Origin of the sequence: Peribacillus glennii, assembly GCF_003429105.1 — a bacterium.
GTDB classification, from domain to species: domain Bacteria; phylum Bacillota; class Bacilli; order Bacillales; family DSM-1321; genus Peribacillus; species Peribacillus glennii.
Genome location: NZ_QVTD01000026.1, coordinates 1 through 57,671, shown reverse-complemented (window position 1 = coordinate 57,671; position 57,671 = coordinate 1). Strand labels below are relative to the sequence as shown.

Sequence of the window (57,671 nt, the reverse complement as noted above, 5' to 3'; positions counted from 1 at the left end):
CATGGATAAAACAGGATGTATCAAGAAACTTGAGGAAGCAGTGATCAGCACTGTGCCATCAGGCTATACAGACCATTTTCGTGATCCGAAAATTTGGAAACAAGGTGAATTGTTTTATGCCGTAATCGGTGCTCAGCGTGAAAATGAAACCGGTTGTATCGTGGTATATGGTTCTTCAAATTTAACAGATTGGGAATTTGAAGGAGAGCTGGAAACAAAGCTGGAAAACTTCGGATATATGTGGGAATGCCCGGATTATTTTGAAATGGATGGCCAAGGTGTTTTGATCTTTTCCCCGCAAGGGCTTCAACCGCTGGGCGATGAATACCAAAATATCTATCAGTCCGGTTATTTGATGGGAGGTTCAATTAACCTCCCTGATCGAAATTTTGACCATGGTGATTTCCGCGAACTGGATAGAGGTTTTGACTTTTATGCCCCTCAAACGATGGCAAGCCCCGATGGTAGGAGGATTCTTGTCGGTTGGATGGGACTGCCGGAAATTGACTATCCGACAGATAAAAATGGCTGGGCACATTGCTTGACCCTGCCCCGTGAATTATCAGCCAAAAATGGCAGGCTTGTGCAAAAGCCGGTGAAAGAGTTAGAATTATTGCGGAAACAAGAATCAACGGCAAAAGTTGTGCTAGATAACGAATTGCAACGCATCGACGGCTTTACCGGAACAAACTATGAACTTTTATGTGAAGTGTCTGATTTCAGCGCCGATGAATTCGGCATAGAATTTCGTGCCTGCGGCGGGTTTAAGACAGTCATCAAATACGATGCTGTCGAGAAAAAAGTGACTCTGGACCGAAGCGATTCAGGTGCGGAAGTTGGTGTGGAGTATGGAACAACCAGGTCATGCAACCTTAATGCAGACAAAGTCGTGTTCCATATGTTCGTGGACACATCGTCCGTCGAAATATTTTTGAATGAAGGCGAAGAAGTCTTCACTTCACGAATTTTCCCTGATGCCGGATGCGACCAAATCCACTTTTATGCCAAAAATGGCAGAGCAGCTTTCAACGCAAAAAAATGGGAACTTTAACACTGTAAAGCATCGGGGGTCAGTCCCCCGGCACTGTGCCGCGCTGAAGTGTGATAATTCCCAATTATTGTGCTTATATCCCAAACATCTGAACAAATCCCAGATTATATCGGGGTCTAATACAAAAACGCACGTATTTTTAGATTCATATTGGAGGCGGAATAGAATGGGAAGGCTTTATTCAATAGGGGAAGTGTTGATCGATTTTATCCCTCTTCAAAAGGGCAAGGCGCTTAAGGATGTCACAACGTTTGAACGTGCTCCCGGCGGGGCCCCGGCGAATGTAGCAGCCGCAGTGGCTATATTTGGTGGGGCGTCCTCCATGGTCACGAAATTGGGCAATGACGCCTTTGGTGATTTCCTTATAGAAACACTGGAAAAAGCGGGTGTTCAAACCGAACAAGTTTTACGGACAAACGAAGCGAATACTGCGCTTGCTTTTGTCTCATTACGAGAGGATGGCGAAAGGGATTTCTCCTTTTACCGCAAGCCCTCAGCCGATCTCCTGCTGACCGCGAGTGAGATTAAAGAAGATTGGTTTGGGGAAGGGGATATTTTACATTTCGGGTCGGTTGATTTGGTTGAGAGCCCGATGAAGCATGCCCATATAAAAGCGATCCAGCAAGCAAAATCAAAGGGTAGTTTGATCAGTTTTGACCCCAATGTCCGGCTTCCGCTTTGGGATAGTGCTGAGGATTGCAGGCGAACCATTCTTGAATTTGTGCCGAAAGCCCATATTGTTAAAATTTCAGATGAAGAATTGCCGTTCATTACAAACATGACGAACCAGGAGGAAGCCATCCAGTCCTTGTTTACAGGTGAGGTAAAGGCAATCATCTATACAAAAGGCGCCCACGGTGCGGACTTATATTTAAAAACAAATAAATATGAATCCAAAGGCTATAGTGTGGAGGTGCAGGACACCACGGGAGCCGGAGATGCATTCATCGGCGGATTTCTATTCAAGCTCTTAAGCAAGCAAGCCACTCAAGCTACCCTTGAAGAGATTTGCCATGCACACCATCAAGAATTCCTGGCATTTTCGAATGCAAGCGGCGCCCTCACAGCCACCGGTAAAGGTGCAATCAGTTCCATTCCTACTTTAGAGCAAATTACGCAGCTATTAGAAAAAGCAAAATAAGAAGGAGAATTCTCTGTGTCTCAAAATAAAAAATGGTGGAAAGAAAGTGTGGTATATCAAATTTATCCCAGGAGTTTTATGGATAGCAACGGGGATGGAATCGGTGATATACCGGGAATAATTTCCAAGATTGACTATCTGAATAAGCTCGGGGTCGATGTGGTCTGGCTTTCACCAGTTTACCAATCTCCGAACGATGATAATGGATATGATATCAGCGATTACCAGGAAATCATGGGAGAATTCGGCACCATGGAAGATTGGGACCGTCTTCTTGATGAAATGCATAAAAGAGGGATCAAACTGGTCATGGACCTGGTGGTGAACCATAGCTCCGATGAACATGCCTGGTTTATGGAAGCCAGAAAATCTAAAGATAATACATACAGAGATTATTATATTTGGCGTCCGGGTACACGGGACTTGCCTCCTACAGACTGGGTTGGCTCTTTTGGGGGATCCGCTTGGGAATACAGCCCGGAAACAGAAGAGTATTATCTTCACATGTTTTCGAAAAAACAGCCTGATCTCAATTGGGAAAACCCTTCACTCCGGAACGACATCTATTCCATGATGAAATTCTGGCTGGATAAAGGAATTGACGGTTTCCGCATGGATGTGATCAATATGATTTCCAAAAAGGAATTCCTTCCAACCTACGAAGAGTACAAGGAAGGAAATCCAACTCCCCTGCCTTATCAGTTTAATGGGGCAAGCGTACACGACTATCTGCAGGAAATGAATCGTGAAGTGTTATCAAAATACGATATCATGACAGTAGGCGAGTGCCCAAAGGTCACGCCGGATCAAGCTGAGCTTTATACTGCAGAAGAACGAAACGAACTTAATATGGTCTTCCAATTTGAACATATGAGCCTTGATAAACAAAAAGGCAAACAAAAATGGGACCTGAAGCCGCTAGACCTGGAGGACCTGAAACAGAACCTGTCGAAGTGGCAAAAACAGCTGGAAAACCGCGGATGGAATAGTCTGTATTGGAACAACCACGATCAGCCCCGCATTGTTTCCCGTTTCGGGAATGAAGGGAAATACCGGGTTGAATCTGCCAAGATGCTAGCAACGTTGCTTCATTTTATGAAGGGCACTCCTTATATTTATCAAGGAGAGGAAATTGGAATGACCAACGTCCGGTTCCCGGGCATTGAGGATTATCAGGATATTGAATCGGAAAATATGTATCAGGAAAGGGTTCATGAACTTGGTTACGATGCTGAGGAAGTAATGGAATCGATCTACGCCAAAGGGCGCGATAATGCGAGGACACCTATGCAGTGGGATGTTTCGGAACACGCAGGTTTCACAAAAGGAACTCCATGGCTGAAGGTCAACCCGAATTATCCGGAGATCAATGTTGAAAGTGACTTAGAAAACAAGCACTCCATTTTTTATCATTATAAGAAACTGATCGAACTTCGTAAAAAGCATGAAATCATAGTGTACGGAAGATACGATTTAATTCTTGAAACCCATGACTCCATTTTTGCTTATACAAGGCAGTTAGGGGATGAAATGCTTCTTGTGATCAATAATTTTTATGAAAAAGAAACCGAGTTTGAATTGCCTTCTTCTATCCAATTCAGATCAGGGGAGCTTTTGATCAGCAACTATGAAGATCATATTGTGTCAGATCTTTCTAATTTCACCCTCCGGCCATATGAATCAGTGGTTTATCAATTGAAAAAATAAAAGAAACCCCCATAGAGATGAAATTCTATGGGGGCTTATTGTTCAGTTTTATGATTGGAATGTGGAAGATTCATGTAAAATGAATCTCCTCACTGTACAATCTAGCCTAAGCCTATAAAGATTTTAACCAAATTTTAGGGCTAAATGAACCAAAATAGATGGCAAGCCGGCCGATATTCCATAATTCAACCAAAGTACAACATGATTCGACTAACAACGCTGACCAACAATAATTCAGCCAAATTCGGTGGAAATCCAGCTGGCATTCTATAATTCAATCAAAGCTCACCATAACTCGACCAACACCGGAGATTATCCGGCCAAATCCAAAAAAAATCAGCCAAACGCAATGCTGGTCTGCTTTTATAAAATAATAGCCTCGCCTTTTTCCAGGACCGCTGACTCAACTTCAAACGATTCAGGATATTTGATTCCCTGCCCGGTATTCAAGCATACTACCGTTTCATTTGGCTTGATCCAGTTATTTTCCCTTAAGATTTTAGCCGCTGCAAAGGTTGCTGCTCCTTCAGGGCAGATAAAGTTTCCTTCCAGGCTGGCTACTTCCTGCTGGCTGTTTTTGATGCTTTCTTCGGACACGGAAATCGCACAACCCCCGGTTTCCCGGATAGCCTGCAACACAAGGAAATCCCCAATAGCTTTTGGAACATTGATGCCGAATGCGTTTGTTTCTGAATTCTCCCAGAACTCCGATTCCATCTTGCCTTCTTCCCATGCTTTTACAATTGGGGCACAGCCTTCTGCCTGTACAGCAACAAGGCGTGGCAGTTTCTCTTCATTTATCCAGCCTAGTTCTTTCAGTTCAAGCAGGGCTTTGTAAATGCCGATAATTCCTACTCCGCCTCCGGTAGGGTAAAGGATGACATCTGGAAGCTTCCAGTCCATTTGTTCGGCAATTTCGTAGCCCATTGTTTTTTTGCCTTCAATCCTGTATGGTTCTTTCAGGGTGGAGACATCGTAAAACCCTTTTTCTTTGACTAGATGCGCAACCACTTTTCCAGCATCGCTTATCAATCCATTAATTAAATATAAATGTGAGCCGGAAATATGCACCTCGACCCGGGTAATCGCCGGGGCTTCTTTTGGCATGACGATGAAGGACTCGATTCCTGCTTTTGCTGAATAAAGGGACCAAGCGCCGCCTGCATTACCATTTGTAGGCATGGCAAGAGTTTTCACACCCAGCTCTTTTGCTTTGGAAACTCCCACAGCAGCTCCGCGTGCCTTAAAGGAACCTGTAGGAATGATTCCCTCGTCCTTAATGTATAAGTCATCAATTCCATACTTGGCCCCGATTTTTGGAACTGTGACCAAAGGAGTGTAACCTTCCCCAAGAGTTATGACATTTTCAATGGTATGTACAGGCAGCAATTCATGGTATCTCCATAGGCTTTTTTCCCTGCGCTGTAAATCTTCCCTTTTGATGTTTGTTTTGACCTCATCTAACCGGTATTTTGCCAATAGAGGCGAACCACATTGACAAAGCTGCTGAACTTCTTCTGCCGAATATATTGAAGAACATTTTGGGCATTCGAGATGAGAAAGATAACTATATTTCACGCAAAAACACTCCTCAGGTAAAATGTACTTGTGTTCAGAATCCCTATAGATTTATTTATTGGAATTTATAAAAAATTCTAAAAATGTTGCCTGTTCTACTATAAATAGCAGTCAATCATTCTGTCAAATATGGTCTATTCAACAGAACTTTAATATCGTTGCATAGATCTTTTTCACTCTTTGAAACATTGGACCGAAAAAATGGCCGTTTACAGTAAAGAAAAAAGAAAATAAATTAGCTTTTGAAAATAAAGCCTGTATTCATGATTCTAATCAAAAATACAGGCTTTTTCTTTTATACGTATTGTTATGACGACCCGATTTTATAAAAATTAGATAATAGGGTAGTTGAAACCATACCGCGGGTTGGTGTAATAAGGCGGTCTCCAACCTATTTCCGACATTGGCCAGGAATGATTGATATAATCCATCCTTACTTTTTGATCTGAATGGTTGACCAGCAATAGTTTTACTTCAGGACTAAACTCGAATCTCAAAGGGCTGCCTCCTTAACATTTTTTCTTACGTTTTACCTTATTCATACTAAATGGATATGGAGCAAGTACCACTTGCCTAAAACGGGTCATGAACCTAACCCTAAATCGATAGATAGAGGGATTTACTTTATTGGGAAACAGGCACTTCGGTCGGTCGCCCAACATACGTTAAACAGAAAGTTTATAACCAGGAGGTTTCCCATGAGTCAAGAAAATCAAGATCGCGATATGCCTCAAATGGATCAAATGCAAGATATCGATTCCATGGATCAAATGGATTCCATGGACCAAATGGGTATGATGGATCAAATGCCGGAAATGAACCAATCGCATATGTACCAACCGCAAATGTATCAGATGCAACCAGCCAATCAGATGCCGCAGTATCACATGCCTCAAATGAAACAAGCCAATCAGATGCCACAATATGTTATGCCGCAAATGGGCCAGCATGCAGGTAATGTGATGGGTCAATATCAAGACGGAGATATGATGGGTCAATATCAAAAAGGTAACGTGATGGGCCAGCATGAAGCTAATGTGATGGGCCAGATGGATCAAATGAAGTTGCGGCAGATCCAACAGCTGCAACAAGCATTTGACGCAAAAAAAGTGGAACATCCCTACCCGATGTATCCCAACTATGGAAAAATAACCCGATATGAGGAAATCCCATTAAATTTACCTGAACAACGCCAGCTTTTTCATCCTGGTGTGGAAGGGTTAATGGTGCCCCGCCCGATTATTGAAAATCCAAATTATAAAGGAAGCGGTAAGTTAAGAGGAAAAGTTGCGCTGATTACAGGCGGTGACAGCGGAATTGGGGCGGCGACGGCCATTGCGTTTGCCAAAGAAGGCGCGGACGTTGCCATCGCTTATTTAAATGAACATGAGGATGCAAACCGGACCAGAATGAGGATTGAACAACTTGGCCGGCGTTGTATATTGATGCCTGGTGACTTGCGGGAAAAACGGCAGTGTGTTGCGATTGTAGAGCAAACCGTAAGGACGTTTGGCCGTCTTGATATCCTTTGTAACCATGTAGGGATCCAGTTCCAGCAGAAGAGCTTGACTGACATTACGGACCAGCAATTCGATGACACCTTTAAGGTGAATATTTATTCCCACTTCTACACCACAAGGGCAGCGCTTCCATATATGAAGCCGGGAAGTTCTATTATTGGCACTACTTCTGTTGTGACATATGTCGGTGAGAAACAAATGATTGATTACACGGCTACCAAAGGTGCTATCGTAGGCTGGACACGCGCCCTTGCGAATAATGTCGTCAATCAAGGTATCCGTGTCAACGCAGTAGCGCCGGGTCGGATCTGGACGCCGCTTATCGCTGCGAGCTTCTCATCAGACCAAGTGGCGGTATACGGAGCCTTTAATCCTATGAAGCGTGTGGCCCATCCATTTGAATTAGCTCCAACATATGTATATTTGGCATCCGATGATTCACGCTTTGTCACCGGCCAAGTCCTGCACGTGGACGGTGGAGAATCTACGCATTCATAAAAAGGAAGCGAACATTTCCTAAATCTAGACATAATGAAACCGATTTCCAATAAATGTGGGGGAAGTCGGATTTTTATTGGTATGAACAATAAAGAAACCGCTCTGCTAAGGAGCGGTCTTTTCAAATGGAATATTCTGGGGCGCTCTCACGCATTCTTTCTAAGTATGCTGTGAAGAACCAGACATGTTTCTCCAGGAAACCCAATGAATCTCCAAGAAGAGTGATTGTATATTCATCTGTCGTTTCTCTTACAAACTCGTCTACTTCACGTAAATAGCGTGCTGTTGCCGCAAAGTCTTTGGCGACAGCCTAAGCAATGGTGGATGTATTATAAGGCGCACTGGGCGCTTCGTCCAGTGTGGCATAACGAATGAATTCCTGCATGGAGGCCAGCGGGTAAAACCCCAACATCTTTATCCGTTCAGCATATAAATCGGTTTCAAGTGCAACATGTTCATAAATCTTTTGTAATACCTCATGAAAATCAAAGAAATCGACACCCACCACATTCCAATGAAAATTGCGTATTTTCGCTGAAACTACATGAAGATTGGCCACATATACATTAAGGGCATCAGAAAGCCTTCTTGCATAATTCGGATCCAAACCTGTCAAAGCAGCACGAATTTCATGATGAGACACATGATCATCCCCTTTGAATTAAATTCAAAGCAATATATGCACTAAACAGGTTAGTCTATTCCGGAGGTCAGTCTACCGTTGCGTTACCACTTTACCGTATTGGGGGTCAGTCCCCCAATGCGGTACCGCTTTACAGTGTTGGGGGACTGACCCCAGTGAATTAATTAGCCCTTTTCTTCAAATAACCGGGCTATCTCAATGATGACGCTGGTTGCCTTTACCATGTTGTTTACTGAAATATATTCGAATTTGCCGTGGAAGTTTTCACCGCCCGTGAAAATATTTGGAGTAGGAAGCCCCATATAGGAGAGCTGCGATCCGTCCGTGCCGCCCCTGATCGGTTTAATGATTGGCCTGATGCCCAAGTTCTCCATCGCTTGGTGGGCAATGTCGACAATTTCCTTCACTGGTTCAATTTTTTCTTTCATATTATAATATTGGTCTTTCATTTCGAGGAGGAGGCTGTCTTTTCCGTAAACTTCCCTAAGCTGATTAACAATGTTTTCGATAGTGGCTTTTCTATCATTGAAAGCGGCCCTGTCAAAGTCACGGATGATGTAATGGAGTTTCGTTTGTTCCACATCGCCATTTATGCTTAGTAGATGGTAAAAACCTTCATATCCTTCTGTGAATTCAGGTGCATCTTGTTCAGGGAGCCTCCTTTGCAGTTCCATTGCGATTTTGGCGGAATTCACCATTTTGCCTTTTGCTGTACCAGGGTGAACGTTGGTTCCTTTGATCGTAATTTTTGCCGAAGCCGCGTTAAAGCTCTCATACTCAAGCTCCCCAAGCGGCCCGCCGTCCACTGTGTATGCGAATTGGGCATGGAAGGCCGCTACGTCAAATTTATGCGGGCCTCTTCCAATTTCCTCATCAGGTGTAAAGGCGACCCTGATTTTTCCATGACTGATTTCAGGGTGTTTAATCAAATAATGCATCGCAGTCATGATTTCAGCAATGCCGGCTTTGTTGTCCGCCCCGAGCAGAGTAGTGCCGTCTGTTGTGATTAAGGTGTGCCCTTTGTAGTTGGAAAGCTCCGGAAATTCTTTCGGTGAAAGAACGATTTGCAAAGCTTCATTTAACACGATCTCATGGCCGTCATAGCTTTCTACGATTTGCGGGTTGACGTTCGTTCCGGTAAAATCTGTGGCTGTATCGACATGGGCAAGAAATCCAATTGTCGGCACATCCTTATTCGTGTTCGCAGGCAAGGTAGCCATCACGTATCCATTTTCATCAATTGTAACTTCTTCCATACCGATCGCCTTTAATTCATCAACCAGCATGCGGGCAAGTGTCAGCTGTCCAGGCGTTGAAGGGCAGCTCCCGCTTTCTTCATTTGATTGTGTATCTACTTTGACATAAGAGGTAAATCGGTCAATGATTTCGTTTTTCATATCCACATCTCCTTACATTTAGTATCAAACCGGCCCTTAACTGACCGGTAAAGCAATCTTTATTTCCGTACCGTTATCGACTTCACTTTTGATTGAAATTTTCCCGCGATGGGCTTCAATGATCCTGTAGCTAACGGTCAGTCCAAGCCCTGTACCTTTTTCTTTGGATGAATAAAAAGGTTCGCCCAAATGTTTTATCCGGTTTTTCTCAATGCCGCATCCATCATCTTTTACGGTGATTGTCATCCAATCCTTTTCTGCCTGTAAGTCAATATGTATCTTCTTTGACGATGCCTCGATGGAGTTCTTGATGATATTAATGAAAACTTGCTTTAATTGATTGGCCTCACAAGATATCGAAGGAAGCTTATGTTTCACATCGAATATCATGTGTGTACCATACAGGTTCGCCTGTGGTTCCAGAAGGGACTTAACATCTGTCATTAAATGGACCAGGTTATACTCTTCAAATTTCATTTGCTGGGGCTTCGCCAGGACCAGCAGTTCACTTACGATTTGGTTGATCCGGTCCAATTCATTTAACATGATGGAATAGTAATGCTGGTATTGGCTTTCACCATCTTTAAGCAATTGAACAAATCCTTTTAGGGATGTCAGTGGATTCCTGACCTCATGGGCAACACTTGCCGCTAGTTCCCCGACGACGGAAAGCTTTTCGGTTTTCCGAAGCCGTTCCTCTGTTTCCCGGATGTGGGTCACATCCTTTGCATAACTGATGATCCCTGTCAGCCTATCATCAATTAGAATTGGAACGAATGTGCAAGAAAAAATAGCAATTCTGTCCATGATACAGAACCTGATATCACCGGTGTTCATTCCGGTTTTATGCTTTTTAACGTAAGCGAATGCTTGCATCAGTTTGTTCTTCTCTTCTTCGAAAGGGAAGATAAAATCATTTATGGAAGCACCTATTACTTTATTATGGGACAAGCCGACAATAGATTCAAATTGTGGATTCACATCAGTGAGGATACCATTTAAATCCATCATATATACAGGATCAGGGTTATAATCAAATAATGATTTATACTGCTGCCTGTTTTTTGATAATTTTTTCTCGGCATTGATCCGCTCGGTAATATCCCTCCCCATCACTACGAGGCTTTTTCGTGAGCCATCTTGATGGAACAAAGGTACTTTAATCGTATCAAACGTTTTAAAATCGCCGCTTGGCAGTGGGATCATTTCTTCACACCTGGTGACTACTTTCGCTTTCCAGGCTTCTTCATCGGAAATTTCACAGTATTTAAGTACATCTTTGTAAAAACTGGAATATTCCGCAAGATCCGAATCCTTTTTCCCTTTATAATCAACGCCTTTCAATTCGAAGAGATTCAATCCAAAATCATTGGCTTCAATCCATTTTCCTTCCCCATCTTTAAAATTCACGAAATCCACCATCGAATTGATCAACGTATGGAGGCGCCGTTCCTCTTCCTTCAATTCTATGTATTTTTCATTTTTTGATAAGAAGAAATAAAGCAGAAACCCGGTGAGAAGGATAAAAAATAGCCCCTTTGCCTTTTGGATCATCATAAACACATCTTTGTCAGCTATGTATTTATCAATAATAAAATCTGTAGCAAACACCCAGAAAACGCCAAAAAGTATATATAAAAGCAAACCCTTTCGTTTAGACATCATAATGTTTCTCCTTCACCATCTTTTCTCTGGTAAGACAATGTAAAAAGCTGAAACTCTCAAAATTATATTATATCAGAGCCGGAGCTATTAAATATATGGAAAGTAAAAACTTCAAAAAGGAATCAAAAAACCCTTCAATTCAGACATCCTGCTAGGAAGGGGTTGACAGTTACTTGCACCAGTTTCCCAAATTGACACGTTTGTTTATGTCATAACTTAAGCGGCGCATCGACGATCATGACCACAAATTCTCCGGCTGCGGTCGTTAACCATGTAAGCCAGAACGGCAACCTAAATGCGAGGTGAAGTTCCCGGGCAATCATGGACATGGTGAAGGTGAAGACAAGGGCTTCGACCAACATGCGTGCCCATTTTCTGCATAAAAAATTTCAATCTCTGCCTTTTATCCTGGGCCATTCAACCTGAAATTCAGGTTTTTTAATAGAAATAGAGTATTGTAACTACCAATATTTGGTTGTATTCTACCTGTTGTATAAATTCTGAATATAATAAAATCTTTAGTTGAATCTAGTAAATTCCAAGGAGGAATTCTATGAAAAAGCCATTTATTTCAATAGTGCTCGCTTCAACATTTGCATTCGGGGCCGTCGGGACTCATGCCGTTTTTGCAAAACCGGCTGAAGTAAGCCAGAAACAGTCTGTCCATCCACAGGATAGGAAAGTCATTAATAAAATCAATGTCTACAACATTTATAATACAATAGAATATCTATCAAAAACGCCGCGGGTTGCAGGTACGGAGTCTGAATATAATGCTGTGCAATATATTAAGAAACAATTTGAATCTTATGGATATAAAACGGAAGTTCAGGAATTCACGTTTGAGGCATATACACCTCCGAGCATGATTGAGCTGAGGGTTCAGGGTTATGAGGGAGAACTTCATCCAACATCATTCACTTACTCTAAAAACGGCAATGGTACAGGTGAACTGGTGAATGCCGGTTTAGGCACAAAAGGGGCACTTGAAAATGTGGATCTATCCGGGAAAATCGCCCTTATCCAGCGCGGCGAAATCACTTTTGCTGAAAAAGTATTAAATGCAGCTGAAAAAGGGGCGGCAGGCGTTATTATTTATAACAATGCAGAAGGCGAACTGAACGGCACTCTTGGGGAGAATAATGAAAAATATGTTCCAGCTGTCGCATTAACAAAGGCTGAAGGCGAAGGCCTTGCCGCCAAAGTAAACAGTGGCGGACCTGTAACTGCGACCATAAACATTCAGGGAGCCGAAGTAGGGAATAAAACTTCTCATAACGTAATCGCAACCAAAAAACCGACAAATAAAAAGAAAGCAAATAATGACATAATTGTTTTAGGCTCTCACCATGATTCTGTGGAGGCGGCTCCCGGCGCTAATGATGATGCATCCGGAACGGCAATGACGCTTGAGCTTGCCCGGGTGTTTAAGGAACTGCCTACAGATACGGAAATCCGCTTCATCACGTTTGGGGCTGAGGAAGTAGGGCTTCTTGGATCAGAGCATTATGTCCAGAATCTTTCTGATGATGAAATCTCCCGGACCATCGCTAACTTTAACCTGGATATGGTCGGAAGCAAGGATGCGGGTGACCTCGTGTTAATGACTCACGATGGACAGCCTAACCTTGTAACAGAGCTTGCCCAGGCGTCCAGTACCCGACTGAACGGATCGCCGACTCCATATGCAGAAGGTGGCCGAAGTGACCATGTCCCATTTGGGGAAGCAGGGATCCCGGCAGCGTTATTTATCCATGATCCTGCAGAGCCATGGTATCATACTCCAGAGGATACAATCGATAAAATCAGCAAAGAAAAACTGCAGGATGTCGCTGAAATCGTCGGGACAGCCATGTATGACACTGCCCGTTTCGATAATCAAGGGCCAAAGCCGAAAAAACAAAAACAACCAAAAGCGAAACATTTATACTATGAACAAGATCTAAAATAAAAAAAGGGTCAGTCCCCCACCGCTTTAAAGCGAGGGGGGACTGACCTCCTTTTTTGCTATAATGTATGAAAAGCAATTGATGGGAGAACGAAATGATCAGTAAAATCAAGGCTTGGGCAAGGAATCTAAAGAAACAGTTATATATCCTTTATTTTGCCTATAAAGATGGCAGGGTTCCCTGGTATACAAAGTTATTTACGGCTTGTGTTGTAGCTTATGCATTTAGTCCAGTTGACTTAATTCCTGATTTTATTCCCGTTCTGGGCTATGTGGACGATATCATTATTGTGCCGCTTGGAATCATGATTGCATTACGATTAATACCAGAAAATGTAATCAGGGACTGTTCAGAAAAAGCATCAGAGCTCATGAAAAATGGGAAGCCGAAAAATTGGATAGCTGGTTCTATCATTATATTGATTTGGTTCCTTATTTTAGTTGGGACAGTATTTGCACTTCGCACTTTTATTAAATAGGAAGCAATCCAAATATACGAGCAATTTCAAGAAAACAGAAAAAAGAGGTCTGGAAAATCATAAGCCGTTCTCTTTTGGTGTACCCGCAGTTATAAAAACACATATAAAAGCAGAGTAATTCGCACACGAATTCGCTCTGCTTTTTTATTGGTTGATTTTTAGGGATTTAAGGGGTTTATATACTAATAGCATTATATATGGCACACCAAAAAGATAAAACTAAAGCTTTGTAATAAAGGAAGACCATCTAATATCTTAGACGGTCTTCGCACTAAATCCCTTAGTTGATATAGTAATTGTTTGTAGATAATCAGATCTAAGACTGTAAGAAACAACTTTCTTTTTGCACTGCTTAACTACATCAACGTGATCATCGTAACTATAAACAAAGATATCTACATCTTTTTTTCTTCCTTTTACCTTGATGACATATGGAATAACATTAGTCTCTGGATGTAGAAATAATTTTTCATTGCCTGGAAATATATAATATTTTTTTAAAAATATAGCTTCATTAAAATAGTCAGTAAATCTAATTTTTTCTTCCTCTTCTAAATGCGTTCCGTTATATGATACAGTGATATCTTTTGAATTAAGTTGTGCATGAAGTGCAAATTTACTTGAAATCCATGCCACAACTGCACTTGGTGGATTCATTGAAAATTTAATAATACATCCAATCGCTATCGAAATAGCAACAATCCATGTCATAATATATCAACCCCGTAAGTAATAATATCTGGTTACTAATTTAGCTGTTTAAGCATTAATATTTAGATTAAGATTATCACAAATTATATTAAAAAGAAATGGATAGGCATGGATATTTATGATTCCCGACCCTAGGCAGGATTGGTGTAATTCCAAAGCCGACAGTATAGTCTGGATGGGAGAAGAAGAAGGTTGTGCAAACTGCGTGGCTGGTTGAAATTGTTGGGAATTGGATGCTTTGTTAAATTTTAAAAAACCTAAAGACGAAGTTTAGCCCAATTCAACGAACCCTGCCCTATAGTTCAATAAGCACTACCGCTTATATAAGTTGCTCTGAAAATAAACTTAAGCACCCGTAGACAACCATGAACAAGACCTTCACCAGAGAGGATGTAAGAATTACGTTCCTATATGGTTAGTTAAACAAGTACTTTTTTTTAGCTATTTTAAATGCAATAACCTGTGGAATTATGTTTATTAAACTGACTAAAACTAATAATTGAGAAGCTGTTAATGGCTTGAAATAGCCACTCCATTGTTCGTTTCCTGCCAGATTATTAAGAAAATAACAGGAGGCTATTCCAGATATTACATTTCCGATGATTAGAGGAATGGAGTTACAAAAGAATTTGCTAAAGCTAGCAAGAAGCGAGGTAGCTACGATCATCAGTAAATAGCCAATCATTGTGTGGTTCGCATAGTCTTGGTACATAGAGTAATAAGCAAATGGAAAACTGTATAAACAGATAATTAAGATGCTAATAACTTTTTTCTCAATCTGAATACCACCCACATTATATGTAATTTTACACTAATTTTAACACATCCCACCATTAAAACCGATTTCCTTATTACATTCTTATGTAACTAACTTGCTCCGGTAGTTCAATAATTCACCATATAATAAGGCTAGAAGCAGTAGATTTCAGTATTCAAATCCACTGCTTCTATACTTGTTTATATTTGCTATTTCCTATGCGCGGTACTCCAAAAGAGAATGGCTTAGGAAAATCAGACCCCTTTTTTTCCCCTTTTCTTAAGAGTGTAACTTTTTTAAAAGATTTAGCAATTTGTTAATATCAATAGGTTTTGTCACGTAATCTGTAAATCCTTTTTGTGTTGTTTTCTTAATATCGTAAGGCATAGCGTTTGCACTTAAAGCAATAATGGGTACACCTGCTATTTTTTTATTATTTTTCAGTGAATCAAATACTTCATCACCATTCATATCAGGAAGATTGAGATCCAGTAAGATTATATCTGTTTTTTGCTCGCTTGCTATTTTTAATCCTTCCCGGCCGGAACGCCCTACTATTAATGAAAAGGAAGGATCGGATGCTAATACGCGATCCAGTAAGAGAATGTTGGATTCATTGTCCTCAATATATAAGATTTGTTTATGGGCAGAGTTAGTGAGTTCAGATTTTGTATTTTTTACAGGGGCCCTCTCAGTATCGAAATCACCCTGGGGCTTAATATTTAATTCAAACCAGAAATCACTTCCTTTTCCCACAACGCTTGACACACCAACATTGCCACCCATTAACCCTGTCAGTTGCTTCACCAGTGACAACCCGATTCCTGCTCCTTGTTCTCCGGTTCCATCAATTCTATGAAAAGGTTGAAATATATTTTCAAATTCTTCATGAGGAATCCCAATGCCGGTATCTGTAATGTGAACAACAAGTTTATCAGATAAGGTTTGCATAGATACTGACACTTCGCCATCAGTCCGATTGTATTTGATAGCATTTGTCAAAAGGTTGAAAATTACTTGTTTCAATCGAATCGGGTCTGCTTGAACAAAAACTTTGCTGCACTCATCCATTTTTTTACGTAGTGTTATATTTTTACTCATTGCTAATGGATGAAAACTTTTTATGCATTCATTAAGCACGCTATTAAAATCAATAATATCCAGTTTCAGCTTAAATTTTCCTGAATCAATTCTGGATAAATCAAGAACATCGTCAATTAGGTGCAGGAGATGTCTTCCGCCACTTATTATTTCTTGGATGAAATCCGCTTGTTCTTCGGTCAAGGATGCATCCATTTCCAACAATTGTGCAAATCCGAGTACCCCATTAAGCGGAGTGCGCAGTTCATGGCTCATTTTTGCAAGAAAATCGGATTTTGCCATATTTGCCCTTTCTGCTTCTTCTTTAGCGGTGGTAAGGGCTGTTTCCATTTTCTTTCTTTCTGTTATATCTATGAATTGAAATATATTGCCGCTAAATTTATCCTGCATATTAAAAGGAATATAACTAGTTTGAAAAGTATGTCCGTTGCCGGTTTCGATTTCCTTTGTGATTTTCTCTCTATCTTTGATTGGAAGACTTTCAAACTCAATCCTGGTTGTATTCGTTTTTTCTTTCCACAGCTTATAAAACTGTTTAGCATAGTTGCCAATATAAAAATCTATTTCTTTCTCGAGACCAAGCATACGGTGTATTTTTTTGTTGATTAACGTAATCTTCCCCTGATGGTCTGTAGCGACTACACCACTTTCCAAATTATCAAGAAGTGTTTTCTGGAATGCATAGGATTCCCTCAATTCCATTTCCTGTTCTTTCTCCGTAGTAATTTCAAAAAATGAAACAAGCGCAGTCATTTCACCAGTGATGTTCAAAGGGTTTGAATTCAACCTGAACCATCTCTGTTTTCCATTTAGCCGAATTGAGGCAATCACATTGAGAACCGGCTTTCCGGTTTTAATGGTGACGACTCCCGGCCAATCTGAATATTCCAACATGGAACCGTCTTCCGTAAAAAAGGTTATACCAAATTTTGCAGCCGTTGCTTCATCAAGCAATCCGGATTTAAGCCCTGTTAATTTTTCTACATTATCATTTAATATGGTTATTTTTCTATTATTATCCAATATTAAGATTGCCTCGGTCATGTTCGTTACAACAGAACGGTACATGATTTCCCTTTGCCTGATTTCTTCCTCCTGGATCTTTTTGTCCGATATATTGATGGAAGTTGCAATAAGCTCCACTACTTTTCCTTGTTCAAACATGGGCCTAATGGTGGTTAAATAATACACGCCATTAAGGAAGGTTTCATATTGAAGGAATTCTCCCGCCCATGCCTTCTCGAAAAAATGTGTTTTAGTTTTTGCTATATCTTCCGGATAAAAGTCGTAAACCTCTTTTCCTATCACATCGTTCGGTGTCAATCCAACTCTATATAGCAATTCTCCTTCACACATTGTATGGATAAAAGAATCCCCGACTTTTTTAACTTTGAAAATCATTCCGGTATTGTTTAGGTCTAATTGTGAAATGTAACGGGAATAAGGCATATTCCGCTCCTCATGCAGTAATTTAGTTATGAAGTAATAAGCAAATGGAACTATAACTCTTTAAATTATAATCAATTACATACATAAAAGTTTTGGTATTATATACCAACCCCTTGGAGGGTTATTCGAGGAGATAGAAGATTACCAATTTTGACGCGAAAACCTGGCTGCCATCTTGCGTCTTTATTAATTATTGTCGTGAATTCCTTCTAAGCCGCATAAGCATTATTACATTGACAAAACAGAGGGAGGCAATCATGAGTAAACATGAAAAAAGCAAGGTGAGAGCTTATCTAACCACCCGAAAAGTAAATCCGGAAAACCAGGAATCCCCCATCCATTTTTTTGATAAAACAACATATCCCCATAGCTGCCTTTTTAGGAGAAATCATTTTCCATACCCGGATTATATATCTGCATCTTTCGTAATTACAGGGCTTGTACAAAAACCCCTGAGGTTCTCGCTGGAACAATTCCAGAGTATGCCGTCTAAACGTGTGAAGGCAGTCCTGGAGTGTGCAGGAGATAAAAGAAATTTGTTTGTCCCTAAAGTATATGGCGAGCAATGGGAAAAAGGGGCCATCAGCCAGGGATGCTGGAGCGGTGTACCGTTAAGAGATTTACTCCAATACACAGGTTTGCTCAAAGGCGCAAAAGAAGTTGTGTTTGAAGCACAGGATTACGGAAAGCGAAAGGATATAGATCAAACCGTCCCCTATGCTAGAAGTCTCCCTCTGCAAAAAGCATTGCACCCAGATACACTGATTGCCTATGAATATAACGAAAAGCCGATTCCATTTAAGAATGGCTTTCCTTTCAGGCTGATTGTGCCTCAATGGTATGGGATGGCTTCCGTCAAATGGATCAAACAAATAACAGTCATTGATAAGCAATTTGAAGGTCCTTTCCAGGCCATTGATTATGTCTATTATCCTAACAAGGATGAGGATACCGGGAAATTTCCCGTGACATTGATGAATGTTAATTCCACCATCCAACAGCCGCTGAATATGGACATTTTGAACACCGGCAATCACATGATCAGCGGTATTGCCATGACTGGACAAGGAAGGATCGCAAAGGTTGAAATCAGTATCGACAAGGGAAAAACTTGGAGCCCCGCTAAACTGGAACATAATGACGAATATGCGTGGGTGCGATGGAAATACCTATGGGAAGTGCAGGAAACAGGAGAGTATATTATTTTGTCACGTGCTACGGATACCGCTGGCAGAACTCAGCCGGGCACGGCTTTTTGGAATCGAAAAGGCTATGGGTATAACGCAATGGATAAAATAGAAGTAAAGATAGAGTAAATAATTTTCATTTTTAAATAATCTTTATTCGTTAATATTGCGTGAATGTCCGTAATTATTCCAGATATTTCCTGACCCATTTGATGCATGGTTCGGATGTGATAGATCGTTCTGAGTACTTTGAATTAAGTCCATCTAGTTTGGATCGGCTGATAAATGATTTTGAGAAAAAAGTATGTTAGGAAATGTTACGCGATAAGATGAAACAAAGTATGGGATGCAGTTATAATATGTGTAAACAAGAAATTAGTCTAAAAAAGAGGGTTAGAGATGAATGGATCATAATAACAGGCTGCCACTATATGTTCAATTAAAATTATGGGTTATTGACCAAATTGAAAGCGGTTTATTTACAAGTGGGAATAAAATACCAACTGAACACAGCCTTTCTAAAATGCATAATATAAGCCGGCCGACTGTTAGACAAGCTTTGGCAGAGCTTGTGAAAGAGGGATATTTAATGAAAAAAAGAGGATTGGGTACTTTTGTATCGACTCCTTTATTTACGGGTGATGCAACTGTATTTCGAACATTCGCGGAAGAGATGGAGATATTCGGTTTAAGCCATAGAGCGAAATTAATCTCTAAAAAGGTATATCATGCATCTCAAGAATTATCTAAAACATTGTGTATAAACCAAGGAGAAGAAGTCTTTGAAGTCGTTCGGCTAAGGTTTGCAAACGGGAACCCACTTGCAATTCGGACATCGATTATTCCCGCTAAATTGCATCCTGGCTTATTAAAAGAGAATCTAGAAGAACTTTATTCTTTATTGGCTCAAAAAGGAGTTTATCCAGTGAGGTCGAAACAAACTTTTCAAGCTGTTCCAGCTGAAAAAGAGCAGGCCGAGTTACTGAAAGTTATGAAAGGAACTCCTTTAATGTTATGGGAGGGCTTGGTTTTTGCTGAAAATGACCAACCTATGGAAAAAGTAAAAGCGGTTTATCTCGGCACTCATTTTCGCTTTGAAATTGAACAGTCGAGACAACATTCAGACCTCAATTCAACAATGAAAGGACTCATTGGATAAAAGAATAATAAGCATGATTGATTTTTTTTGATGGACAACCTTCCAGCACTTTTTTATTGCAGGAAGATTTTTTTTTGTTGTAAAAATATTTCCACAAAAAACATGTTAGATAATCTGACAAAAAAAATCACAATATAAATATATTTACTATAATTCAATTAAGGGATTAATCCTGTTATAAACTGTATCACGGTAATGTTGTTAAAGTGAAAAATATCTACTTGTCTAATCGGTTGTAAAGACATCGTGACAAATTAAAAGAGGGGTGATCTTCCATTATGATGCTAAATTCTGCTCAAGCTGTTAGTGATGTGACCAAAGAAGTTGGAAATGCCATTGAATTACAAGGAATCAAGAAGCATTTCTATGACAAGGATGAAAATATCATCCAAGTTATTAAGGACATTACACTCGAAATCAAAAATAAGGAATTTATCAGTATTGTAGGGCCGAGTGGTTGTGGAAAGAGTACCATGTTCAATATTATTGCAGGGCTGATGCAGCCGACAGAAGGAAAGGTAAAAGTACTGGGGGAAGATATCGTAAGCTCTACCGGCCATGTAGGTTATATGATGCAAAAGGATTTATTATTCCCTTGGCGCACCATCATAGAGAACGTTAGTCTCGGACTTGAAGTGAAAGGAATGACAAAGAAAGAGCGTGAAGACATCGCTCTCGATTATTTGGCGAAATATGGACTTGCTGATTTTGCACATGCCTATCCCTCTACACTCTCAGGAGGAATGAGGCAAAGGGTGGCGCTCATTAGAACATTGGCGATGGATCCGGAAATTATTCTTTTGGACGAACCCTTTTCTGCCTTGGATTATCAAACACGGCTTGTACTGGAAGAAGAGATCCTGGGAATACTAAGAGATTTTGGGAAAACGGCTGTATTGATTACTCATGACATCGGTGAAGCCATCGCCATGTCAGATCGCATTGCCGTAATGACACAACGTCCGACGTGTGTCAAGAAAATATACGATGTAGGGCTCGCGGTAGAATTGGGATCAGGAATGAAGGCTAGAGCCGACCACAGATATAATGATTTCTTCGAAAATATTTGGGCTGATTTAGATATTCAAATAGGGAGGGATTCCTGATGGAAATGGTTCAAATTGAAAAAGTATCGAAAGACAGTGTCAACAAAGCCAAGAAGAAACTGAGTCCCTTTATTATACATAATCTCTCCCGTTTAGGAATTATCATAACACTGTTGGCTGTATGGGAACTAGCTGCTTTTCTTAAGTGGATCAATCCATTCTTGCTGGGTTCGCCAAGCGGAATTTGGGATGAGACGGTTCGGCTGATCCAAAGTGGACAATTGTATACTGATATGTTCGCCACCGTTTACGGAACGATACTTGGCTTTGTCATTGGCAGCCTTTTAGGTTCCGCAATTGGCTTGCTTTTATGGTATTCAAAAACATTAGCTACCATAATTGACCCTTTTGTGGTTGCTTTAAATGGCCTTCCGAAAATTGCCCTTGCACCGATGATTATCATTTGGTTCGGCTCTGGAATGTTTTCGAAAATTATATTGGCCAGTATTGCGACTTTTATTGTTGCTTTATTATCAGCATACCAAGGAACTCATCAAATAGACTCAAATCTGGTAAATCTAATGAAATCACTTGGCTCATCGAAGGGCCAAATTTTTAAAAAGGTTGTTATTCCGTCCTCTTTACCTTGGATCATTTCAGCTTTTCGCTTAAACATTGGATTTGCTTTGATTGCAGTCATTGGTGGGGAATTCATTTCTTCAGATAAAGGACTCGGAAGGATGATCTTCGTTGCCGGAAATCTATTTAATTTAAATGTGGTTTGGGTAGGCGTTTTATCTTTAATGGCAGTAGCGATCATTCTTTATGTCATTGTATCCAAAATGGAAAACCGGTTAATTCCATGGGAGGATTCTAAAAGACAAAAAGAGAACTAAAAAGGGGGATATAGATCATGAAGAAATATTCGTTTATCACGTTGCTATCAATATTTATGTTAATTTTAACAGCTTGCTCTGAAGGGAATCCGTCTACGACTTCAACAACTTCTGCTTCTGCTAAAAAAGAAAGTGGTTCTGATACTGTCCTTGTGACAGAAGCTTTCCATAGCCTGTTATATTTACCTCTGTATGTCGGCTACCATGAAGGGGTCTTCAAAAAGAATGATATTGAAATCTCAAGTATACGTTCTGCAGGGACAGGGCCTACAGCATTAACTTCTGTTCTATCGGGTGAAGCACAATTTTCCGTACATGGCCCCGAGCATGTTGGATTTGCCAAAGAAAAAGGCGGTGAGGCAAATGCGGTTAGTGCTGTAGCAAATAGCGCTCCTGTGTGGGTTCTGGGAAATAAAGATGTGAAGTTTGATTCACCAGCCGATTTAAAAGGAAAACGCATTGTTGTTGGTTTAGCACCAGGTACATCGAATACAATGTTAAAACGTTTACTCGCGGATAATGGCCTTGATTATCAAAAAGATGTAAAGGTAACAGAAGTACAAAATGGCTCTGAATTAGGGCCGGTATTGGCAGGGGAAGCTGATATTGCAGTCGCTTACCAGCCGCAAGTAGAGCAAGGCTTATCTGAAGGTTTAAAAATCCTTCATGACTTCACCAAGGATTATCCGGAATATGCTTTTTCTACAATTAATACATCACAAAAAATAATAAATGAAAATCCTCATCTAGTGAGACGCTTTGTCAAGTCAATGAATGAATCTTTTGCATTAATACACGAACATCCCGAAATTGCAAAAGCGGTTGCGAAAAAGGAATTTCCTGAACTGGATGAAGCGGTTGTCGATCAAGCAGTTCAACGAATGATAGACAGCAAGGTTTATCGGGAAAACGTTGAAATTACGGAAGAAGCTTTTAAAAATGCGATAGATATGCAGAAGTTTGTCGGCAATATAAAAAATGATATGAAATATAAAGATATTGTAAATGCAGAATTTGTTCCTAAGTAAAAAAGGAGGTTGATTCTATGAAGTTAAAAGTTGTTGGAATACAAAGCGGACCTTATAGTAATAAAGTTGATTATCTAACTCGGATTGGGCAGTTAGCTGCCCAGTTCGACCGAGCTTTAGAAAAGGTTCCAAATGCTGACTTGATTGTTTTTCCAGAATTAATGGCGATTCCTTATTTTTGCAAAATAAGTGATCCTGGCTTTTTTGACTTTGCAGAGCCTCTAAATGGTGAAACTTTTCAATTTTTCTCGCAAAAGGCTAAAGTTGCAGGGGTATATGTAATTATAACGATTTTTGAAAAGGAAAACGACAGTACCTACTATAATACGGCAATTATCATTTCAGACAGCGGTGAAATGGTGGGATATTATCGGAAAACGCATATTCCAAAACTATCTTTGCCTACTTTAACCACTGATGAATCTATTTATTTTGCAAGAGGTTCGAATTATCCAATCTTTGATGTTAAAGGGTTTAAGGTGGGTATATTAATCTCCTTCGACCGTTCCTTTCCAGAGGCTGCGAGAGCGTTAGCTTTACAAGGAGCGGAATTAATCGTCATGCCTACTGCTGCTGGAGGTGAAGAAAGGAAGAACGCATGGCTTAGTGAGTGCCAGGCCCGGGCAAGAGAAAATGGTGTCTATGTAATGGGAGTGAATAAGGCGGGAGAAGAGATTCTTAAGCATAAAGATCAAGTGGTTACCTCCCGGTTCTTTGGTTTAAGCTGTGTCTTTGATCCTGGAGGAACAGCGGTTGAGCCGTCTCTGGATAGTACGCCTTGGAATTTCATAAGTTGTGAGATTGAACGTGAAATAATAAAAGAATGCAGAAGCCGGTTGAACTTTTTAGATTTTCTACAAGGTGATTTATATTTTGCTTATTCAGATGAACTTCAGAAAATAAGAGAGTTTAAGATTGAAAAAGAAACAGAGCCGCTTTTTGGGCCGAAAGGGGTTGCTATCATTGATTAAGACTTCAACATCGTCTTTAACGATTACAGACTCTCATCGATTGCTGCGGGAGAAACAAATATCTCCAACAGAGCTTGTATCCTTATATATCGAGCAAATTGAAAAAGTAGAACCGGAAGTGAGGGCTTGGGTCAGAGTTGAAAAAGAACAGGCGATGGAAAGGGCAAAAAAATTAGAAGATACTATGCATCAATTAGATGAACTGCCGCCTTTATTCGCGATTCCTTATGCTGCCAAGGATATTATTTATACAAAAGGGATGCCCACAGAGGGAGGTTCGAAGGTAAATAAAGGATTTGTACCTGACCGGGATGCAAAAGTGATTCAAACATTGTGTGATTCTGGAGCCATCTTGTTAGGAAAAACAACCACAACTGAATTTGCCAACTGGGGAGGACCTCCTGAAACGAGAAATCCTTGGAATTTAAACCATACTCCAGGGGGCTCGAGTTCTGGATCGGCTGCCGCGGTCGCTGCACGTATGGCGTTAATGTCATTGGGAACCCAGACTGCAGGCTCGCTTTCAAGACCAGCTGCTTATAATGGCTTGACTGTTTTGAAAGCGACATACGGAAGAGTGAGCAAAACCGGTGTGATACCAGCCAGTTGGAGTTTGGATCATGTAGGTGCTTTTACAAGAACTGTTGAGGATACTGTGCTTGTTTATAATGAAATATCTGGTCCGGATCCTGAAGACCCATGCACTTGGACACTGCCAAAGCAAGTTCTTCATACCCAAGAGAAGCGGGACTATACAATTGGCGTAGTCATTAATGAATATTTCCAAGCAACGGATAGTGAAATAAGAAGGTCTGTTGAGGATGCCATTAAACAATTTGAAGGAATGGGATTTAAGATTACATATCTTGATATGCCAAAAAGTTTGGAGGCTGCGAATGCTGCCCAGCATATCGTCATGAAATCTGAAACGGCCCATTATCATACTGATGAATTTATAAAAGACGCTTCCCGGTTTGGAGTCTATTTACAGGAGTTTATTCGAGAGGGACTACAAATAAAAGCCAATGATTATTTGAAGGCACAGCGAATTCGGACTTTATTCAGACAAGAGATGAGTGAAATGTTTAATGAGGTTGACCTTTTATTAACACCTGCGACACCAACACCTGCCCCTGAAGGAATCTTGGCTACAGGATCACCTGCCTTTAATCTGCCTTTTACAAATGCAGGAGTCCCAACCCTCACAATTCCTGTTGGATATACTAAAACGAAAAACTTGCCGATGGGGATTCAACTGATCGCTGCACCGATGGAAGAGCAGAAGCTAATCGATGCAGGATACCTGTTTCAAAAGGAAACTGATTGGCATCTAAAAACACCTGAGATTGTTTAGTTAAAAGATGAGTTTAATCATTACGATGTTACTCTTAGGGTTATTGTTAGGATTTATAGGGGCTGGGGGCTCTGGTTTTATCATCGCTATTCTTGTAACTATTTTTGAAATTCCGATTCACATGGCATTGGGTACAGCAGTAGCTGTCATGTTCTTAAGTGTGCTATCTGGCAGTTTGAGTCATTTCCGGGAAGGGAATTTATATGTGAAGCAAGGTCTCATTGTAGGAGGATTTGGTGGGATTGGGGCTTATTTTGGTTCTCGGCTGACAACATTTATAGATCCTCATGCATTAATGTTTTTTACCGTACTGGCTTTAACTCTTTCAGGGCTGCTTCTCTGGGCCAGAACGAGAATTGCCGTGATAAATCCAGAAGTGAAAGTTGAACCCAAAGCTTTTACCTATATGGCGATCGGGATGGGAAATGGTTTAATATCAGGTACGTTGGGAATAGGCGCCGCGCCATTTATTCAGTTATTCGTTATAAAATGGCTGAACTTTCCTTTACGGGTAGCGGCGGGAACGACCATGTTGATTATACTGCCAATTGCAATGTTTGCATCCTTTGGATTTATTCAAAATGGCTACTTTGAGACGCCTTTGTTTTTCCAAGTAGCAACTGGGATCATCATTGGTACATACATTGGAGCAAAATTGACTAAAAAACTCCCACAAGCGGTACTGCGTTATGGAATGTTCTTATCCCCAATAACAAGTGCGATTCTACTATTGATTAATCTGCTATAAAACCAAATATGGTGGTGTAATCGCTGCCAAGCATACAGGATTAAAAAAGATACCTTAAGCGGCCTGGGTCATTTATTCACACTGACTCAGGCTTTTTATTTTTTAGAATCTGGAAATTATTTCACGGTATATGGCTGTTGTAATTATTTTTCCTAGAATAAATATAATAATAAATTTATTAAATAGTTAAAAAAGTCAGACTATTTAACATTTATTCAGGTTATAATGAAAGGAATATCTGTAAAGGTGGAAGCTCACATTGAAAAGGATTCATTATGGCTGGGTTATCCTTGTGGTAACCTTTTTTTCAATCATTGTCGCGGGAATTATCCGTTCTTCGTCCGGGGTGTTCCTCGTCCCGTTTGAAGAAGAGTTTGGCTGGGATCGTGCGTTTATTTCTTTATCGTTCGCTATAAGTTTAGTTATCTACGGTTTTTCCGGACCATTCGTGGCTGCAATGCTGGAAAGCGTGGGAGTTAAAAAAATGATGTGGCTTGCGATGTCTGTGTTAATGCTTGGCATCGGGCTGGCCTTTTTTATGCAATACTCCTGGCAATTGCTGCTGATTTGGGGCATCATCTTCGGATTGGGTTCCAGCGTATTTTTAACCGTTCTCAGCACCTATGTAGCCAATCATTGGTTCGAAAAACGAAGGGGACTAGTATTGGGGATCCTAACGGCGAGTACGGCTACCGGCCAGTTGATATTCCTGCCTGTGCTGGCAGCGATCATCGAAAAATCTTCCTGGCGATGGGCTATGGGGCTGATCTTTGTCTTAAGCCTGATAATGATGCCATTGATCTTGCTTTTCATGAAAAATAATCCGAAAGAGCTGGGGCTGATGCGTTATGGCCAGACAGCGGATGAAATGGAAGAAGCAACAATTGAAAAAAAGAACCCAATCCATACCGCTTTCGCCACCTTGAAAGAGGCTGTCAGGGTAAAACAGTTTTGGCTCCTTGCAGGCAGTTTTTTTATTTGCGGTTTGTCAACGAGCGGCTTGATTGGCACGCATTTTATCCCTTTTTGTATCAGTTTCGGGATTCCTGAAGTGACAGCAGCCGGTCTGATTGCTTTTATGGGGATTTTTGACCTTATTGGGACAACATTGTCGGGATGGTTGTCAGACAGATACGATAATCGCTGGTTATTGTTTTGGTATTATGGTTTCCGGGGATTTTCCTTGCTTTTGCTTCCATTTGCCTTAGCGGAAAATTCAACTTTCTTTTTAATTGTATTTGCAATTTTTTATGGATTGGACTGGATTGCAACCGTGCCTCCGACAATCAACCTCGCTACCCAGGCATTTGGAACGGAGAAAAGCGGGATTGTCTACGGCTGGATCTTTGCAGCCCATCAGGCCGGGGCAGGAGTGGCAGCTTTTGGCGGCGGGCTCATTTATACGATATGGAACTCGTATCAGTGGGCTTTTTTAATGGCAGGTATTTTTTGCTTGCTCGGCGGCGCATTTGTACTGGGAATCAAGAAAAATGCCGGAATTTCGGATAATTTGCATAAAGAAGAAGCGGTATAGTAAAAATACACAAACTGTGCGAAATAGAAGGAGCCGCACTGCTTTTTTTCCGGATGATAATGCAGAAAGTAGTGTAAAAGGTCCTTTTTCTTTTCCGTAAAATTCACTATATTTTAACTATACATATCTTGCTAAAGAACTAGAATGATCATAAACCTCATGGCTTAGAAACTGTCAAATCTAAAAAAGGAAGGAATATAGTATGGACGGGAATTTTTTTGCTGACTATAAGAAATTTATTGTACTGCCTGATGATAATGAAGTTAGTAAAGAAGAATATGATCCAAGGGATTACGACTCATATTATATCCTTACGTTATCACTTTATGATTCGCTCATATCAAGCTGGAGTGAGGCAATTAAGCATGAAATAGACATAAATAAAAGCATTGAAACCGTCTTGGGAGAATTCAATAAAAGACAAAAAAAAGCATACCACCTCCAATTGCTGGAACTTGACGATACAAAGTCTTATTTTATTATGGCCCTGTCTTGCAAAACAAAAATGGAGGACGGGGATACTGATGCACGGATTTCTTATTTTGTAGAAAAGATGATTGCGAATTCCTTTTATGTCGGGCAAAGCTGGTACAAGCTTGTCGGTGACAAAGCCAGAGTGGAACGTAAACTGTTTCGTCTTTCATACAGAGAATACAAACAGTGAGCTACCACAGTTCTACCTTACCGCTTGAATATCCAGAATGACCGAAATTCGTCTATCCTTGCCGTAATTTTGGTGATTCCGGCCGATTTCTCGGTTCAATTCCAGAAGAAACTCCCTGTTTGTGAACCCTTTAAATGTGGAGAATTTGCATATTAGAGTATAACGTTAAATTGTTATGCATGTGGGATTTTATTGTCAGAGCGGATAAACAGGGAGGGAATTCTTTCTTTTACCGAGAAAATTTAATTTCCAGACTGATCAAAAATTTCATTTCGTGATTGTTACATGTATAAAAAAGCTGTGTCCTCAGTTTAAGGACACAGCCATGTCTCTCTATTTTGCATAAAAATTTTCTGTATAATATGGGCGTGATTTTGAATCGAACGCGACACCGACACCTAATAATTCAAAATCTTTTTGGAGGATGTTTTTCCTGTGCCCCATCGAGTTCATCAGCCCTTCGTGGGCAAAGATCGAACTGAACTGGCCGGATGCAAGGTTTTCGCCGGCAGTGATAAACCTGACGCGATCCTCCTCCATCCGGTCGAAGGGAGATTCTCCCTCAAGATTGGTATGGCTGAAGTATTGGTTTTTTGCCATATCAGCACTGTGTTTGCGCGCAGTTTCTTTTACATGGGCATCCCAGGAGAGGATGCTGAGATTGTGGTTGACCCTTGTAGCGTTTGTCAGGTCGAATAATTGAAATTCAAAGCCTTTCGTAAGCGCAGGGCTGCCCTTTGAATAAAAATCCTTCTTATTGTTCTCAAGCCCTTCACTAATGATTTGGATCGAGGTTACTGTATTCTTTTGGTGCTTATCGTAAAAAACAGTAGTATAAGTGCCGTCGATTCGAAATACATCGTAGTCCCGGTTTTCTTCAAATTGATAGTAGGCCATCCCTTTGCGAATTTTCGTTAGAGGTTCGCCCAGCTTAGACCGAACCGTTGCTTTAGGTGTTCCTCTTTTAATCCCTTTCTTTGATGCGAGCAGATCTTGGTTTGTATATAATCCTGCAACCTTATTATTTTCATCATAGGCTGCCATGAAAAAGTGCTGGTAGTCCTTATGGTATGTGTGCCACTTTACCCCGTACTCATTGACAGACGAGCGTTTAGGTGCACCGACTTTCTTTTCCACTTTTGCCTTTGCATCGCCAAGCCCAAAATTGTAAACCGTGAACATATCCTCTGACGGCGTGGAGAGCTTCGGCTTTTCAAGTTTTTGTGACTCTACTTCCTGTTCCTCTTTAGGAAGTTGGTCGATTGCGCTATCTATTTCTTCCACCAGATGAAGGAAACCACTCCGTAACGTATCGAACGCATCTGAGAATTCCTGGCTTTGGGTAACGGATGCAATCTTGGATTCTATATTTTCCAAGGACTGTTGAAGGCCTGTTTTATTGGCAGGTTTCCCAAATAAAGACCAAGAAGCGTAAATGACAAGCGAAAATATAAGTAAAAGAAATATCCGCCTCAACTTATCTCCTCCGTTTCTATTCATATTCTACCCAAAAATAGGGGAATGTAAAAAGTATATGTCTTTTTTCTGAATCCTTGATCTTTGGAAGGCGAATTTATGACAACATGTTAGTTTTATAGGTGAAAATGATTCCTTGAATTCTTTTCCGTGTGAAGCTATTTTATCCATTTTCAGCTCAAATGGGTAGCCAGCACCGTTTGAAACGGCTCAATATATGGTGTTTTTACTACATAAACGTTTTTGTAAAAAAGTTTTTTATCATTTATCCAGGGAGCAGTTCAGGGATGCCATATACCATTAAGGATGTTGCGTATCAAACCAAAGTTTCATTGACTCAGTTTCGCGGATTCTCAATAATCAAACAGTATTTTTTGAAGAAACAAAAGAAAAGCTCTAAAGGTGAGTAAGGAACGGAAATATCATCCGAATGCTGTGGCAACAGGCCTCATGAATAGCGAACACATACTATTTGAGTATTATTTCCTAAACTGTCAAGCACGTTTGCAACCGACTTGCTTAGCGAGATTGAAAAGCGGCTCACGATATGGGGGCCATTGTCATTGTTTGCCATACGGAGTCACACAAAATGGGGTCAGTCCCCCAGCGCGTTAAAGTTTTAACGCGGCGGGGGACTGACCCCATATGACACATTTCTCTTGGTCATTGAATAATATTGGCGCCTACCAAGGCTTCAGGAGCCATCCCTAGAATTAATAGGCTGATATTGGCATACCCCGTATCTCTGAAATCATGGAAGGTTTGTTTCAAAACAGGAGAATCAAGATCTTCCTTTAACTTTTGCACTTCTTTTTTATATAAGCGAAGAACAGAGCCCTGTACGAAGTTTGGGGCGTAATAATTTGGGTCCTCATCCATTATTAAACAGCCCATATATTGATACTTGAATTGCAGCGCCCTTGTAAGGTTAACAACATCCACCAGTTTTTCAAAAAGGACGGGATATGATGTTTTAAGATTTTCAATGGCGTTCTTGGTTTCTTTTAACTCATTATGACTGGTTAACGTGATCATCTTTTCTCCTCCTTTTTATTTATCCCAAGGTTTTTCAAGAGTAATATAGCGGGCTAATTCTTTACTTTTCTCTCTTCTGAATTTCCGAATTTCTGCTCTTTCTTTCCCAGTATTGTAAAGGAATTTCTCTTCCTCAGTTTCCGGTACGACCGCAGGAACTTCGACTGGGCGTTTATCCTCGCCAAGCGCTACAAAGGTTAGAAATGCCGTTGCGGCAATTCTCCGTTCTCCTGTTAAAATATCTTCCGCAATAACTTTACAGAAGATTTCCATTGAGGTTCTTCCTGTATATGTTACAAATGATTCCACACACACTGAATCAGTTTGATGAATTGGACATAAGAAATCTATTGAGTCAGTAGAAGCCGTTACACATTCCTTAACACGGGAATGCCGTCTTGCTGATAAAGTAGCGGCGTCATCAAGTTTCTTCATTAATACTCCACCAAAGAGAGTATTGTAGTTATTCAAATCCACAGATAGTACTTGAGCGGTATTAACGATGCGGCTGTCTTTAGCTTTCTTGGCTTCCATTTTTAGAGCTCCCCTTTGTATGAATATCATGATGTAAATAATGAAACCCTGTTTCTAGTGTACGCCCCTGGTTTATGTCAGTAAAATGGTTAAAAATTATGCTTTTCATAGATATTATCTATGTAAATGCTTCCATTTAGTTATAGGAGCTTGCGCGAAAAAAAGACGGTCCCCGCTAAAAAGGACTGTCTTGTAAAATTTGATATTCATTACATGAAAGGATGTTCATTACTCAATTTTTCTTTAGTGAATTGCAGCCATTCCCTGGCAGCATAAGATAGATATTGGTCTTTGCCCCAAATAAGAGCCAGATTCCAGCTAATGGAAGGATTTACGATTTTAACCGCTTTTACTTCATCGGTGAGATGGCGGCAAATGCTTTCCGGTAAAAGTGATACTCCAAGCTTTGCGGCTACCATATCTGTAATAAACGACCATTGGGAGGTTTCAGAGATAATATGGGGATCAAAGCCTGCGCGATTGCAGGATTCGATAATCCTATCGTGCAAAACAAAGTCCTTATTAAACAAAACAAACGATTCATCTGCCAGTTCCTCTAAATCGACTTCCTTTCGGCTTGCTAATCGATGCGACGCATGAAGAATAAGATTGAAGTCTTCTTCCTTAAAGGAAAAATGGTCAAAGATGTCATTGTTGGTAGGAAGAACGACGACTCCCAGATCCAGGAGATTATTGCCGACATATTCTTCTACTCTTTTCGACCCGTGCTCGATGATTTCAAAAGTGATGCCTGGATACTTTTCGTGGAATGTTCCAACAATTTTGAGAAATGATTGGGCATCGAAAATGGGCGGCAATCCAATGCTTATATGCCCTTTCTTTAAGCCGAGAAGGTTATCCAGTTCAGTTTCCAGATTATTGAAAGCTTTATCAATTAATTTGGCCTGCTCCAAAATGATACGGCCTGCATCGGTTAAGACCAATTTTTTCCCTGAGCGGTCAAAAAGTGAAACTCCAAGCTCTGTCTCAAGATTTTTAATCATTTTGCTAATCGTTGGCTGGGTGATATATAAATGTTCCGCTGCGCGCGAAAAACTATTAAAATTCGTTACCTCAATAAAATATTGTAAATGCTTGATATCCAATGCCTTTACACCTGCTTACCAGTTATTTCGGAGAACTATATTCCTTATTAATAACATAAGGAACGGACATGCACCATAAAAAAAGGAATTTAATTTCCTTGTAAAGCTTTCATTTAATTCTTGTATGACGATATAAAATCCATTGTTTCCACTTTTTAGAAAATGAAAATCGATAACAGTTGTTATCTTTTTGCAAATTCGGGTAAGTAGATAATAAATAAAATAAAATAAAAGAAAGCAGGGAAAACATATGAATCCAGAATACAAATCGGGAAACTACCGCAAAGACCAGTATATTAAGTCAACATCAGAATTGTTTGATAAGGAAGACTTGAAAACGAAAAAAATCCTCGCTAAGGAACATACAGAATATACGGCAGGGGCCAATCGGGTCATCCAAAAAGTGCAGAAGCAATATCTAGAAAATAAGAGATACATGGAAATTGACAAAGCGCTGGACGAAAGGGACAAAGCAAGGTTTCTTGCCTTAACATCAAAGGGCTGGGAACGAGTCTTATAAAGAAGAGGAAAAGAATTATGGGGATATTCCATCACATAAAAATTTGTCCAGAGCTTCATGTCAGATAGGCTAACTGAAAGCTCTGGACAATTTTATTTTAATCTTTCAATTAGTAGACACTGTTTCACAGCATCAATTGATAATAACTGACGTCCTGCCATTCACCGAACTTAAAACCGACTTCCTTGACGCATCCTGCAAACTGAAAGCCGAATTTTTCATGGAGTTTAATGCTGGACCCGTTTCCAACGGTAATTAAGCTTAATACAGTATGGTACCCAAGCTCTCTGGCCTTTCGCAGAATTTCTATTACCAGAGCTGTGCCCGTGCCTCTACCTTGATGTTTCTCTGAAAGATAGACCGATAATTCCACAGTTCCAGCATATGCGGCTTTGGCATTGTATGGCGATATACAGGAGTACCCTGCCACTTCACCGTCGATTTCTGCGACAATGAGCGGGTAGTTGGCGCCATACTTTTCAAACCAGGCCTTCCGCTGTTCAAGGGTCTGTTCTTCCAGATCAAAAGTTGCTGTCAGGTTACGGATCGCGTAGTTATAGATGGCAAGCATTGCCGGCAGATCATCTATTACGGCGTCTCGAATATGTATCATCATGATCCCCCTTAAAAACAAATCTCTTATCTATCTTGTTTCTTTAAATCTTCCAATTGTGCATTCAGCTTCTTTAACTCAAATTCTAACTCATCAAGCTGTTTTAGCAACGGGGAAATGTTCCCGCCCACTGATTCCAGTTTTTCCAAATCATTCTGCAAACGTACGTAATCAGCTTTTACATCTTGTATCTTGTATTCTACTTCAGCTTTATTCATATTTTTCACCTCAGTTTTTATTACACCATAAAAGGCAATCGTTCTACTACAAAAATTGATGTTAAAGCCGATACAGATTCTTTTTAAGTATTTTTGATTTTCTGTAATAAGTCCTTATTGATGAAAAACACCCCAAGCAAAATCAGTAAAGCTACTGCAATGACATATACTATAAAGGTGATGGAGTAACATAATTTTTCCTTGTCAATTAGTATTAGTAGCGAAACAAACATGACCGGATATGGTCATGTTTTTAATGGTTTATTAAGTCTATAGAAAACGAATAACGAAAATTAATTATTCGGGTAGATTTGTCTCAAAAAGGTTATAGATTGTTTGATTAATTCTTTTAAAACATCCACATCAATATCTGCTACTTTATTGATGTAAACACATGCTTTTCCAGTCGAATGTTTTCCAAAGTTCTTTAATAATTCTTCCCGTTTTGATTCATCCGGGGCAAAATATAAACTGATTTTAGCTTTGCGGGGGGAAAAGCCAACCAGCGGTGCATCGCCTTCGTGGCCGGATTGATATTTGTAATGATAGGAACCAAAGCCGATGATACTCGGACCCCACATTTTCGCTTGATAACCTGTCGTTTCAGTGAAGATATCCAGCAATCTAAATGCGTCTTCCCGTTTTTTAGGGCTGTCGACATTTTCAATAAACTCAATGACACTATTGTCAGTTTCTTTGGTCTTCAATTCATACATATGTAAAATCGCTCCTTCTCCGTGTATTTTAACATAATAACAATTCCGTACCTGCTTAATTTAGGATCCGGATATCGCATGAAAAACTGAGCGGCTGCAGAAATTGAAAGTTTTCAGGAACGCACCGGTTTGTTCGAAAAACACCGTTTTATTTATAGTATTAATCCCGAAAAATCCCCTCTTAATACTTCTTTCTCATTTTGATTCCGGCATAAAATGGAGGGAAGTAGTTTAGCTTTCAAAATGCTATTTAACTGTAAGCCTGTCGATTGATATTTCGGCAGACTTCATTTCTCGTTAGTTCTTTTAAAAACAGAATCACTGAAGAACGTATCGTTTGGTATGTAAGCCAACAATGCTATTAATTTCCTTCGATATCGGGATTTAATTCCTATATATTCACTCAGCTAAAAAGAAACAATCATCCCATCCTTCCCCGCATATGTACCCATTGTTGCTCCCATATAATGGACAATCACCTGTTTAGGATTAAATAGGTCAATGATTTCTTGTTTCAGCCTTTCGGCTTCCTCTTCGTTGCCTGTGTGGGTGATGCCAAAAATGGTATCGGAAAAATCGGTTTTTCTTTCGCGAATGATCTCAAGCGTCCTTTTCTGGAACTTTTTCTTGCCGCGGATTTTCTCCAGCATTTCTACTTGGCCTTTAACACCTTCCAAAATCACTTTGATATTCAGGATTTTGGCAAGGGATCCTTGGAATTTACTTAAACGGCCGCCTTTGACAATGTTCTCTAACGTATCCAGCAGGATAAGGATATTCATGTTTTTCCTGTACCCCATCAAGTTTTCAATAATTTCTTCCATGGTATGTCCTTTTTGGGCTAGTTCTGCTGCACGGATGATTTGCAGGCCATGGGCAAGAGAACCGGCCAGCGTATCAAAAACTGTCACATTTCTGCTGGATAGTTCTTTGCCGAGGCATGCTGATTGAAAAGTTCCGCTTAAGCCTGAAGAGATCGTGAGGCAGAGTACTTCATCATTCTCAGCACATTCGTCGAAGGCTTCAGCAAATGCGGCAGGGGAGGGCTGTGACGTCTTGGGAAGTTCTGTAGTGGAGAACATTTTTTCAAAAAACTCCCTTGGTGTCAGGTCAATGCCTTCTAAATATTCCTCATCTTCTATTTTTACCCTTAATGGTACGACAGAAATGTTATATCCTTCTAGCAAATTCTTTGGCAGATCAGCCGAACTGTCTGTGATAATCCTAATCATTTTCGAAATCCCGCCTTACATTTTTTTCTATATCTAGAGTATAGCAGGTCTCTATTTTTCTCACTAAATATTGGCTTGAAATGGAGGGTATCAAAATAAGATCTTCTGAAGCTAATTATGTTGAAGAAAAATTACTAGTGATTTTCTAAAGGGGGGGGGTGAGGGATTACTATACTACTGGAGAAAAATACCGGAAATTATTTGAGGCGACGGAAACTAAATTGTATCAGAGGGCTGATGTATTCGTATATCTGTATTTCCCGCTATTCACCAGACCATAACTAAAATAAACTGGCACCTGTCATTCAAGTGCCAGTTATTTCATCCATCAACTTTTCAACAGCCGGGATATCAGCAGGAGCCCATTTTAACGAGTTTAGATTTTCCCTCTGTAGCCAGATTAGTGTGGAATGTTCCCTTGCTGCTGGTGTTCCGTCGGCAATTTTGCACTTGATTGCCAATAAGGTAATAATGAAGGTTTCATATTCATGGATATGTTCGTTAAATAATTCATTCGTAATGACCTTACAACCCAACTCTTCATCGATTTCCCTTCTCAAGGCTGAAAAGATATCTTCATCTTTTTCCACTTTTCCGCCCGGAAATTCCCACATATTTGGCATCGTCATGCTAGGAGATCTTAATGCACATAGTATTTCATTTTGCTCATTTTCAATGACAGCTGCTACCACTTTAACGGCCTTTTTCAAATTCATCACCCTGCTGTTTAGATACTTCCTATAATATATGGGAAACAAAGGTAAAGAAGCAAGGGCCAGTTTCAGTTGGAAATGTCATTAATCTTGAGCATTAATAAACATTCTGCCTTGGTTTGGTCAGCCAAACGGTTATCCCGATTTTTTTGCAAATTGTAAAATAATGCATCAACGTGAGTAACACGATTCCCATGTTCATGCCCATTATAATACCCGCCATATTTAAATGTGACTGGGAGCCAAGAATATACATCATTACAAACGACACGACATGGGCCCACACCGAATGTATAAACGTGTCTTTGACTAATCCTAAGCCGATTAAATAGGCTTGCATAGGGATCACAAAGAAATGGAACAGGAAATACGGCCATAATAATTTCAAATAGAACGCTGCACCCGTTGAAGAAAAAAAGGTGGCAGTTAATGGTTCTGCAAAAATATAAATGACCAAAACAGACGGAATTCCATAAATTAATGTAAATGACATCGATTGTTGCAACAGATGTCTCAATTGTTCATAATTTTTATTTGCATAAGCATCCGAGACGTTCGGAATTAACATGACCATCAGTGAATGGGCGATAAATGCAGGGAAAAAGCCGATTGACATTGCCACGCCCGTTAACATGCCAAAATGCTCAGTCGCTGCAACAGCTCCAAACCCAGCTGCGATGAGGGCAGACTGGATTAAAAAAGGCTGAATGGCATTTGTGATCGCATTGAAAATACGCAGTCCGGTGGTCGGCAGTGAGACGGCAAGCAGCTTTTCGTGTGCATAATGCCGCGTCATCATGGCATTCGAATTCCGTTTCATGGTTTGCATTTGAATGATAAACATGCTGATTAAATAGACAAATACAACGAATTCACTCGCTGTTAGCGCACTGAGTGCAATAAGCAGCGAAGTGTCCCGGTCAAATTGGAAATAATGAAAAATTGCTATTAGGCATCCAAATTGAATGATTTTTCTAAGAAAATTGGAAAATGCGATTTTTCCCATCTGTTGAACGCCCATAAAGTATCCTTTGGCAATCGATGAAAAGGCAGAAATCGGTATTATCACAAGCATTAACCATTTAACATATGGATGAAATCCACTTAGAATGGCAGGAAAAGATAGTACGATAAATGTTGGTATGAAAATAATCAGCATCACGGATGTAGCCAATCTTAAGGCATGCTTCAGCAAATGATAATGAAGCTCCTGTTTATTCTCTGCAACAAACTTGGAAATAGATATAGGCAGCTCTAGGCTTGCAATAATAAAGACCAGAAAGATGATTGGCAAAATGGACATGTAACGCCCCATGCCTTCTTCACCCAGCTCCCTGGCAAGTATCATATTCACAAACAACTCCACACACTCACTAAAAAAAGCCACGACCACCAGCAAAATGGTTCCCTTGAAAAACGAATTAATCTTGTCTCACTCCCTTCCAAAACAATCCTTCTAAAGGATATGAGACAAGTCCTAACATTATTTTAACTTTTCAATAAAACTTCATACTTTATCACATTACCGTATAGGGGGTCAGTCCCCCACTGGTTTAACGCGTTACTGTGCCGGGGGACAGACCCTCACAACTTTCAGAATATACTTCCGAACCCTTCGGAGCCTTTTTCGCAAACTGCGAATGATTCGGAGACTGGTTCCGAAAAACGATATTCAAAGAGATAAATTTAATAACAATCAATGAATGGAAGACCGGCACCTGTATTTATATACCAGTCTTCAAGGATGAACAGATATGACTCAGTGTCGTGATTTATATTTTAGGGACAAATAAAAACCCGAAAAGGGGACTCATATTTCAGTCCTGCTCCTCGGGTTTTTGCTTTAATGCTTCACTGCATCGGGGGACAGACCCCCACTGCTTTAACGCATCACTGTTATGATTCTTTGGCTTATTTTCTGGATTTTCTTCTTAGTTTGCCTACAGCTTCATATACAATCGGTACCATTACCAATGTAAGAAGGGTTGAGCTCGCCAATCCTCCGATAACTGTAACGCCAAGCCCTTTGGAGATGATCCCGCTTCCTTCCAAACCTAAAGCTAACGGAATTAATGCTCCAATGGTTGCGATTGCTGTCATAAGGATTGGACGAAGGCGGGTTACACCAGCGTCAAGCAAGGCTTCGCGCGTACTCAGGCCTTCATTTTCTTTGTGAATGACACGGTCAATCAATACGATAGCGTTGGTAACTACAATTCCGATAAGCATCAATGCTCCGATCATTGCCGATAAGCTTAATGTCTCGCCGGAAATCAATAATCCTAACAGTGCTCCGATTACTGTAAACGGAAGGGAGAACAAGATCGCAAATGGAGCAAGGCCTCCTCCAAATGTAATTACGAGTACGAGATACACAATTGCAATTGCAGCTAACATGGCCAGCCCAAGCTGTGTAAAGGACTCTTGAATATCTTCCGTGACACCGCCCATGCTGACATCTACGCCAGATGGAGTATCCATTTTATCAATCTTTTTCTGCAGATCAGCAGAAATTTTTGCTACATCATCTGTTTTGAGCTCGCCGCTTACAGAAACGAATATTTTGCCGTCACGTCTGGTAACAGTATCAGACGTGGTACCTTCCTTGACATCTACTACATCTTTAATTTTGATGGAAGAGCCAAGAGGTGACTGGACGGTTTCATTTGTTAAATCATTTACTGAATCAATTGATTCTTTCTCGACTTGGACATAAACATTCAAGTCTTCTCCGTCTTTTTCGACTGTTGTCAGAACTGGGCGTTCTCTTTCAGGTGCGAGAGCCATTGCAACTTGGCCTGCTGTCAACCCTAGGTGGCTAAGTTTTTCCTGGTCAGCGACAAATGTGTATTCATCGTAGCTCTCAGCAATACTGGAATCAACCTTGGTCAGGTTTTTATTATCCTTTAAAATATCCTCCAGATCTTTAGCCACCGGTTCAATATCTTTCATGTTTTCACCGAAAACCTGCACTTGAATTTGATTGCTGGCTCCGCTTTGGCTAAAGTCTTGGGATTTCCATTCTCCGTTATCTGTGAAAGACTGCAGTTCTTTTATTACATTTTCTTTTTCTTTTTCAAAGTTTTCTGTATCGCTATCATATTCAACAAAGAACATTGCACTGTTTGTATCACCAGGCATCATTGGGTTCTCTGCTCCAAGTGAGAGCTGGACAGTTTTTACGTTTTCACGGTCTAAATAGAATTTTTCTGCTTTTGATACAACACCATCAGCCTGTTCTTCGGTAACGCCTGGTTCAGGACTAAATGTCGCAATCATCATTTTCTGTTCTTCTTCAGGAAGGAAGCTTACTCCGATGACCGGGATAAGCGCTAAGCTTCCAACCAACATTAGCACCGCTATTCCGGAAGTAATGATTTTATGATTTAGCGTCCAGTTTAGAATACGCTTATAGCCGAGCGCCAGTCTCCCAGGGCCTTTTTCATGGCTTTTCAGGTTAACACCTTTTTTAAACATGGAGTGGGCCAGCATTGGAACGATTGTGATAGCCACAAGCAGTGACGCAGCTAATGCGAAAACAATTGTCAACGCAAAAGGCATGAACAATTCACCGACCATACCGCCTACAAGGCCCAGCGGCAAGAACACAGCAACCGTAACAACGGTAGAAGACAGGATTGGAATAAACATTTCCTTAGTCGCTTCACGGATTAAGTCTCCGCCTTTTAATGTTTCATCTTTCAATGTCATCCGCCGGTAAATATTTTCGATGACAACGATCGAGTCGTCAATAACACGGCCGATAGCTACAGTCATGGCCCCCAGTGTCATCATGTTTAAGGTAATGTCCATCTGGTTTAACAAAAGAATCGCTATTAACAAAGATAGCGGGATTGATATAACGGAAATAAGAGTCGACTTAATATCCCTCAGGAATAACAGGATAATGATCATGGCAAAAACTGCACCAATTACCGCTTTACTAAGCATTGTGTTAACTGAATCTTTGATGGGTGTCGCCTGGTCGAAGGAAGTAACTACTTCCAATCCATCAATATCCTTTTCAAAATCTTTAACTGCTTCATTTACTCTTTCAGCCACATCAACAGTATTAGCATCCGAAGCTTTTACTACGGAAAGCCCGATTGATTCTTTTCCGTTTGTTCTGGATACTGATTCTGCTTTGCCGACTTCTTTAATGCTTGCAATTTCACTTAATTTAATTGTTGGAATTTGAATATTCGCAGGTGCCTGGCCCTGTGCTGGTGCTCCAGCCTGTGCCTGGCCCTGTGCTGGTGCTCCAGCCTGTGCCTGGTCCTGTGCAGGTGCTCCAGTCTGTGTCTGGCCTTGTGCAGGTGCTCCAGCCTGTGCTTCACCCTGACCAGCAGATTGCGTTTGCCCTGATTGACCTTGACTTTGCATACCAGGATTTCCGACAGGTGCCTGGCTTCCAGTTCCTGCGGCAGGTGCTTGTGCATTTGGGGCTCCTGCAGAAGGTATGACCGGAATTTCCAGGTTCTTCAGGTCTTTAATCGTTGTCACATTGCCATCGATTTGAACTGATTTTTCAGTATCTTTAAAAGTGAACAAACCAAGAGGAACAGTTACATCGGAACCTTGAATGATTCCTTTAACGGTCTCTTCACTTAGTCCCTGGTCCTTCATTTTTTTCTCATTAAAGATTAACTGGACTTCTTCGATTTGCTGTCCAGAGATTTGAACGTTTGAGACTCCCTCAATTCCTTCCAAAGCAGGTGCGATTTCATCTTCAACAGTCTTTGTGAGCGCTGCTGATGATTCTTTATCATTTGCTACACTGAGAGCCAAGATTGGGAAGGCATTAATATTGATTTTTTGAATGTCTGAATCCTGGACATTTTCAGGTAAATCAAGGTTGGAAAGGGCTTCCTCCACTTCATTTTTTGCTTCATCCATGTCTTTTTCATATTTATATTCAATCTGGACGGAAGAGGCATTTTGATAAGAAGTGGTGCTAACAACCTTGACAAGGTTCAAGTTTGATACCGCCTGTTCAATAGGCTTTGATACCTTCTCGTTTACTTCATCCGGTGTAGCGCCCGGGTAAACGGTTGTAATGCTAAGCATAGGAATGTTAATATCAGGTATACTTTCAAGTTTCATTCTTAAACCTGAATATAACCCCGCCACGACCACGATGATGGTAATAAGCCAAACAGCCAGCTTATTCTTCAAGGTGAAATTGATAATTTTATTCATTTTTATCCTCCGGTGTATTTTTTTCTATTTATTGACCAATCGGTCACAATAGTTAATAATATATCTGACCGGTTAGTCAAAGTCAATAATAAATCATTACATATAGAATTGATTAAGATTTACGCAGTAAGCAATTTATTTTGGTGGTGAACTTTTTGAAAGAAAAAGAAAAAGTGATTATGGAAGCAGCGATCAAACTTTTCGGAAAAAAAGGATATGACGCAACATCTGTTCAGGAGATTGTAAATGAAGCGGGCATTTCAAAGGGGGCCTTTTATCTTTATTATAAATCGAAGCAAGCATTGCTGCTTGCCATTTTCCAATACTACTATGACGGGTTCATAACTGAATTCGAAGATTTGAAGGGACAAGATCTACCGCCAAGGCAACTTTTCATCAAGCAAATTGAAACCCAATACAGATTTATTCTGGGCCAAAAGGAATTCCTGATTATGCAGGCCAGGGAAAGGGTTTTTAATGAATCAATAGGCCAAATGCTTAACAAGATGAGAAACGTAATTACTCAATCTCATAAACAAAGTTTGAGTGCTGTTTATGGGGCTCAGATTGAACCTTATGTTTGGGACCTCACTATGCTTGTCCAGGGAATGATGCATCCATATTTGGAACTGCTTATTTTTGATAAGATTGAAATGGATCTGTTTGACTTGGGAAAATACATTTTACAACAGACGGACCAGCTTGCAGAAGGATTTATAAATTCGGAAAGCAGCCCACTTTTGACTGAGGATATTGTGATGGATATGGAACTGCCTTTTCATAAAGTAACAATAGATAAAGGGGATTTACTGGCTGCGATACAAGAAGCTAAGGAGAAATATTCCAAATCAAAAGATCTATTGATAACAATAGAGGTACTGGAAGAGGAAATAAAGAAAGAAGAACCAAGGATACCTGTAATTGAAGGCATGCTTGCCAACTTAAAAAAGGAAAATAAGCTCAAGAGACTGCAAACCCAGATTAATGATGTATTTAATTTGCAATAAAGGGGATTTCGCTTTGTTATGTGATGCCTGGCCAGATAGTCATGCAATTAATTGTAAATAGAAAGACAAAGCATTAAAAAACAAACAAGAGACCCCAAAAGGGTCTCTTTTACTTAGAAATAACATTACAAGCCTTGTTGATTTCTAAGCTGCTGTTCTGCCAAAGCAATCATGCGCTTTGTCATTTCTCCCCCGACAGAACCGTTTGCTCGCGCGGTTGTTTCTGCACCAAGTTGAACTCCAAACTCATTGGCGATTTCTTGCTTCATCTGATCAAGCGCATTTCCAGCCCCTGGAACCAACAGTTTGTTTCTGGCCATGATACATCACTCCCGACGAAGTAATTTGGGCAATATGGCTGCCCTTTTTTAAGGTAACCTATTTAGCTATCAGCCATTCATTGCAGGTCTTTTAAGCCATGGCATTAATTTCGTTTTTCAAAGAAACATCTCTGCTTCAAGAAAATTGTTCGATTATATTAAAGGAATCGTGAAGAAAAAGAAGGAAAAAGGTCTGTCGGAATATGAGGAAATTGATAGGAAAAAACAAGCAGAATTGCAAAAAAAGTAATTTCTTCATTTTTTAGAACCTCTGGTCCTGCATTGAAATGCCTATCGCCAAATAAGCCGCTTTACACTTCTTAACACTACTTTTAAAAAGCCCATTTATACTAAAGCCGATTCAAAGATTTATTCAGGAGGGAAAAATCAATGAATAACGAGCGATCTATGGATGAGATGATCAAGAAATGGAGCGAGGAAAGCTTAGGCAGAAATATGGACCGCAGGAACTTTATCCAGGGAGCGAGTAAACTTGCCGGCCTATCGCTGGGACTTGCGATTGCTCAAACAGTGGGAAGTATTGACGCAAATGCAGCCCCGAAATTCAGTGATTATCCGTTTACACTTGGTGTTGCTTCCGGTGACCCGTTTTCAGATAGTGTTGTTTTATGGACAAGGCTTGCACCGGACCCGTTAAATGGAGGCGGTATGCCTGCTGAAGCTGTTCCGGTTAGATGGGAAATCGCAAAGGATGAGAATTTCCGCAAAATCGTACAGCGGGGTAAAGAGCTTGCTAGGCCTGAACTGGGACATAGTGTCCATGTCGAAGTAACAGGATTAAAACCGAGCCGCGTTTATTTTTACCGTTTTAAATGCGGCGGGGAAGTGAGCCAGACGGGAAGAACGAAAACACTCCCATTGCCAGGTTCAAGTGTTTCTAGTCTGAAATTTGCTTTTGCTTCCTGCCAGCAATATGAACATGGATATTACACAGCATACAAACATATGGCAAAAGAAGACCTTGATCTTGTCTTCCACCTTGGCGATTACATATATGAACATGGCCCAAATGAATATATTGTATCGACCGGCAATGTCCGCGTTCACAACAGCCCGGAAATCATCACACTTGAAGACTACCGCAATAGGTATGGCCTCTACAAATCCGATGTAAATCTTAAGGCGGCACATGCTGCGTTCCCATGGGTCGTGACATGGGATGACCATGAAGTAGAAAATAACTACGCGAATATGACTCCTGAGAAGGGCCAGTCCGTTGAAGCATTCGTAAAACGCCGGGCAGCTGCTTATCAGGCTTATTATGAACACATGCCGCTCCGGAAGTCATCGTTGCCGAAGGGCGCGGATATGCGTTTATACCGGAATTTCACATATGGGAACCTTGCCTCTTTCTTTGTCCTTGATTCCCGCCAATACCGGGATGACCAGGCAAACGGGGACATAAGTTCAGCTCAAACGCCTGAGTCCCTTGATCCGAAACGGACCCTGCTTGGACCGGAACAAGAGCAGTGGGTGAGTGAAAACCTTTCAAATTCCAATACAATATGGAATGTGCTGCCACAGCAAATTTTCTATTCCCAGAGGAATTATGGAACTCCTACTGCCCCTAAATATAGCATGGACTCCTGGGATGGCTATCCAGCCGCACGTGAACGATTTATTGAGACAGTAAAAACCAAGGGCATTGATAATCTGGTCGTATTGACCGGAGATGTCCATGCTAGCTGGGCTTCGAACTTAAAGTTTGATTTCAACGATCCAGATTCAAAAACATTCGGTGTGGAGTTTGTCGGCACATCCATCACGTCAGGTGGTAATGGCGGAGACAAGCGTGCAGATACAGACAAGATTTTAACCCAGAACCCGCATATTAAATTCTTTAATGATTACCGCGGCTATGTACGCTGCAGTGTAACACCGGAACAATGGCGTGCTGATTACCGTGTGGTTCCATTTGTGACAGAACAGGGGGCGGATATTTCTACAAGAGCATCCTTTGTTTATGATAAGGACCAAGCAGGGCTTCGGAAGGTTTCTGCCGCCAGCGTTCCGGAAGGTGTGCAAAAAACAAATGAAGTGGAAGAAGACCGTACCCGCGCCCATAATCGCGCCCATGAAAAACAGAAGCAGAAAAAGCGGGAAAAAGTCACTAATTAATGATGTGTAAGAATGATAAATTTATTAAAAAAGATAGGAGCTGGCTTACGTGCTTTCTAACATTGGGATTCCAGGGCTGATTCTTATGCTGGTGATTGCTCTGATCATTTTCGGTCCGTCGAAGCTTCCGGAAATCGGACGGGCTTTCGGTCGCACGTTATCAGAATTTAAAGGCGCTACAAAAGGCTTAGTATCCGATTCAGATCATGAAGAAGAAAAAGAGAAAAAGCCTGCGTTGGCAGCTGTAAAAAAAGAGGGATAAATTAGTGTTTTGACAAGATAGAGTGGACGGGGAAACTCGTCTGCTTCTTTTTGTAACGCTGAGTTGGCGATGTGGCCGCCATTTAAATTTATTGGGAGCGATTTAAAGGATTTTATGCTCGAAATTTTCTTCATTCTCGATAATCGGGTTTTTGGCCGGGATGCAAGATATGCCTGATCATTAAAATAGGAACCCGAACAAAGATTTTTTTGGTCCAAAAACCAGTTGCTATTGATTATGACCTTTTATACAAAAGGAGGAACGATAATGGAAGGCAAGGAATTACACGTTGTAGGGCATTTGGAGGAACTCCGGAACAGAATCATTAAAACACTGGCCGGCTTTGTTGCGTTTTTTATTGTAAGTTTTATATTTGTGGAGGATATTTACAGATTGCTCGTTAAGGATCTCGATGGCAAATTGGCGGTTCTTGGGCCCAGTGAAATTTTGTGGGTGTATATGATCCTTGCTGCTGTTTGTGCCATCGCCGCGACGATACCTCTCGCAGCATACCAGGTATGGCGGTTTGTGGCACCCGCATTGAAACCGGAAGAAAGAAAGGTAACATTCCGCTTTATCCCGGGATTGTTTTTATTATTTATCGCAGGAATCTCGTTTGGATATTTCGTGCTTTTTCCAATCGTGTTAGGCTTCCTTACTTCCCTTTCCGCCGGGCAATTCGAAACAATGTTTACAGCGGAAAAATATTTCAGGTTCATGATCAATCTCATATTGCCGTTTGGTTTTTTATTCGAAATGCCGCTCGTGGTTATGTTTTTAACACGGTTGGGAATCCTGATCCCAGCGCGGCTGGCTAAGGCACGGAAGGTTTCCTATTTTGCCTTGGTGGTCGTCTCCATCCTGATAACGCCCCCGGATTTGATTTCTGATATTCTGGTAATTGTGCCGCTGCTTGTCCTATATGAGGTTAGTGTACAACTATCTACTATTGTTTATCGGAAACGGCTCATTAGGGAGGAGGGGGCTTTGCCTGTGGCTTAGTATCGGATATGAAAGTGCTTCCAATGGGATTCAGACTCGGTCTTCAAGCTATGGGAGCCCGTCCAAAAGGGCTCCCATAGCTTTATTAGTGAGCCTTGGAATATTGGCCAGCCAATTGATCTATTAACGGAAAAAGCCACGATTCCAGTTTACGCAAATGAAAGCCGGCTGCTTTTGCCTTCGAAGGATCCATATACCAGGATCCTGATACTCCAAACGGAGAGTGATTCTCTTCAGTTACATCCGAAGTTATTTTGGCCGTTTTGTTAGTGGCGTTCTCAATGTGGTTCATCAATTGCTTAAGAGTTAGATGGCCCTCTGAACAAATATTGATGGGGCCTAAACCCGGTTGGTCTTTCAAAAAGAACAGGGCGTCAGCGGCCTCATCTGAAGAGACAAACCCCATGCTTGCTTCGATGTTAGGAAAACCAATATCTTGTTCCTTTGAGACTTTTTCAATATGAAAATGCAGACGTTTCGTATAATCGTCCAACCCAAGCACGATTGGAAAGCGCACGGCCGAAACATCCCAGCCGCTTTTTTGGAAGAAGTACGCTTCAGCCGCTCTTTTCCCTTCCCCGTAATCAAGCTCTTTGTCCTTTTCTGGAAGAGTATAATGCATTGGAGAGAAATCGTCTTCCACTTGGGCTGTCTCCGAAATGCCGTAGACAGAAAGCGTAGAGGTAAAAATAAACTTTACGACATTTTTCCCCAATCTGGTCACGGCAATCTCTGCATCGTTTTGGTTATAGCAAATATTATCATACACAGCATCCCACTGCACTGAGCTTATTTCATCCCAACGTGAATCATCCACACTGCGGTCCAACTGAACCCGCTTCACTTTGCCGCCAAAGGAATCCTGCGTTTTCCCCCTTGTGGCAATCGTTACATCACATCCGCTGTTTATGAGGCGTTCGACCAATTTGTTTCCGAAAAATCGGGTCCCGCCAAAAACTAGCACTTTTTCCATCGAGCACACCCTCCTAAACAACATCTTTTCTTCCATACCTTATTCGATAGTCGGTGGGAAGAATCCTTCAATAACAGACAGATGCAATGCCGATGGGGTTATGAAACTAGCTGGCTGGAGGTTTGGATAAATCCCAGTGATTTTGGATAAAATTAAAAGTGTTTTGACCATATTCCCATGGATTTTGCACAAATTAGCTATAGATCTGGACAGATTAGCTTGAAAGGAATTCCTTGGTTTTAATCATTTTAAACATACTTCTAACAAGGCTTTGACCTTTAAACATAAACATACAAAATTTCCTTTTTAATACCATCATATAAATAGTTGTTTTGAAGGAGGATGGTCATGTACAAAGTTGAACCCTTACCCCATGATCAAATGATTTCAGCAATCCGGGAGGGGAATCCAAAAACCCAATCACCAAAAAAAATCATCATTGCAGGTGCAGGGATGTCCGGGTTGGTTGCGGGTTCTTTATTGAAAAAAGCAGGACATTTCATGTCACGATTTTGGAAGGCAGCGACAGGGTGGGCGGTAGAGTCCTTACACTTAGATCGCCTTTTTATCACGGGGAGTATTTGGAAGCGGGAGCAATGAGGATCTGGTCATGAATTAACGTTTGAATACATTAGAAATTTCAATTTGCCGTTTAACGAATTCATTAACAGTACACCATATGATTTAGTGTATATAGACGGAATCAAAACTCGATTAAAACCTTTTTTGAAAAATCCCGATATATTTAGATTTCCGCTCAATGATTGGGAAAAAGGAAAAACGCCCGTGGAGTTGCTTAAAATTGCGACGAAGCCAATCCTGGATTTTATAAATCAAAATCCAAGCCAGATTTGGCGTACAGCCGTGAACATGTTAGATAAAGACTCTGTGGAGCATTTTTTGAGGCATAATCCGGTTGGGCCGTCTTTATCTCCCGGAGCACTGGATATGATGAAATTACTTTTGGCGTTGGAAGGATTCCCAGAACACTCCTTCCTGAGCATATACGAGAACTCCTTTATCTTTTTGATCAAAACATGAGGTTCTATGAAATTACAGGGGGCAATTGAATCCGGCATCAGGGTTGCATTAGAAGTGAATCATCTCCCGAAACATCTGTAAAAAAATTATCTTTGTTACGTTTCTTTTAAAAAAATATGAACAAAAATAGGTCAAAGGAACCCGCGATCATGAAATGTTTTCTTGGAACTCACCAATTGGCTCCTGTTTCCCTGGTTATTAAATAAGTAACTGACATTCTTCCTTTTCTCTAGTTAAAAAAGTCCTATAAACTGAATCCCATTCGCGAGGAATATTCTATTTTTCCTTTACAAACCTCAATCGTCCTTTAACAAAAGCGATTTATAATTAGAACCCGAAATGATTGTTTAGGAGGATTATAGATAATGAAGGAAAAGCAGGCACATAATATAGAAGAATCTGTAAACATGGAAAAGAAAGGAATGGACCGACGGAGCTTTTTACAGGGAAGCACTAAAATCGCCGGGCTTGCTGTTGGTTTATCCTTTGCAAATCCGCTAGGCGGACTTGATGTCGAGGCAGCATCGACAAAACTGGCAGAGAAATTCGGCCTTTCAAATGGCAACCCGGATTTGGTTTTTCCGGTCATTAGTGATGTACATATTCATAAAAACGGTACGAACGATCTGCAAAAATTCGGGAATGCCCTGCATCAATTGAATGAGCTTGTTCCTAAACAGGATGCTTTTGTTGTAGTCGGCGATTTGACTGAAAACGGATTAGCGGAGGAATACGATCGCTTCATGACCCTTATTAAGGAGAAAAAGCAGCAGAAGGCGATTTCGTTGTTTGCAATTGGAAATCACGATTATTGGAACGGGCTATCAATACCTGATGCCCAGAAACGTTTTTTGCAAAAAACGGGGATGGATTCGATTTACTACCACAAAATCATCAAGGGATACCATTTCATTATCCTTGGTACCGAAAATGGCCTAACGGAGGGCTATTACTCGAAACAACAGATTGCCTGGCTCGATGAAAAATTGAAACAGGCAAACGATGATCATCCCAAGAAGCCAATCTTTGTTTTTCACCACCAGCCTATGAAAAACACAATGTATGGCAGCGAGTGGGGATTTCAAGAGAACAGGGATTTGCTGTACAACACGTTCAAAAAATATCCCCAAGTGATCAGTTTTTCAGGCCACACCCATTATCCTTTGGATGAGCCGAGGGCCATCCACCAAAAGGATTTTACTTCAGTAGAAACAGCATCTTTAAAAGATATGTGGGTGGAGGCTGGATACATCCAAGGTGAAATGCCGCCTGGCTCTGAAACATTCAGCCAGGGCTTGATTGTGGAAGTGCATGGTGAAAAAGTAGTCATCCATCGCCGGGATTTCCGTGAAAAAAATCCTGTAGGGCAACCATGGATAATTGACCGCCCTTCGGAAAAAAGAACATTCAAATATACCGAAACAAGAGACCAAAGAAAACCTCAATTTCCGAAAGGATCTAACTTGATGGTTCTGCATTCTACCGATACGGAGATAGATATTTTGGTTCCACAGGCAGAAAATAACCTGTTGGTTCATTCCTATAAAATTATGGCAAAGAATAAATCAGGGAAAGTAGCGAAAGAAATTGACGCTTTTTCGGAGTTCTACAATAATCCCGTTCCGGATCAATTGGTTTTTTCAATCAAAGGATTACAGCCTGGAACAAACTATACGATCGAAGTGTTTGCAGTGGACTCATTTGGAAACAGGAGCATGAACCCTTTAAAAACAGAAGGACAAACAAAAATGAAACTGCTTTGATAATTAGGCATCCCAACCGGGATAGATGGTACAATGGTTGTAACCAGCCTATCGAAGGGACGGGAGATGCATTTGAAAAAGTTAGCAGGAAAACGAATCGCACTGGCAGGACAGCGCAAAAATGATGAGTTAAGCAGGCTTGTTGAAAACATGGGGGGCACCCCGCTTGTCCGCCCTGCACAGGGAACAGTATTTCTTGATGAAACCAACATCCAGTCAGACATTAAAGCATTAGTGGAAGGTGATTTTAACTGGTACATTTTTACAACAGGTGTAGGTGCTGATACCCTGTATAATATCGCCGGGAAAATGGGATTGGACCGTGAATTTATCGAAGCTTTGCGTAATGCGAAGGTGGCGGCCAGGGGTTATAAAACTGTCAATGTCCTTAAAAAGCTCGGAATTACACCTGTGGTCCGGGATGATGACGGAAGCACTGCCGGGTTGGTGAGGGAGCTTTCTGCCCATGACCTGAAAGGAAGCAGAGTGGCCCTTCAACTGCATGGAGATCCAGCCCCCAGACTGATCGGGTTCCTCGATGAACAAGGCTGTGATTATCGCGAAATCCTTCCGTATAAACATATCCCGCCACAAGCGGAGGTAATGGAGCAATTAATCTTTGAATTGCTAAATGGGGAGATTGATGCGGTCAATTTCACAAGCACGCCGCAGGCGCGTTTTTTAATGAGCTTCGCCAGGGAAAAGGGTGTCGAAGAACAAATCCTGGAAGCATTCTCTACTACTGTAGTAGCAGTTGCCGTAGGAAAAGTGACGGCCCAGGCATTAAGGGAAGAAGGAATTGAGCGGTTAGTCGTTCCTGAAAACGAACGGATGGGAAGCGCGATTGTAGCTTTAGGGCAGTACTACCAGGAGCAGCAACTGCAGTAAAAAAGCCATTCGGTTGAATAGATGTTGTTTGGATTAATTGCCTGTTTTTTCCTTAATTGGTGCCGGGTTGCGCTTGATTACTATATTGGGGCTAATACATAAGGAGCAGGAATCAACGATTCCTGCTTCTTATCTTTTATATATAATTAAAATTCACCTTCCGCTTGGGAAAATGGTATATTGAGCCTGTTTTCCACGACACGCAGTCTTTGGTTTAAGCGTTGCAGGCGGCGGGTGTGGCGTTCATCATTTTGATTCAAGCGGTTGATTTCCTGTTGGATGCGATTGATTTCTCTATTGATCCTCGTAATTTCTTGGCTAAGTCGGGTCAATTCTTGAGTTTGTCTTTCATTTTGTGCTTCAAGGGCGTTCAACCTCCTGATTATTCCTTGAAACTGAGGCTGTTGTCTGCCTGGATCGAACTCTTCTTGGTTTTGTAAATATGGGTTGAATTCTTCTTCGTTTTGAAAATAAGGATTAAATTGTTCTTCAAATTGTGAAGAAGGATCAAATTGCACATACGGATTAAATTGTTGTTCAAGTTGTATAGAAGGATCAAATTGTAGATACGGATTAAATTGTTGTTGTGACTGTCGATAGGAATTAAATGGATTTCCTTCCGGGATATAAGGGATGTAATCATCCTCCGGAATAATGTGGCCATTTTGATGCGGGGCAAATCCAGGGTGAAACATATAAGGATTCATATGGGTCAACGCTCCTCTTTCATTTTAAAGTCTTGATAAGTCCCTAATAAGGTATGTGGGCAAAGGCTATCTGGCACGGCGAAAGCCTATGATAACACTCTGAAACTCGGGGGCCATATTTTTGCAGTGTAAGAATTAATGATAAGATAAAAGATGGCATTTAAGGTATGCTCAGCCTCACTTAACATAATGAGAGAGACTGAGAAAATAAGCGTAAATCTTATTAGCAGCGGCACGGGATGTAGCCTTTAAAGTTCTCCCCTAACCACGGGGAATCACCGGCTCAATAAATTAAACAGTTATCAAAAACGGGTGTAAACGCATATCGGGTTGTCGGCCCTTATTAAATGGCGGTTGAGTATTTCGAACCGGATGGAGCTGCTCAAAACAAACGAGAAATTATGTGAAGATAATTGTCTCTTTGAAGGTTTCTCCGTCGACTTGAAGAATTCTTTTAAGAACAACTATCAAATTGAAAACACCTAGAGCAATTCACAGTGCTCGATTTATTTTTCATATAGAAGGGAATTTATCTTATGGCGAAAAAAATTGGACATATCACAATCTTAGTCCGGGACTATGACGAAGCAATCAAGTATTACACAGAAAACCTTGGTTTTGCGTTACTGTCCGACAATAATTTTGGAAATGGTATGAGATGGGTTTCAGTAGCTCCTTCAAAAGATAGCGCCACCGCAATCGTATTCGTCCAGGCAGATACAGATGAAAAAGCGGAACGGGTGGGGAGCCAGGCCGCGGATCATGTATTTTTGGTAATTGAAACAAATGATTGCCGGCGTGATTATCAGAATATGAAATCAAAGGGAGTCCAATTTTACGGGGAACCTAAAGAAGTGCCCTGGGGGATTGAGGTCGTTTTTGAGGACTTGTATGGCAATCGATTTGACTTGCTGCAGCATAATGGATTATAGGAAAAACCGCTCAACTTTGGATGTTTTTTTCCATGGAAAATTTAATACTTCGAAAATGGTTCCAGATGACTTAATGGGGAAGGTTCTTTCTGTCCGTTTATTTATCATTAGGGATCGATGCCTCTTGGTGTTTTAACAGGCGGGTTGTTGAGGAAGCATGGGGAGTAAGGCCGTTATTATACTGATTGGCATGTTCATTTGTACGGTGTCTATAGCGGGCATTCTTTTTCCGTATTTTAAGTTCAAGGACGAAAGCCTTAATCAGAATGTTTCTATGTAAATAGGATGGCAGGGTCAGATAGGAATAGAGAAGCGCGAGTATTACCATTAGATTAAGCGAAAGCAAACCAAAGGAAGTCGCAGGTGAAAAACAATGAAGTTTAATGACTACATAAGTATCATCATTCACCAAACGGATTTGGCCCTGACAGGCCATATTAAGAGTAAATTGGACGCGCTGAACATTGCCCCTGAACAAAATTTGATCATGCTGCTCTTATGGGAACAAGATGGACTCAGCCAAAATGAAATTGCTGAAAAGCTTGATAAAGATAAAACGAATATCGCCCGGATGTTGTTTAATTTAGAAAAGAAAGGATTCATCAGAAGGGACATTAGCCAAAGTGACCGCCGATCATTAAGGGTGTACCTCACAGATAAAGGACAGGAACTAGGGAAACAGGTCGTACCGATAACAGAAGAATTTAACCGGATTGTTTGCCAGGGGATAACCGAGGATGAGTTATATGTAGTTAGAGGAATTCTTGGGAAAATGCGCCGGAATGTAGAATGAGAAATGCTTCCCGTGTGAAAAAGAAAGGTGCCCGACTCAGAAACAATCCGTCATTTAGCATGATGATAAGCAATTTACTTGAAAGTGTTTATTTCCGGGAGTAAGATAGGACACATCAAGCAGCTGGAAAAATGGAACTGCTTGATGGTAGAGCACCGAATTATGCTAATTTTATCGGAATAAAGAGGAGATGAAGAGGTATTGGTGCAAAATAGTTGCTATAGCAACATTATGAAATAAAGGTATCGGCAACGGAGGTATTTTTCGTATTCAATTTCAAGAAAAGGGGTAATTTCTGTGGAGAATTTCAAAAACTTTGCTAAACAATATATAAACGGGGAATGGGTGGAAGGGAACGGACAAAACTTCATTGATGTTTTAAACCCATTCGATAATTCCAAACTATATTCAGTTAAGACAGTCACAACCGCGGATATCGACAAAGCAATGTCATCTGCGGAAGCTGCACAAAAAAACTGGGCGAAAACAAGCCCTGAAGAAAGAATACAAGTTTTAAGGAAGGTTATGGACTATCTAAAAAATCATCAGGATGAAATCATTGATATCTATACTTCCGAAACGGGCGGAACGATCCTTGCGGCAAATATTGCCCTGCAAATAACCTATGAAGAGCTGGAAGAATCCATAAAAATGGCTGACGAAGTAAACTTGGTCAAAGATATCCCGGCTTACACCGAGGGTAAGGTGAACCATATTTACCGTGTGCCTCTTGGAGTCATTACATCCATTTCTCCTTTTAATTTTCCGATGAATTTGTCGATCAGAACGATTGCACCGGCCATTGCCCTTGGAAATGCTGTTGTTCATAAGCCTGATGTGGCAACTGGGATAACAGGAGGGGTCATTTTAACGAGAGCATTCGAAGAGGCAGGCCTTCCTGCCGGTGTTTTGAACCTTTTATTGACAGACCCAAAAACGGATGGAACCGGGGACTATCTTCTTGAGCATCCGATTCCAAGATTTATTTCCTTTACCGGATCCACTGGTGTTGGAAGGCATGTAGGGGAGATTGCCGGAAGAAACCTGAAAAAGGTAGCCTTGGAGCTTGGGGGCAATAATCCATTTGTGGTTTTATCCGATGCAGATGTAGAAAGGGCCGTGGATGCCGCCATCTTTGGGAAATTCGTCCACCAGGGACAAATCTGCATGATTGTTAACCGTATAATCGTACACAAAAATCTGGCAGAAGAATTTACAAATAAATTCGTAGAACGTGCGAAAGCACTTCCTTATGGAGATCCCAAAAATCCAGACACTGTTGTTGGGCCGTTGATTAACGAACGCCAGCTTCAAAAAGCTCAGGCTGTTATTGAGGAAGCTAAGAAAGCCGGAGTGAAACTTGCACTTGAAGGAAAAAGGGAAGGAAATGTTTTGACACCATATGTTTTTGTGGGCGTACAGAATGATTCTGAATTGGCACAAACTGAACTGTTTTCGCCAATCGCCATGATTATCACAGCCGATAGTGATGATGAAGCTATAAAAATGGCATCAGAAACAGAGTATGGATTGACTTCGACCATTTTCAGCAAAGACTTAGAAAAAGCGGAACGCTATGCCCTTCAAATTGATAGTGGAAGCACTCACGTGAATGACCAATCGGTAAATGCACAGCCTGATATTCCATTCGGGGGAAATAAAGCATCTGGTGTAGGCCGGTATGGTAATCCATGGCTGGTAGAAGAATTTACAACAACGAAATGGGTATCTGTGCAAAAAGTATACCGTGAATATCCTTTTTAAGATAAGTATAGGTTGAAAGCTTTTACCTGATTTTAAAATTGCCAAGGCTTTTTCCTGTTTGCAGGATAAAGCCTTGCTATTTGGCTTGATAAGTGAGAAAAATAGTTGACTTATGGTAAAATGGGTAAGTTGCAATTCTAATCAGGTAAAAAGAAAGAAGAGATAAAATGGCAAAGCCAAAATTATGGACGAAAAATTTCTTAAGCGTGTCACTCGCCAGTTTTTTTATTTTTCTTGTATTTTATATGCTAATGGTTACCCTTCCGATTTATATTTCGGATGAGCTGAACGGGAATGGAAATGCTATTGGTCTAAATACGGCTATATTTGTTCTTTCAGCCATCATTTTTCGTCCGTTTGCAGGACAATGGCTGGAATCGGCAGGCCAGAAAAAGATTTTGTTGGTCGGCGCCTCGGTTTTCTTGGCAGCCTCCCTTTTGTACATAGGCACTAAGTCTGTTTTACTGCTGTTAATTCTGCGTTTTTTTCATGGCATTGGTTTTGGGATTGCCACAACAGCAACGGGGGGAATAATAGCGAATGTTATACCTGATGAACGGCGCGGCGAGGGGATGGGCTATTATTCGACGTTCATGAATCTCGCGATGGTCATAGGCCCGTTTTTAGGCCTATCGGTCACCCATGGCGGCAATTATTATCTATTGTTTATCTTGTCCATCCTTTTTGCTGTCCTCGCATTAGTCTGTTGCATTACACTTACACTGCCGGAAGAGAAAATGGGCAGGCGGGCAACGGCAGGTTTCCGGTTTAACGATTTGTTTGAGAAATCAGCAATGCCGATTGCCATCACCGGTTTTGCGTTATCCATTGTATATTCGGCTGTCCTATCGTTTATTTCCATCTATGCGCGGGAGCTGAATTATCAGGAGGCAGCCAGTTTCTTTTTTGTGGTATATGCAGTTTGTCTTCTTCTCTCCCGTCCTTTTACCGGAAAATGGTTTGACCAGTATGGGGCAAATGTTGTCGTCTATCCTTCCATATTTCTTTTTGGATTAGGGATATTGTTGCTGAGCCAGGCATCATCCAGTTTGATGTTTCTAGTGGCCGGGGGGATTATAGGGGTCGGGTTTGGAACGCTAATGTCTTCTTTCCAATCTATAGCGATCCAATCCGCTGCTCCAAATAGGAGAGGCCTTGCAATGGCCACCTATTTCGTATTATTTGATTTAGGGGTTGCGGCCGGTTCTTTCTTGTTGGGGATATTAGCTGCTTATATAGGGTATGGCACCGTTTATTTGGTAAGCTCCCTGATTGTCTTCTTATCGATTGGGCTTTATTATTTGCTGCAAGGCAGAAAAATGAGGAACAATGTACTGCATGCAAAGGGAAAGTAAATCGGCTACGCTTCTTGAATAGAGGCTGCCGTTTTAGGGGAAAATTAATAAGTATTTATTTGTCATTAGGAGAGATTTTTATGGAAGATGTTGGATTTTTAATAATCCGGTTTATTGTCGGGTTGTACTTTGCTGCCCATGGCGCCCAAAAAGCATTTGGATGGTTTGGGGGAGGCGGCCCTGAAGGCACAGGCAGCTTCTTTGAGCAAATCGGGATAAAGCCGGGCAAACCGATGGCCCTTTTGGCTGGTTTAGGCGAATTCGTTGGTGGGATTTTGTTTTTACTTGGATTTCTCACACCTTTGGCATCACTTTTAATCATAATACCGATGATTGTGGCGATTATTACTGTTCATGGGAAAAATGGCTGGTTTTCCGATAAGGGCGGCATCGAGTATAATGTCGTACTGATATCGGTTGCTTTAGGAATCATGTTGACCGGTCCCGGAGAAATATCTTTAGATGCCGTATGGGACCTTTTTTACTAAAGAAAACTTATCTTTCTTGTATCAGTAACTAAATGTAACTCACTGTGTTGACGGCCTTTTTCAAGGGTCGTTTTTTTGTTCCTACATTTGTTTTAACGCTGGACATAGTGTTGATCTTTTATGTGTTTTATTGAAACTGGAACAGACTTTCATTATACATCCTTTTTCACTTTGTTGAATCTTCCTACGGGGTAAAAAAATGATCCGAATAAATTGTTGACATACTTCAAGACAGCTATTATGATAGATAAGTCGCTTAAGTTGATGCGGCAAAATGAAATAATGCAAAACAGCGATGGTTATAGTTTTAAAAAAACTAATTGACTTCTTTTTTGAAAAGGAGTATACTTAAAAAAGTCACCGGGAAACATAGTGACTTGAATTAAATTGGAAACTTCGTAGAAGTTGACAACTAATTTATGCTGTGATATATTAATAAAGTCGCTTCTGTTGGAAACGACAAAAGAAATTGCTCTTTGAAAACTGAACAAAACAAAGCGCCAACGTTAATTATTTTGTCAGCACAGACTATAAGGATGAATCATCGACTAAGTTCGTCACGTCCTGTGACAACGTCGATGCCAGCACATCCATGTGCAAATGAGCTATTCAAACATTTCTTCGGAGAGTTTGATCCTGGCTC

52 protein-coding genes (1 of these 52 running past the window's edge) are annotated in these 57,671 nt (G+C 40.8%); 30 read left to right on the top strand and 22 right to left on the bottom strand.

The genetic code is table 11. The features are described from left to right. The 3 genes from D0466_RS21715 to D0466_RS21705 all read left to right on the top strand — a co-directional run. Nucleotides 1-1,051, top strand: partial view of a sucrose-6-phosphate hydrolase gene (locus D0466_RS21715; RefSeq protein ID WP_117324583.1) — the 3' portion only. Its footprint begins 419 nt before the window's first position; 1,051 of the gene's 1,470 nt are visible here — the last part of the coding sequence; the start codon falls outside the window, past its left edge; the stop codon is at nucleotides 1,049-1,051. 166 nt (nucleotides 1,052-1,217) lie between these two features. Further along, nucleotides 1,218-2,192, top strand: a complete 975-nt coding sequence (locus D0466_RS21710; RefSeq protein WP_117324582.1) for a carbohydrate kinase family protein — start codon at nucleotides 1,218-1,220, stop codon at nucleotides 2,190-2,192. Nucleotides 2,193-2,207: 15 nt separating this feature from the next. Continuing rightward, entirely contained in the window at nucleotides 2,208-3,899 is a 1,692-nt protein-coding gene (locus tag D0466_RS21705; RefSeq protein ID WP_117324581.1) for a glycoside hydrolase family 13 protein, read from the top strand. 363 nt (nucleotides 3,900-4,262) lie between these two features. Here the strand turns inward: D0466_RS21705 and D0466_RS21700 are convergent, their stop codons facing one another. Both D0466_RS21700 and D0466_RS22660 read right to left on the bottom strand, forming a co-directional pair. After that, nucleotides 4,263-5,477: a threonine synthase gene (locus D0466_RS21700; RefSeq protein ID WP_117324580.1), complete on the bottom strand. Its 1,215-nt coding sequence runs from the start codon at nucleotides 5,475-5,477 to the stop codon at nucleotides 4,263-4,265. Nucleotides 5,478-5,809: 332 nt separating this feature from the next. Next, entirely contained in the window at nucleotides 5,810-5,974 is a 165-nt protein-coding gene (locus tag D0466_RS22660) for a hypothetical protein (RefSeq protein ID WP_199484615.1), read from the bottom strand. 543 nt (nucleotides 5,975-6,517) lie between these two features. On the opposite strand from D0466_RS22660, the gene D0466_RS21695 reads away from it, so the two are divergent. Further along, nucleotides 6,518-7,495 (top strand): SDR family oxidoreductase, encoded by a 978-nt coding sequence (locus D0466_RS21695; protein WP_117324607.1) that lies wholly within the window; start codon nucleotides 6,518-6,520, stop codon nucleotides 7,493-7,495. A gap of 310 nt (nucleotides 7,496-7,805) precedes the next feature. Here the strand turns inward: D0466_RS21695 and D0466_RS21690 are convergent, their stop codons facing one another. The 4 genes from D0466_RS21690 to D0466_RS21675 form a co-directional block, all read right to left on the bottom strand. After that, nucleotides 7,806-8,138, bottom strand: a complete 333-nt coding sequence (locus tag D0466_RS21690) for a Dps family protein (protein WP_117324579.1) — start codon at nucleotides 8,136-8,138, stop codon at nucleotides 7,806-7,808. A 164-nt stretch (nucleotides 8,139-8,302) separates the two neighbouring features. After that, the gene (gene pepT / locus D0466_RS21685) at nucleotides 8,303-9,535 is read right to left on the bottom strand and encodes a peptidase T (RefSeq protein WP_117324578.1); all 1,233 of its coding nucleotides are present in this window, start codon (nucleotides 9,533-9,535) and stop codon (nucleotides 8,303-8,305) included. Nucleotides 9,536-9,571: 36 nt separating this feature from the next. After that, on the bottom strand, nucleotides 9,572-11,200 hold the full coding sequence (locus D0466_RS21680) for an ATP-binding protein (protein WP_233522794.1): 1,629 nt from the start codon (nucleotides 11,198-11,200) through the stop codon (nucleotides 9,572-9,574). A 209-nt stretch (nucleotides 11,201-11,409) separates the two neighbouring features. Beyond that, entirely contained in the window at nucleotides 11,410-11,562 is a 153-nt protein-coding gene (locus D0466_RS21675; protein ID WP_407675662.1) for a hypothetical protein, read from the bottom strand. A 191-nt stretch (nucleotides 11,563-11,753) separates the two neighbouring features. On the opposite strand from D0466_RS21675, the gene D0466_RS21670 reads away from it, so the two are divergent. Continuing rightward, complete coding sequence (locus D0466_RS21670; RefSeq protein WP_117324576.1) at nucleotides 11,754-13,151, top strand: M20/M25/M40 family metallo-hydrolase; 1,398 nt, start codon at nucleotides 11,754-11,756, stop codon at nucleotides 13,149-13,151. A gap of 92 nt (nucleotides 13,152-13,243) precedes the next feature. After that, entirely contained in the window at nucleotides 13,244-13,627 is a 384-nt protein-coding gene (locus D0466_RS21665; protein WP_117324575.1) for a YkvA family protein, read from the top strand. Between the two features lie 255 nt (nucleotides 13,628-13,882). On the opposite strand, the gene D0466_RS21660 is transcribed toward D0466_RS21665, so the two are convergent. Both D0466_RS21660 and D0466_RS21650 read right to left on the bottom strand, forming a co-directional pair. After that, nucleotides 13,883-14,338 carry a YfmQ family protein gene (locus D0466_RS21660; RefSeq protein WP_117324574.1) on the bottom strand — a complete coding sequence of 152 codons (456 nt, stop codon included), beginning with the start codon at nucleotides 14,336-14,338 and terminating at the stop codon, nucleotides 13,883-13,885. A gap of 1,036 nt (nucleotides 14,339-15,374) precedes the next feature. Continuing rightward, nucleotides 15,375-17,552 carry a hybrid sensor histidine kinase/response regulator gene (locus D0466_RS21650; protein ID WP_407675664.1) on the bottom strand — a complete coding sequence of 726 codons (2,178 nt, stop codon included), beginning with the start codon at nucleotides 17,550-17,552 and terminating at the stop codon, nucleotides 15,375-15,377. Nucleotides 17,553-17,902: 350 nt separating this feature from the next. On the opposite strand from D0466_RS21650, the gene D0466_RS21645 reads away from it, so the two are divergent. From D0466_RS21645 to D0466_RS21600, 10 genes are all read left to right on the top strand, one after another. Beyond that, nucleotides 17,903-18,961 (top strand): sulfite oxidase, encoded by a 1,059-nt coding sequence (locus D0466_RS21645; RefSeq protein WP_117324572.1) that lies wholly within the window; start codon nucleotides 17,903-17,905, stop codon nucleotides 18,959-18,961. A gap of 274 nt (nucleotides 18,962-19,235) precedes the next feature. Continuing rightward, a complete protein-coding gene (locus tag D0466_RS21640; RefSeq protein ID WP_117324571.1) occupies nucleotides 19,236-19,991 on the top strand; it encodes a GntR family transcriptional regulator in 756 nt (251 codons plus the stop codon). 278 nt (nucleotides 19,992-20,269) lie between these two features. Further along, a complete protein-coding gene (locus D0466_RS21635) occupies nucleotides 20,270-21,097 on the top strand; it encodes an ABC transporter ATP-binding protein (RefSeq protein WP_117324570.1) in 828 nt (275 codons plus the stop codon). Next, nucleotides 21,097-21,933 (top strand): ABC transporter permease, encoded by an 837-nt coding sequence (locus D0466_RS21630; protein WP_117324569.1) that lies wholly within the window; start codon nucleotides 21,097-21,099, stop codon nucleotides 21,931-21,933. The genes D0466_RS21635 and D0466_RS21630 overlap by 1 nt, the downstream gene beginning before the upstream one ends. A gap of 17 nt (nucleotides 21,934-21,950) precedes the next feature. Next, the gene (locus D0466_RS21625) at nucleotides 21,951-22,961 is read left to right on the top strand and encodes an ABC transporter substrate-binding protein (RefSeq protein WP_199484614.1); all 1,011 of its coding nucleotides are present in this window, start codon (nucleotides 21,951-21,953) and stop codon (nucleotides 22,959-22,961) included. Nucleotides 22,962-22,978: 17 nt separating this feature from the next. Continuing rightward, nucleotides 22,979-23,932, top strand: coding sequence for a carbon-nitrogen hydrolase family protein (locus D0466_RS21620; RefSeq protein WP_117324568.1), 954 nt, complete (start codon nucleotides 22,979-22,981; stop codon nucleotides 23,930-23,932). After that, nucleotides 23,925-25,286, top strand: coding sequence for an amidase (locus tag D0466_RS21615; protein ID WP_199484613.1), 1,362 nt, complete (start codon nucleotides 23,925-23,927; stop codon nucleotides 25,284-25,286). Before D0466_RS21620 ends, D0466_RS21615 begins: the two co-directional genes overlap by 8 nt. Nucleotides 25,287-25,293: 7 nt before the next feature. After that, nucleotides 25,294-26,034 carry a sulfite exporter TauE/SafE family protein gene (locus tag D0466_RS21610; RefSeq protein WP_117324567.1) on the top strand — a complete coding sequence of 247 codons (741 nt, stop codon included), beginning with the start codon at nucleotides 25,294-25,296 and terminating at the stop codon, nucleotides 26,032-26,034. A 259-nt stretch (nucleotides 26,035-26,293) separates the two neighbouring features. Then, the gene (locus tag D0466_RS21605; protein ID WP_117324566.1) at nucleotides 26,294-27,568 is read left to right on the top strand and encodes an MFS transporter; all 1,275 of its coding nucleotides are present in this window, start codon (nucleotides 26,294-26,296) and stop codon (nucleotides 27,566-27,568) included. A 202-nt stretch (nucleotides 27,569-27,770) separates the two neighbouring features. Then, a complete protein-coding gene (locus D0466_RS21600; protein WP_117324565.1) occupies nucleotides 27,771-28,232 on the top strand; it encodes a hypothetical protein in 462 nt (153 codons plus the stop codon). Between the two features lie 333 nt (nucleotides 28,233-28,565). Here the strand turns inward: D0466_RS21600 and D0466_RS21595 are convergent, their stop codons facing one another. From D0466_RS21595 to cidR, 4 genes are all read right to left on the bottom strand, one after another. Next, nucleotides 28,566-29,708, bottom strand: coding sequence for a CAP domain-containing protein (locus D0466_RS21595; RefSeq protein WP_233522790.1), 1,143 nt, complete (start codon nucleotides 29,706-29,708; stop codon nucleotides 28,566-28,568). Nucleotides 29,709-30,371: 663 nt separating this feature from the next. Beyond that, on the bottom strand, nucleotides 30,372-30,743 hold the full coding sequence (locus D0466_RS21590; RefSeq protein ID WP_117324563.1) for a hypothetical protein: 372 nt from the start codon (nucleotides 30,741-30,743) through the stop codon (nucleotides 30,372-30,374). A gap of 15 nt (nucleotides 30,744-30,758) precedes the next feature. After that, on the bottom strand, nucleotides 30,759-31,277 hold the full coding sequence (locus tag D0466_RS21585) for an acyl-CoA thioesterase (protein WP_117324562.1): 519 nt from the start codon (nucleotides 31,275-31,277) through the stop codon (nucleotides 30,759-30,761). A 209-nt stretch (nucleotides 31,278-31,486) separates the two neighbouring features. Further along, nucleotides 31,487-32,383 carry a cidABC operon transcriptional activator CidR gene (gene cidR / locus D0466_RS21580; RefSeq protein WP_117324561.1) on the bottom strand — a complete coding sequence of 299 codons (897 nt, stop codon included), beginning with the start codon at nucleotides 32,381-32,383 and terminating at the stop codon, nucleotides 31,487-31,489. Between the two features lie 250 nt (nucleotides 32,384-32,633). Between cidR and D0466_RS21575 the strand changes: the two genes are divergently transcribed. Beyond that, nucleotides 32,634-32,903, top strand: a complete 270-nt coding sequence (locus D0466_RS21575; RefSeq protein WP_117324560.1) for an IDEAL domain-containing protein — start codon at nucleotides 32,634-32,636, stop codon at nucleotides 32,901-32,903. A gap of 124 nt (nucleotides 32,904-33,027) precedes the next feature. Here the strand turns inward: D0466_RS21575 and D0466_RS21570 are convergent, their stop codons facing one another. The 7 genes from D0466_RS21570 to D0466_RS21540 form a co-directional block, all read right to left on the bottom strand. After that, the gene (locus tag D0466_RS21570) at nucleotides 33,028-33,516 is read right to left on the bottom strand and encodes a GNAT family N-acetyltransferase (protein WP_117324559.1); all 489 of its coding nucleotides are present in this window, start codon (nucleotides 33,514-33,516) and stop codon (nucleotides 33,028-33,030) included. 26 nt (nucleotides 33,517-33,542) lie between these two features. Then, the gene (locus tag D0466_RS21565; protein WP_117324558.1) at nucleotides 33,543-33,734 is read right to left on the bottom strand and encodes an SE1832 family protein; all 192 of its coding nucleotides are present in this window, start codon (nucleotides 33,732-33,734) and stop codon (nucleotides 33,543-33,545) included. A 293-nt stretch (nucleotides 33,735-34,027) separates the two neighbouring features. Beyond that, nucleotides 34,028-34,450 (bottom strand): DUF1801 domain-containing protein, encoded by a 423-nt coding sequence (locus tag D0466_RS21560; protein ID WP_117324557.1) that lies wholly within the window; start codon nucleotides 34,448-34,450, stop codon nucleotides 34,028-34,030. A gap of 407 nt (nucleotides 34,451-34,857) precedes the next feature. Beyond that, nucleotides 34,858-35,682: a DegV family protein gene (locus D0466_RS21555; RefSeq protein ID WP_117324556.1), complete on the bottom strand. Its 825-nt coding sequence runs from the start codon at nucleotides 35,680-35,682 to the stop codon at nucleotides 34,858-34,860. A gap of 305 nt (nucleotides 35,683-35,987) precedes the next feature. Then, the gene (locus D0466_RS21550) at nucleotides 35,988-36,392 is read right to left on the bottom strand and encodes a (deoxy)nucleoside triphosphate pyrophosphohydrolase (RefSeq protein ID WP_117324555.1); all 405 of its coding nucleotides are present in this window, start codon (nucleotides 36,390-36,392) and stop codon (nucleotides 35,988-35,990) included. Nucleotides 36,393-36,492: 100 nt separating this feature from the next. Next, complete coding sequence (locus tag D0466_RS21545) at nucleotides 36,493-37,821, bottom strand: polysaccharide biosynthesis protein (protein WP_117324554.1); 1,329 nt, start codon at nucleotides 37,819-37,821, stop codon at nucleotides 36,493-36,495. A 485-nt stretch (nucleotides 37,822-38,306) separates the two neighbouring features. Then, nucleotides 38,307-41,594 (bottom strand): efflux RND transporter permease subunit, encoded by a 3,288-nt coding sequence (locus D0466_RS21540; RefSeq protein WP_117324553.1) that lies wholly within the window; start codon nucleotides 41,592-41,594, stop codon nucleotides 38,307-38,309. Nucleotides 41,595-41,749: 155 nt separating this feature from the next. Between D0466_RS21540 and D0466_RS21535 the strand changes: the two genes are divergently transcribed. Continuing rightward, complete coding sequence (locus tag D0466_RS21535) at nucleotides 41,750-42,601, top strand: TetR/AcrR family transcriptional regulator (RefSeq protein ID WP_117324552.1); 852 nt, start codon at nucleotides 41,750-41,752, stop codon at nucleotides 42,599-42,601. Nucleotides 42,602-42,726: 125 nt separating this feature from the next. Here D0466_RS21535 and D0466_RS21530 read toward each other — a convergent pair whose 3' ends face one another. Further along, nucleotides 42,727-42,921: an alpha/beta-type small acid-soluble spore protein gene (locus D0466_RS21530; protein WP_117324551.1), complete on the bottom strand. Its 195-nt coding sequence runs from the start codon at nucleotides 42,919-42,921 to the stop codon at nucleotides 42,727-42,729. 390 nt (nucleotides 42,922-43,311) lie between these two features. Between D0466_RS21530 and D0466_RS21525 the strand changes: the two genes are divergently transcribed. The 3 genes from D0466_RS21525 to tatC all read left to right on the top strand — a co-directional run bounded on the left by D0466_RS21525 (nucleotide 43,312) and on the right by tatC (nucleotide 46,324). Continuing rightward, nucleotides 43,312-45,060: an alkaline phosphatase D family protein gene (locus D0466_RS21525; protein ID WP_117324550.1), complete on the top strand. Its 1,749-nt coding sequence runs from the start codon at nucleotides 43,312-43,314 to the stop codon at nucleotides 45,058-45,060. 49 nt (nucleotides 45,061-45,109) lie between these two features. Continuing rightward, nucleotides 45,110-45,322, top strand: coding sequence for a twin-arginine translocase TatA/TatE family subunit (locus D0466_RS21520; RefSeq protein WP_117324549.1), 213 nt, complete (start codon nucleotides 45,110-45,112; stop codon nucleotides 45,320-45,322). 267 nt (nucleotides 45,323-45,589) lie between these two features. Next, on the top strand, nucleotides 45,590-46,324 hold the full coding sequence (tatC, locus tag D0466_RS21515; RefSeq protein ID WP_117324548.1) for a twin-arginine translocase subunit TatC: 735 nt from the start codon (nucleotides 45,590-45,592) through the stop codon (nucleotides 46,322-46,324). Between the two features lie 85 nt (nucleotides 46,325-46,409). Here the strand turns inward: tatC and D0466_RS21510 are convergent, their stop codons facing one another. Beyond that, nucleotides 46,410-47,297: an NAD-dependent epimerase/dehydratase family protein gene (locus D0466_RS21510; RefSeq protein WP_117324547.1), complete on the bottom strand. Its 888-nt coding sequence runs from the start codon at nucleotides 47,295-47,297 to the stop codon at nucleotides 46,410-46,412. 530 nt (nucleotides 47,298-47,827) lie between these two features. On the opposite strand from D0466_RS21510, the gene D0466_RS23225 reads away from it, so the two are divergent. The 4 genes from D0466_RS23225 to D0466_RS21495 all read left to right on the top strand — a co-directional run bounded on the left by D0466_RS23225 (nucleotide 47,828) and on the right by D0466_RS21495 (nucleotide 50,989). After that, complete coding sequence (locus D0466_RS23225) at nucleotides 47,828-47,911, top strand: hypothetical protein (protein ID WP_233522798.1); 84 nt, start codon at nucleotides 47,828-47,830, stop codon at nucleotides 47,909-47,911. Nucleotides 47,912-48,083: 172 nt separating this feature from the next. Further along, on the top strand, nucleotides 48,084-48,338 hold the full coding sequence (locus D0466_RS23220; protein WP_233522789.1) for a hypothetical protein: 255 nt from the start codon (nucleotides 48,084-48,086) through the stop codon (nucleotides 48,336-48,338). 365 nt (nucleotides 48,339-48,703) lie between these two features. Further along, nucleotides 48,704-50,101: a metallophosphoesterase gene (locus tag D0466_RS21500; protein ID WP_117324546.1), complete on the top strand. Its 1,398-nt coding sequence runs from the start codon at nucleotides 48,704-48,706 to the stop codon at nucleotides 50,099-50,101. 72 nt (nucleotides 50,102-50,173) lie between these two features. Beyond that, a complete protein-coding gene (locus tag D0466_RS21495; protein WP_117324603.1) occupies nucleotides 50,174-50,989 on the top strand; it encodes a uroporphyrinogen-III synthase in 816 nt (271 codons plus the stop codon). A gap of 146 nt (nucleotides 50,990-51,135) precedes the next feature. Here D0466_RS21495 and D0466_RS21490 read toward each other — a convergent pair whose 3' ends face one another. After that, nucleotides 51,136-51,537 (bottom strand): hypothetical protein, encoded by a 402-nt coding sequence (locus tag D0466_RS21490; protein ID WP_407675663.1) that lies wholly within the window; start codon nucleotides 51,535-51,537, stop codon nucleotides 51,136-51,138. Nucleotides 51,538-52,232: 695 nt separating this feature from the next. Here D0466_RS21490 and D0466_RS21485 point away from each other — a divergent pair. The 5 genes from D0466_RS21485 to D0466_RS21465 all read left to right on the top strand — a co-directional run bounded on the left by D0466_RS21485 (nucleotide 52,233) and on the right by D0466_RS21465 (nucleotide 57,028). Next, on the top strand, nucleotides 52,233-52,628 hold the full coding sequence (locus D0466_RS21485; protein WP_117324545.1) for a VOC family protein: 396 nt from the start codon (nucleotides 52,233-52,235) through the stop codon (nucleotides 52,626-52,628). A 373-nt stretch (nucleotides 52,629-53,001) separates the two neighbouring features. After that, nucleotides 53,002-53,421 carry a MarR family winged helix-turn-helix transcriptional regulator gene (locus D0466_RS21480; RefSeq protein WP_117324544.1) on the top strand — a complete coding sequence of 140 codons (420 nt, stop codon included), beginning with the start codon at nucleotides 53,002-53,004 and terminating at the stop codon, nucleotides 53,419-53,421. 297 nt (nucleotides 53,422-53,718) lie between these two features. Continuing rightward, nucleotides 53,719-55,185 carry an aldehyde dehydrogenase family protein gene (locus D0466_RS21475; protein ID WP_117324543.1) on the top strand — a complete coding sequence of 489 codons (1,467 nt, stop codon included), beginning with the start codon at nucleotides 53,719-53,721 and terminating at the stop codon, nucleotides 55,183-55,185. Between the two features lie 167 nt (nucleotides 55,186-55,352). Beyond that, entirely contained in the window at nucleotides 55,353-56,540 is a 1,188-nt protein-coding gene (locus D0466_RS21470; RefSeq protein WP_117324542.1) for an MFS transporter, read from the top strand. Nucleotides 56,541-56,620: 80 nt separating this feature from the next. Then, a complete protein-coding gene (locus D0466_RS21465; RefSeq protein WP_117324541.1) occupies nucleotides 56,621-57,028 on the top strand; it encodes a DoxX family protein in 408 nt (135 codons plus the stop codon). Nucleotides 57,029-57,671: the final 643 nt, after the last annotated feature.

Bases quoted from the DNA above. Each gene is read 5' to 3' on its own strand.
- D0466_RS21530 (WP_117324551.1), bottom strand. From the start codon at position 42,921: ATGGCCAGAAACAAACTGTTGGTTCCAGGGGCTGGAAATGCGCTTGAT.
- D0466_RS21650 (WP_407675664.1), bottom strand. From the start codon at position 17,552: ATGTGTGAAGGAGAATTGCTATATAGAGTTGGATTGACACCGAACGAT.
- tatC (WP_117324548.1), top strand. From the start codon at position 45,590: ATGGAAGGCAAGGAATTACACGTTGTAGGGCATTTGGAGGAACTCCGG.
- D0466_RS21540 (WP_117324553.1), bottom strand. From the start codon at position 41,594: ATGAATAAAATTATCAATTTCACCTTGAAGAATAAGCTGGCTGTTTGG.
- D0466_RS21525 (WP_117324550.1), top strand. From the start codon at position 43,312: ATGAATAACGAGCGATCTATGGATGAGATGATCAAGAAATGGAGCGAG.
- D0466_RS21710 (WP_117324582.1), top strand. From the start codon at position 1,218: ATGGGAAGGCTTTATTCAATAGGGGAAGTGTTGATCGATTTTATCCCT.
- D0466_RS21555 (WP_117324556.1), bottom strand. From the start codon at position 35,682: ATGATTAGGATTATCACAGACAGTTCGGCTGATCTGCCAAAGAATTTG.
- D0466_RS21570 (WP_117324559.1), bottom strand. From the start codon at position 33,516: ATGATACATATTCGAGACGCCGTAATAGATGATCTGCCGGCAATGCTT.
- D0466_RS21675 (WP_407675662.1), bottom strand. From the start codon at position 11,562: ATGTTGGTCGAAGCCCTTGTCTTCACCTTCACCATGTCCATGATTGCC.
- D0466_RS21590 (WP_117324563.1), bottom strand. From the start codon at position 30,743: ATGATCACGTTAACCAGTCATAATGAGTTAAAAGAAACCAAGAACGCC.
- D0466_RS21585 (WP_117324562.1), bottom strand. From the start codon at position 31,277: ATGGAAGCCAAGAAAGCTAAAGACAGCCGCATCGTTAATACCGCTCAA.
- D0466_RS21500 (WP_117324546.1), top strand. From the start codon at position 48,704: ATGAAGGAAAAGCAGGCACATAATATAGAAGAATCTGTAAACATGGAA.
- D0466_RS21680 (WP_233522794.1), bottom strand. From the start codon at position 11,200: ATGATGTCTAAACGAAAGGGTTTGCTTTTATATATACTTTTTGGCGTT.
- D0466_RS21620 (WP_117324568.1), top strand. From the start codon at position 22,979: ATGAAGTTAAAAGTTGTTGGAATACAAAGCGGACCTTATAGTAATAAA.
- D0466_RS21640 (WP_117324571.1), top strand. From the start codon at position 19,236: ATGGATCATAATAACAGGCTGCCACTATATGTTCAATTAAAATTATGG.
- D0466_RS21610 (WP_117324567.1), top strand. From the start codon at position 25,294: ATGAGTTTAATCATTACGATGTTACTCTTAGGGTTATTGTTAGGATTT.
- D0466_RS21665 (WP_117324575.1), top strand. From the start codon at position 13,244: ATGATCAGTAAAATCAAGGCTTGGGCAAGGAATCTAAAGAAACAGTTA.
- D0466_RS21485 (WP_117324545.1), top strand. From the start codon at position 52,233: ATGGCGAAAAAAATTGGACATATCACAATCTTAGTCCGGGACTATGAC.
- D0466_RS21465 (WP_117324541.1), top strand. From the start codon at position 56,621: ATGGAAGATGTTGGATTTTTAATAATCCGGTTTATTGTCGGGTTGTAC.
- D0466_RS21600 (WP_117324565.1), top strand. From the start codon at position 27,771: ATGGACGGGAATTTTTTTGCTGACTATAAGAAATTTATTGTACTGCCT.
- D0466_RS21670 (WP_117324576.1), top strand. From the start codon at position 11,754: ATGAAAAAGCCATTTATTTCAATAGTGCTCGCTTCAACATTTGCATTC.
- D0466_RS21630 (WP_117324569.1), top strand. From the start codon at position 21,097: ATGGAAATGGTTCAAATTGAAAAAGTATCGAAAGACAGTGTCAACAAA.
- D0466_RS21635 (WP_117324570.1), top strand. From the start codon at position 20,270: ATGATGCTAAATTCTGCTCAAGCTGTTAGTGATGTGACCAAAGAAGTT.
- D0466_RS21660 (WP_117324574.1), bottom strand. From the start codon at position 14,338: ATGACATGGATTGTTGCTATTTCGATAGCGATTGGATGTATTATTAAA.
- D0466_RS21470 (WP_117324542.1), top strand. From the start codon at position 55,353: ATGGCAAAGCCAAAATTATGGACGAAAAATTTCTTAAGCGTGTCACTC.
- D0466_RS21560 (WP_117324557.1), bottom strand. From the start codon at position 34,450: ATGTATGAATTGAAGACCAAAGAAACTGACAATAGTGTCATTGAGTTT.
- D0466_RS21510 (WP_117324547.1), bottom strand. From the start codon at position 47,297: ATGGAAAAAGTGCTAGTTTTTGGCGGGACCCGATTTTTCGGAAACAAA.
- D0466_RS21480 (WP_117324544.1), top strand. From the start codon at position 53,002: ATGAAGTTTAATGACTACATAAGTATCATCATTCACCAAACGGATTTG.
- D0466_RS21625 (WP_199484614.1), top strand. From the start codon at position 21,951: ATGAAGAAATATTCGTTTATCACGTTGCTATCAATATTTATGTTAATT.
- D0466_RS21565 (WP_117324558.1), bottom strand. From the start codon at position 33,734: ATGAATAAAGCTGAAGTAGAATACAAGATACAAGATGTAAAAGCTGAT.
- D0466_RS21645 (WP_117324572.1), top strand. From the start codon at position 17,903: ATGAGTAAACATGAAAAAAGCAAGGTGAGAGCTTATCTAACCACCCGA.
- pepT (WP_117324578.1), bottom strand. From the start codon at position 9,535: ATGAAAAACGAAATCATTGACCGATTTACCTCTTATGTCAAAGTAGAT.
- D0466_RS21575 (WP_117324560.1), top strand. From the start codon at position 32,634: ATGAATCCAGAATACAAATCGGGAAACTACCGCAAAGACCAGTATATT.
- D0466_RS21695 (WP_117324607.1), top strand. From the start codon at position 6,518: ATGGGCCAGATGGATCAAATGAAGTTGCGGCAGATCCAACAGCTGCAA.